General features: G+C 64.8%; 53 protein-coding genes, 1 tRNA gene and 1 pseudogene (1 of these 55 running past the window's edge). 27 read left to right on the top strand and 28 right to left on the bottom strand.

The genetic code is table 11. From position 1 onward, the window contains the following. Positions 1-267: 267 nt before the first annotated feature. The 6 genes and pseudogenes from ACFO5X_RS23970 to ACFO5X_RS23995 form a co-directional block, all read left to right on the top strand. Positions 268-1,026, top strand: a complete 759-nt coding sequence (locus ACFO5X_RS23970) for an SDR family oxidoreductase (protein ID WP_380722373.1) — start codon at positions 268-270, stop codon at positions 1,024-1,026. A 560-nt stretch (positions 1,027-1,586) separates the two neighbouring features. Continuing rightward, positions 1,587-3,131 carry a B12-binding domain-containing radical SAM protein gene (locus ACFO5X_RS23975; RefSeq protein ID WP_380722375.1) on the top strand — a complete coding sequence of 515 codons (1,545 nt, stop codon included), beginning with the start codon at positions 1,587-1,589 and terminating at the stop codon, positions 3,129-3,131. Further along, entirely contained in the window at positions 3,131-4,402 is a 1,272-nt protein-coding gene (locus ACFO5X_RS23980) for a nitric oxide synthase oxygenase (RefSeq protein WP_380722377.1), read from the top strand. Before ACFO5X_RS23975 ends, ACFO5X_RS23980 begins: the two co-directional genes overlap by 1 nt. Before the next feature lie 238 nt (positions 4,403-4,640). After that, positions 4,641-5,639, top strand: coding sequence for a glycosyltransferase family 4 protein (locus ACFO5X_RS23985; RefSeq protein WP_380722379.1), 999 nt, complete (start codon positions 4,641-4,643; stop codon positions 5,637-5,639). Between the two features lie 245 nt (positions 5,640-5,884). Continuing rightward, a complete protein-coding gene (locus ACFO5X_RS23990; RefSeq protein WP_380722381.1) occupies positions 5,885-6,028 on the top strand; it encodes a transposase in 144 nt (47 codons plus the stop codon). Between the two features lie 99 nt (positions 6,029-6,127). Continuing rightward, a pseudogene (locus ACFO5X_RS23995) lies at positions 6,128-7,030 on the top strand (IS3 family transposase); the annotation flags it as partial. Positions 7,031-7,137: 107 nt separating this feature from the next. On the opposite strand, the gene ACFO5X_RS24000 reads toward ACFO5X_RS23995, so the two are convergent. From ACFO5X_RS24000 to ACFO5X_RS24010, 3 genes are all read right to left on the bottom strand, one after another. Next, entirely contained in the window at positions 7,138-7,656 is a 519-nt protein-coding gene (locus tag ACFO5X_RS24000) for a TetR/AcrR family transcriptional regulator (protein WP_380722383.1), read from the bottom strand. Positions 7,657-7,709: 53 nt separating this feature from the next. After that, positions 7,710-8,246: a dihydrofolate reductase family protein gene (locus ACFO5X_RS24005; protein WP_380722385.1), complete on the bottom strand. Its 537-nt coding sequence runs from the start codon at positions 8,244-8,246 to the stop codon at positions 7,710-7,712. A 504-nt stretch (positions 8,247-8,750) separates the two neighbouring features. Continuing rightward, a tRNA-Ser gene (locus ACFO5X_RS24010) sits at positions 8,751-8,840 on the bottom strand. 183 nt (positions 8,841-9,023) lie between these two features. Here ACFO5X_RS24010 and soxB point away from each other — a divergent pair. Then, positions 9,024-10,721: a thiosulfohydrolase SoxB gene (soxB, locus tag ACFO5X_RS24015; RefSeq protein WP_380722387.1), complete on the top strand. Its 1,698-nt coding sequence runs from the start codon at positions 9,024-9,026 to the stop codon at positions 10,719-10,721. Positions 10,722-10,765: 44 nt separating this feature from the next. Here the strand turns inward: soxB and ACFO5X_RS24020 are convergent, their stop codons facing one another. The 11 genes from ACFO5X_RS24020 to ACFO5X_RS24070 form a co-directional block, all read right to left on the bottom strand. Beyond that, positions 10,766-12,052 (bottom strand): TRAP transporter large permease, encoded by a 1,287-nt coding sequence (locus tag ACFO5X_RS24020; RefSeq protein ID WP_380722389.1) that lies wholly within the window; start codon positions 12,050-12,052, stop codon positions 10,766-10,768. Then, on the bottom strand, positions 12,049-12,567 hold the full coding sequence (locus ACFO5X_RS24025; protein WP_380722391.1) for a TRAP transporter small permease: 519 nt from the start codon (positions 12,565-12,567) through the stop codon (positions 12,049-12,051). The genes ACFO5X_RS24020 and ACFO5X_RS24025 overlap by 4 nt, the downstream gene beginning before the upstream one ends. A gap of 6 nt (positions 12,568-12,573) precedes the next feature. Beyond that, positions 12,574-13,560: a TRAP transporter substrate-binding protein DctP gene (dctP, locus tag ACFO5X_RS24030; protein WP_380722393.1), complete on the bottom strand. Its 987-nt coding sequence runs from the start codon at positions 13,558-13,560 to the stop codon at positions 12,574-12,576. A 26-nt stretch (positions 13,561-13,586) separates the two neighbouring features. Beyond that, entirely contained in the window at positions 13,587-14,537 is a 951-nt protein-coding gene (locus tag ACFO5X_RS24035) for a hydroxymethylglutaryl-CoA lyase (protein WP_380722395.1), read from the bottom strand. Continuing rightward, positions 14,534-15,712, bottom strand: a complete 1,179-nt coding sequence (locus ACFO5X_RS24040) for a CaiB/BaiF CoA transferase family protein (protein ID WP_380722397.1) — start codon at positions 15,710-15,712, stop codon at positions 14,534-14,536. Before ACFO5X_RS24040 ends, ACFO5X_RS24035 begins: the two co-directional genes overlap by 4 nt. Positions 15,713-15,776: 64 nt before the next feature. Next, on the bottom strand, positions 15,777-16,685 hold the full coding sequence (locus tag ACFO5X_RS24045) for a TonB family protein (RefSeq protein ID WP_380722399.1): 909 nt from the start codon (positions 16,683-16,685) through the stop codon (positions 15,777-15,779). Continuing rightward, entirely contained in the window at positions 16,682-17,068 is a 387-nt protein-coding gene (locus ACFO5X_RS24050) for an ExbD/TolR family protein (protein WP_380722401.1), read from the bottom strand. The genes ACFO5X_RS24045 and ACFO5X_RS24050 overlap by 4 nt, the downstream gene beginning before the upstream one ends. Further along, the gene (locus tag ACFO5X_RS24055) at positions 17,065-17,439 is read right to left on the bottom strand and encodes an ExbD/TolR family protein (RefSeq protein WP_380722403.1); all 375 of its coding nucleotides are present in this window, start codon (positions 17,437-17,439) and stop codon (positions 17,065-17,067) included. The genes ACFO5X_RS24050 and ACFO5X_RS24055 overlap by 4 nt, the downstream gene beginning before the upstream one ends. Next, positions 17,429-18,094 (bottom strand): MotA/TolQ/ExbB proton channel family protein, encoded by a 666-nt coding sequence (locus tag ACFO5X_RS24060; protein ID WP_380722405.1) that lies wholly within the window; start codon positions 18,092-18,094, stop codon positions 17,429-17,431. Before ACFO5X_RS24060 ends, ACFO5X_RS24055 begins: the two co-directional genes overlap by 11 nt. Beyond that, the gene (locus ACFO5X_RS24065) at positions 18,091-18,516 is read right to left on the bottom strand and encodes a hypothetical protein (protein ID WP_380722407.1); all 426 of its coding nucleotides are present in this window, start codon (positions 18,514-18,516) and stop codon (positions 18,091-18,093) included. Before ACFO5X_RS24065 ends, ACFO5X_RS24060 begins: the two co-directional genes overlap by 4 nt. A 10-nt stretch (positions 18,517-18,526) precedes the next feature. After that, complete coding sequence (locus ACFO5X_RS24070; protein WP_380722409.1) at positions 18,527-20,572, bottom strand: TonB-dependent receptor plug domain-containing protein; 2,046 nt, start codon at positions 20,570-20,572, stop codon at positions 18,527-18,529. 285 nt (positions 20,573-20,857) lie between these two features. On the opposite strand from ACFO5X_RS24070, the gene ACFO5X_RS24075 reads away from it, so the two are divergent. The 5 genes from ACFO5X_RS24075 (at position 20,858) to ACFO5X_RS24095 (ending at position 25,628) form a co-directional block, all read left to right on the top strand. Beyond that, on the top strand, positions 20,858-21,850 hold the full coding sequence (locus tag ACFO5X_RS24075) for a hemin-degrading factor (protein ID WP_380722411.1): 993 nt from the start codon (positions 20,858-20,860) through the stop codon (positions 21,848-21,850). 2 nt (positions 21,851-21,852) lie between these two features. Beyond that, positions 21,853-22,695: a heme/hemin ABC transporter substrate-binding protein gene (locus ACFO5X_RS24080; RefSeq protein WP_380723231.1), complete on the top strand. Its 843-nt coding sequence runs from the start codon at positions 21,853-21,855 to the stop codon at positions 22,693-22,695. Between the two features lie 5 nt (positions 22,696-22,700). Continuing rightward, positions 22,701-23,759, top strand: a complete 1,059-nt coding sequence (locus tag ACFO5X_RS24085) for a FecCD family ABC transporter permease (protein ID WP_380722413.1) — start codon at positions 22,701-22,703, stop codon at positions 23,757-23,759. Then, positions 23,759-24,541, top strand: a complete 783-nt coding sequence (locus tag ACFO5X_RS24090; protein WP_380722415.1) for a heme ABC transporter ATP-binding protein — start codon at positions 23,759-23,761, stop codon at positions 24,539-24,541. Before ACFO5X_RS24085 ends, ACFO5X_RS24090 begins: the two co-directional genes overlap by 1 nt. 238 nt (positions 24,542-24,779) lie before the next feature. Further along, positions 24,780-25,628, top strand: coding sequence for a M10 family metallopeptidase C-terminal domain-containing protein (locus ACFO5X_RS24095; RefSeq protein ID WP_380722417.1), 849 nt, complete (start codon positions 24,780-24,782; stop codon positions 25,626-25,628). A 313-nt stretch (positions 25,629-25,941) separates the two neighbouring features. Here the strand turns inward: ACFO5X_RS24095 and ACFO5X_RS24100 are convergent, their stop codons facing one another. From ACFO5X_RS24100 to ACFO5X_RS24110, 3 genes are all read right to left on the bottom strand, one after another. Then, a complete protein-coding gene (locus ACFO5X_RS24100) occupies positions 25,942-26,118 on the bottom strand; it encodes a hypothetical protein (RefSeq protein WP_380722419.1) in 177 nt (58 codons plus the stop codon). 78 nt (positions 26,119-26,196) lie between these two features. Next, positions 26,197-26,466 (bottom strand): hypothetical protein, encoded by a 270-nt coding sequence (locus ACFO5X_RS24105; protein WP_380722421.1) that lies wholly within the window; start codon positions 26,464-26,466, stop codon positions 26,197-26,199. Continuing rightward, the gene (locus ACFO5X_RS24110; RefSeq protein ID WP_380722423.1) at positions 26,466-26,702 is read right to left on the bottom strand and encodes a TOBE domain-containing protein; all 237 of its coding nucleotides are present in this window, start codon (positions 26,700-26,702) and stop codon (positions 26,466-26,468) included. The genes ACFO5X_RS24105 and ACFO5X_RS24110 overlap by 1 nt, the downstream gene beginning before the upstream one ends. 213 nt (positions 26,703-26,915) lie before the next feature. Between ACFO5X_RS24110 and ACFO5X_RS24115 the strand changes: the two genes are divergently transcribed. Genes ACFO5X_RS24115 through ACFO5X_RS24150 form a run of 8 tightly spaced genes read left to right on the top strand, consistent with a single transcriptional unit; the run spans position 26,916 to position 35,774 of the window. After that, positions 26,916-28,379 (top strand): glycosyltransferase family 2 protein, encoded by a 1,464-nt coding sequence (locus tag ACFO5X_RS24115; protein ID WP_380722425.1) that lies wholly within the window; start codon positions 26,916-26,918, stop codon positions 28,377-28,379. Next, a complete protein-coding gene (locus tag ACFO5X_RS24120; protein ID WP_380722427.1) occupies positions 28,376-29,287 on the top strand; it encodes a glycosyltransferase family 2 protein in 912 nt (303 codons plus the stop codon). The genes ACFO5X_RS24115 and ACFO5X_RS24120 overlap by 4 nt, the downstream gene beginning before the upstream one ends. Then, positions 29,284-30,318 carry a glycosyltransferase gene (locus tag ACFO5X_RS24125; protein WP_380722428.1) on the top strand — a complete coding sequence of 345 codons (1,035 nt, stop codon included), beginning with the start codon at positions 29,284-29,286 and terminating at the stop codon, positions 30,316-30,318. Before ACFO5X_RS24120 ends, ACFO5X_RS24125 begins: the two co-directional genes overlap by 4 nt. A gap of 15 nt (positions 30,319-30,333) precedes the next feature. Further along, the gene (locus ACFO5X_RS24130; protein ID WP_380722430.1) at positions 30,334-32,394 is read left to right on the top strand and encodes a catalase; all 2,061 of its coding nucleotides are present in this window, start codon (positions 30,334-30,336) and stop codon (positions 32,392-32,394) included. Next, entirely contained in the window at positions 32,391-33,401 is a 1,011-nt protein-coding gene (locus ACFO5X_RS24135; protein ID WP_380722432.1) for a glycosyltransferase family 2 protein, read from the top strand. The genes ACFO5X_RS24130 and ACFO5X_RS24135 overlap by 4 nt, the downstream gene beginning before the upstream one ends. Further along, on the top strand, positions 33,398-34,480 hold the full coding sequence (locus tag ACFO5X_RS24140) for a hypothetical protein (protein ID WP_380722434.1): 1,083 nt from the start codon (positions 33,398-33,400) through the stop codon (positions 34,478-34,480). Before ACFO5X_RS24135 ends, ACFO5X_RS24140 begins: the two co-directional genes overlap by 4 nt. Next, complete coding sequence (locus ACFO5X_RS24145) at positions 34,477-35,202, top strand: PIG-L deacetylase family protein (RefSeq protein WP_380722436.1); 726 nt, start codon at positions 34,477-34,479, stop codon at positions 35,200-35,202. Before ACFO5X_RS24140 ends, ACFO5X_RS24145 begins: the two co-directional genes overlap by 4 nt. After that, on the top strand, positions 35,199-35,774 hold the full coding sequence (locus ACFO5X_RS24150; protein ID WP_380722438.1) for a class I SAM-dependent DNA methyltransferase: 576 nt from the start codon (positions 35,199-35,201) through the stop codon (positions 35,772-35,774). Before ACFO5X_RS24145 ends, ACFO5X_RS24150 begins: the two co-directional genes overlap by 4 nt. On the opposite strand, the gene ACFO5X_RS24155 is transcribed toward ACFO5X_RS24150, so the two are convergent. The 9 genes from ACFO5X_RS24155 to ACFO5X_RS24195 all read right to left on the bottom strand — a co-directional run bounded on the left by ACFO5X_RS24155 (position 35,771) and on the right by ACFO5X_RS24195 (position 45,426). Further along, positions 35,771-36,526 carry a Crp/Fnr family transcriptional regulator gene (locus ACFO5X_RS24155; RefSeq protein ID WP_380722440.1) on the bottom strand — a complete coding sequence of 252 codons (756 nt, stop codon included), beginning with the start codon at positions 36,524-36,526 and terminating at the stop codon, positions 35,771-35,773. The genes ACFO5X_RS24150 and ACFO5X_RS24155 overlap by 4 nt on opposite strands. Before the next feature lie 187 nt (positions 36,527-36,713). After that, on the bottom strand, positions 36,714-38,141 hold the full coding sequence (locus tag ACFO5X_RS24160; protein WP_380722442.1) for a TrkH family potassium uptake protein: 1,428 nt from the start codon (positions 38,139-38,141) through the stop codon (positions 36,714-36,716). A gap of 184 nt (positions 38,142-38,325) precedes the next feature. Further along, positions 38,326-39,240, bottom strand: a complete 915-nt coding sequence (locus ACFO5X_RS24165; RefSeq protein ID WP_380722444.1) for a DMT family transporter — start codon at positions 39,238-39,240, stop codon at positions 38,326-38,328. Positions 39,241-39,245: 5 nt separating this feature from the next. Continuing rightward, positions 39,246-39,968: an SDR family oxidoreductase gene (locus tag ACFO5X_RS24170; RefSeq protein WP_380722446.1), complete on the bottom strand. Its 723-nt coding sequence runs from the start codon at positions 39,966-39,968 to the stop codon at positions 39,246-39,248. After that, positions 39,968-40,855, bottom strand: a complete 888-nt coding sequence (locus ACFO5X_RS24175; RefSeq protein WP_380722448.1) for an NAD(P)-dependent oxidoreductase — start codon at positions 40,853-40,855, stop codon at positions 39,968-39,970. The genes ACFO5X_RS24170 and ACFO5X_RS24175 overlap by 1 nt, the downstream gene beginning before the upstream one ends. Before the next feature lie 17 nt (positions 40,856-40,872). Then, positions 40,873-41,814, bottom strand: a complete 942-nt coding sequence (locus ACFO5X_RS24180; RefSeq protein WP_380722450.1) for a phytanoyl-CoA dioxygenase family protein — start codon at positions 41,812-41,814, stop codon at positions 40,873-40,875. An 84-nt stretch (positions 41,815-41,898) separates the two neighbouring features. Continuing rightward, entirely contained in the window at positions 41,899-43,536 is a 1,638-nt protein-coding gene (locus tag ACFO5X_RS24185; protein WP_380722452.1) for a TRAP transporter large permease, read from the bottom strand. After that, complete coding sequence (locus ACFO5X_RS24190) at positions 43,533-44,336, bottom strand: TRAP transporter small permease subunit (protein ID WP_380722454.1); 804 nt, start codon at positions 44,334-44,336, stop codon at positions 43,533-43,535. The genes ACFO5X_RS24185 and ACFO5X_RS24190 overlap by 4 nt, the downstream gene beginning before the upstream one ends. Before the next feature lie 76 nt (positions 44,337-44,412). Next, a complete protein-coding gene (locus tag ACFO5X_RS24195; RefSeq protein ID WP_380722456.1) occupies positions 44,413-45,426 on the bottom strand; it encodes a TRAP transporter substrate-binding protein in 1,014 nt (337 codons plus the stop codon). 210 nt (positions 45,427-45,636) lie between these two features. Between ACFO5X_RS24195 and ACFO5X_RS24200 the strand changes: the two genes are divergently transcribed. From ACFO5X_RS24200 to ACFO5X_RS24230, 7 genes are all read left to right on the top strand, one after another. Next, a complete protein-coding gene (locus tag ACFO5X_RS24200; RefSeq protein WP_380722458.1) occupies positions 45,637-46,305 on the top strand; it encodes a GntR family transcriptional regulator in 669 nt (222 codons plus the stop codon). Positions 46,306-46,361: 56 nt separating this feature from the next. Continuing rightward, positions 46,362-48,107, top strand: a complete 1,746-nt coding sequence (locus ACFO5X_RS24205; protein WP_380722460.1) for a sensor histidine kinase — start codon at positions 46,362-46,364, stop codon at positions 48,105-48,107. Then, complete coding sequence (locus ACFO5X_RS24210) at positions 48,104-49,324, top strand: sigma-54-dependent transcriptional regulator (RefSeq protein WP_380722462.1); 1,221 nt, start codon at positions 48,104-48,106, stop codon at positions 49,322-49,324. Before ACFO5X_RS24205 ends, ACFO5X_RS24210 begins: the two co-directional genes overlap by 4 nt. Before the next feature lie 258 nt (positions 49,325-49,582). Continuing rightward, positions 49,583-50,587 carry a TRAP transporter substrate-binding protein gene (locus ACFO5X_RS24215; protein ID WP_380722464.1) on the top strand — a complete coding sequence of 335 codons (1,005 nt, stop codon included), beginning with the start codon at positions 49,583-49,585 and terminating at the stop codon, positions 50,585-50,587. A 72-nt stretch (positions 50,588-50,659) separates the two neighbouring features. Then, the gene (locus ACFO5X_RS24220; RefSeq protein WP_380722466.1) at positions 50,660-51,349 is read left to right on the top strand and encodes a TRAP transporter small permease; all 690 of its coding nucleotides are present in this window, start codon (positions 50,660-50,662) and stop codon (positions 51,347-51,349) included. A gap of 3 nt (positions 51,350-51,352) precedes the next feature. Further along, on the top strand, positions 51,353-52,807 hold the full coding sequence (locus ACFO5X_RS24225) for a TRAP transporter large permease (RefSeq protein ID WP_380722468.1): 1,455 nt from the start codon (positions 51,353-51,355) through the stop codon (positions 52,805-52,807). 61 nt (positions 52,808-52,868) lie between these two features. Beyond that, a complete protein-coding gene (locus tag ACFO5X_RS24230) occupies positions 52,869-53,714 on the top strand; it encodes a DUF1206 domain-containing protein (RefSeq protein WP_380722470.1) in 846 nt (281 codons plus the stop codon). A gap of 2 nt (positions 53,715-53,716) precedes the next feature. Here ACFO5X_RS24230 and tpiA read toward each other — a convergent pair whose 3' ends face one another. Both tpiA and ACFO5X_RS24240 read right to left on the bottom strand, forming a co-directional pair. After that, on the bottom strand, positions 53,717-54,463 hold the full coding sequence (gene tpiA / locus ACFO5X_RS24235; RefSeq protein WP_380722472.1) for a triose-phosphate isomerase: 747 nt from the start codon (positions 54,461-54,463) through the stop codon (positions 53,717-53,719). Between the two features lie 20 nt (positions 54,464-54,483). After that, on the bottom strand, positions 54,484-55,520 hold the 3' portion of the coding sequence (locus tag ACFO5X_RS24240; RefSeq protein ID WP_380722474.1) for a molybdopterin molybdotransferase MoeA. It continues 136 nt past the right edge of the window; only the last 1,037 of its 1,173 coding nucleotides appear in the window; its start codon lies off the right edge, out of view — the gene reads right to left on this strand; the stop codon is at positions 54,484-54,486.

A 55,520-nucleotide genomic window follows, 5' to 3' on the forward strand; every position in this document is an offset into this window, starting at 1 on the left:
GCACGACGTGCTCGATATGGTCGCGTGAAATGAAGCTAAAGGTCTCCGGTGAAACCGGGACGATTCAGTTTGCGCATACGTCGTGACCGGCGCGGATCGACCCACAGCCCAGCGCTAAGTTGTTTAAGGGGCCAGTGATAGCTTCCGTTCGCTAGGTGTGTGAGTCCGGGCAGTGACCGGCGGTCGGCTCTGCAGGATATCCCGGGTCGTTCCAGAAATGCTCTAGAACGCTCTGGAATACTACTCAGGCGGGTGTAACATCGGGCTATGACTGATCGGCCTACCGTACTCATCACGGGTGCCAGCAAGGGTATCGGCGCTGCAACTGCTTTGGCTTTTGCCAAGAGCGGCTATGATGTCTGTGTGAACTATCAAACCGATGCCGTCGGGGCGGCCGATACTGTGGCTCGATGCGAGGAGATGGGTGCCCGAGCTTTCTCCGTTGCTGCAAACGTCGCCGACCGTGCTTCGGTAGTCGAGATGTTCGACATCTGCGACCGCACCCTCGGATCGCTTTCGTGCCTGGTGAATAACGCCGGGATCATTGGAGGAAGTGCGACCGTAACAGAGGTTTCCGAAGAGGCCCTTTCCACTACATTTGCGACAAACCTCTTCGGGACGGTGTATTGCCTTCAAGAAGCGGCGCGACGGATGAGAACCGACTGGGGCGGCGCGGGTGGCGCGATTGTCAACATGTCCTCCATTGCCGCCACGCTCGGGTCACCTGGAGAGTATGTGCACTACGCGGCATCAAAGGGGGCCGTCGAAACTTTGACCATTGGTGCAGGCAAGGAACTGGGACCCTTGGGCATTCGCGTATGCGCAATTCGGGTCGGCACCACGAACACCGAGTTGCACTTGCGAGAAGGTAACCCCGATCGACCCGCCCTAGTTGCGGCCACGACCCCTTTGGGCCGGATTGCCGAGCCTGCGGACATAGCCGAGGCGGCAGTCTGGCTCGCGTCGCGGAAGGCCGTTTTCGTTTCAGGGACGGTGCTAACCGTTGCAGGGGGGCTAGTGCCGTAAAACTATATCTTGCCCGATAGTCGGGCTCGAAACGGCCATGCGGTGTTCCGGTAGAACGGATGGTCGCCCATGCGGATCACCATGACGCTTCCGGCCCTTAGGCGACCCTCGCCAGGTCGGACTTGGCTGCGGCGCAGCTTTCCCAAATTGGCCATCGGTGACGTCATGCAGCCTGTTCTGTCATGCCAAGGTCAGCTCTGCAGACGAAGCTGCCACTTGCGAGAAGAGCACGGAGAATGTGCCGGGTGGAACTTCGATGCTTGACGGAGTTCCGATCGCCCGGCAGCTTGGACAAATCAAATGGCTCGCTTCATCGTCCGTCTCCTGATTGGAGCGGACTCTACCTCAAAGCCGAGAAGGAAACGGATCTTGGGTGATTACCCGCAAGTTTGGCGCACAATGCCTGCGACTTAAACAAAAAACTTGATCTGTTCATTGATTTGACCACTTATAAATCTTGACGTGCTGGCTGGGGACTTTTGGGTAATGTTTCCGGCATTTCTGATGAAACTGCCCCGACGAATGTTGTCGCGTTCAATTGGCTTTTTTGAGGGCGTAGATTGAATCATATTGAGGGCATTTGGGGCACGACTGATCGGGCTGCACACTCCTTCGCCAACCGTATCGAACCTCTACTGGCGGGACGGAGGGTCGTTCTCGTCGATCTCAACAGGTTCACCAGTTTTCCCACACTCGCTGTTGGCATCCTGACCGCCGCCCTTCGTGCAAAAGGCTGTTCAGTGCAGGTGATCTGCCCACTTGCACTCGATGTTCCGTCTGCGGCACGCGAGCGCGAAGAAAGCTTTTGGGATGCCATGCATCGTCGCATTCGCCTCTCTGACTACAGCGCGGTGAAGTGGTTGAGGGATCGGGCGCGCGCGCCTCGCGAATGGTTGGCACAGCGGCCTCGGCAGGTCGTCCTCAATGCTGTCGAGCGGGCAATTGCGGATGGAGCCGATGTGGTACTGCTTTCCGCCTATCTAGAGCACTACCACACGGTGAAAGGGATCGGTCGGATCGCCCGGAGCCGTGGTGTGCCGGTCTTACTCGGCGGACCAATGTTCAACCTGTCGGGTGTCGTAGATGAATGGCGCGTGCTTCCGGGCGTTACCGCGGTTATCGGTGGCGAAGTGGAATTTCAGCTGGCAGGCATGGTGGATGCGATATGCCGCGGCGCTGGACTGGACGCCTTCCCTGGCGTCACGCTTCCTGACGGTACCAGTAGCGTGCCGGCCGAACCGCTCAGGCCCCTCGACGGCGCGCTGTTTCCCGATTTTGAGGACTTCCCTTGGGACCGCTATCCTAGCCGGATCGTACCGGTCCTCGCAGGACGGGGCTGCCAGTGGGATAAGTGCACGTTCTGCAGCGACGTGATTTCGGCAAGTGGCCGAAAGTTCCGGACGAGAAGCGTCGAGAGTGTCGTTCTCGAACTCCAGGTTCAGTCTGAGCGCTATGCTGCGCGTGATTTCATGTTCCTCGATCTTAAGCTGAATTCGAATCCTGCGATGTTTCGCGCCATCGCGCGCGATCTGCGAAAATATGTACGCGGCGCGCAGTGGATTGGGACCGTTCATGTTGATCAGCGCCGTGACAACGGTCTTTCAAGGCGCGATCTCTTCGCGGCCTCCGCGGGCGGCATGCGGCGGATCAGTTTCGGGTTGGAGAGCGGCAGCCAGAGACTTCTCGATTCAATGAGGAAGGGCTGTAATGTCAAAACGAACGAGACTTTCCTCAGGGACGCGCATGCCGCTGGAATTTCAGTCCGTTGTACGATGATGAAGGGGTACCCGGGAGAGACCAGTGAGGACATGATCGCCACTGCAGACTTCCTCGAACAGAATGAACCTTTCATTGATCGGATTCGGTTTAACGATTTTTCCGTTCCCTTGGAGACACCAATTTACCATACACTTCAGTCGAATTCGGCTAATCCGGAAGAGCTGCGGCTTTCCGGGTTAGACGCAAGGATGGCCCGGGCGCTCTATCAGAGGCGCCGGGTGACCCCGGAGTATCGGCGGGCTAAAGCGCGCGCTCTCGCGGTCGTGCACGAAATCAATCGAAAACCCCTCCCGGCAACAGCGCGCCAGTTCGACGGCTTGATGTGATGCAGCGTCGTTGGCAACGGCAATTAATGGGACGCGACCAGATTCGCGGTGTCGGAGCACTGGGAAACCGTCTGCGTCGGTTGACTTGCTTTGATCGGCTGGACGAGGCGCATGCGTTTCTTGAGCTTTTCGCCCAAGCCTCCAATCAAAGCAGGGCCGCGTTTAGAAGACGATGGGCCCAGGCATCAGGACACATCCTTCGTTTCGGTTGGTATGAGCACACAGGTGAAGAACTCGCGTTCGGGGCCAAGCTCGCATGGCGTAACCATGCTCGATGTCTTGGACGGCTTTACTGGGACAATCTGATCGTACGCGATCGGAGAAACGTTTCGACTCCAGAGGGCATATTCGCAGACCTCTGCGATCATTTGGCGCTCGCGCAGGGAGATGGACGTGTTCGCTCGGTGATCTCGATATATCCTTCGGCCCGAGACAACGAGCCCTCGTCGTACGTCGAAAGCCCGCAAGTCATCCAGTATGCGGGCTATTTGGGATCAGACGGTCAGGTGACCGGCGACCGACGTTCGGTGGAATTCACAAGAGTCGTTAAGGCCCTGGGATGGCACGGACCGCACGATCCGGGTCCTTTTGACATTCTACCTGTCTTGATGCGCGACGGGGCGGGGCACAGGCGACTTTTCAACCTCCCGGACGGCCTCGTGCGGGAAGTGGCAATCCGCCACCCCGAATTTCCTGATCTCAATGATCTCGGACTTCGTTGGTACGCGATTCCGCTCATAAGCGACATGATCCTCTCGATCGGTGGAATTGAGTATCCCTGCGCTCCATTCAACGGTTTCTACATGTGCACCGAGATTGCCTCGCGCAACTTGGCGGATCGGACGCGATACAATCTCCTCCCAGATGTCGCTCGTTGCTTCGGGCAGAGCTCGTATGTCAGCGACGTTTTCTGGCGTGACAAGGCCCTTACGGAACTCAACCGCGCAATGCTTGAGTCCTTCGAGGCTGCTGGCGTCACTATGCTGGACCACCACACCGCTACCGATCAGTTCATGCAGTTCCTGTCGCGCGAGGGCTCGGCAGGCAGACCTGTCTCGGCAGACTGGGCGTGGATCGTTCCACCACAGGCTTCCGCATCTTGTGAGGTCTTCCACCTCGAAACTACCGACCTCAGGACAGTCCCGAACTTCTACAGAAACCGAAGCACGGACGGCAGCGATCTGCGACCGTTTAGAGGTCATCAACCGAGATCCTCGCTTCGACGCTTCTTCGAGCGCGCAAGGCGGCAAATGAGCCATGCGGGACGATAATGCCAACTTAGAGTCGGCCGGCCCCATTGCCTTTGTGACGGGTTGCTATCCCGGGCTCTCCCTAACTTTCATCGACCGCGAAGTCCGGGCACTTAGAAGGGCCGGATGTGACGTCGTCACTGTGACAATCAGGCCGCCCGATCGCCAATCACTGAGAGGAGGATTCCAGAGGGAAGAAGCCGATCGTGTTTACAGCGTCCTGGGATGTGCAAGAAACCCCCTCACAGTCCTTCGTGCGTTGGGCACCGCGGTCGCCAACCCTGCGCGGCTGCTTGCGACGCTGTCGCTCGCGCTGAGAGCGCGCCCGGCCGGACCGATCGTCGTCTATCTTCGATATGCGGCCTATTTCTTGGAAGCGATGATCTTAGCGGAATTCCTGCACCGGAGAGGTATCGTGCACGCACACAACCATCTCGGAGATTCAAGTGGAACGGTGACGATGCTTGCCGCGAAGCTTGTCGGGATTCCCTTTAGCATGACCCTCCACGGCCCCGAAGTGTTCGACGCCGCAGATATTTGGAGGCTAGATGTCAAGATCGCTCATGCCCGTTCGACTGTCTGCATAAGTAGGGACGGCCGCGAGAAAGCCCTTCGCCATTGTTTGACGGAACATAGCTGGAAAGTGGTAACGATTCCCTGCGGGATCACCTTCGCGGAATACGCAACGGATAATGTGCGCACCGGGCGGAAGCTCCTGTTTGTGGGTCGCCTCGTCCCTAGAAAGGGTGTACATGTCCTAGTTGAGGCGCTTGCCATGGCTCGTAATTGCGGAATCGCAGCGGAGCTCGACATTGTCGGAGAAGGGCCGGAATATCCCTTGCTTCAATCGCTTGTCGCGGATCGGGGACTTGGGGACTTCGTCGTGTTCCGGGGCTCGCTGGGCGAAGACGGCGTCGCTAATGCAATGAGCAAGGCGGATGTGCTGGTGGTGCCCAGCCTCTCTGAAGGACTTCCGGTAGTAATTATGGAAGCTATGGCAAGTGGGTTGCCGGTCATTGCATCAGACATCGACGGCATTCCCGAGCTTGTACGCGATGCTGAAACCGGGTTTCTCGTGCCTCCGGGCGACTCGCAGAAGCTGGCCCAAGCGTTGGTCCGCCTCCTTGCCAATCCGGATTTGGCTCGAAGCATGGGGGCAAGGGGACGCATGAATGTGAAGGAACGTTACGACGCTGAGCGCAGTGCTCACGCCCTGCGTCGAATATTCGCACAGGGCGCGACGTCAGTTCTATTTTAGAAGTCTGAATTCAGAAGTATCACAGGAATTGACACCTAGGCAATCAAACCGTTTTGAAGGAAACCCATCGTGAGCGATATCCGCTTTTACACGATTTCCAAAGCTCTTCATCTATACGTGCTATGAAAACAAGCCGAAAGAGTGAGCCGCCATCTAGTTTGAGTGTTTTAATGAATCTCAGAAAACGGGATTGGACTTGCCCGGAAAAAGTGGAGAGCACCAACTGAGGGACCAGGAGGTGTTCTATGGGAAACGGAAACAGACCGACGCCGGAGTTTCGGCGGGAAGCGGTTAGGCTTGCACTGACAAGCGGCCGGACACGGCGCGAGATCGCAGAAGATCTGGGCATCGGGCTCTCGACGTTGACGCTGGCTCAGTGGCGAGTATGACGCTTGTAAGCCTGTCTAGGCATCGGTCGACCTGCACGCTGAGCTGAAGCGGTTGCGGCGCGAGAACGCGGTTCTGAAGCAGGAGCGCGATATCTTAGAAACGGCCGCAGCCTTCTTCGTGAAAGACGCAAGTCGATGAGCTTTGCCTTCATCGAAGCGGAGAAGGCCTGCTTCCTGATCCAGCGGATGTGCCATGTTCTCGGTACCAGCCAGAGCGGGTTCTTCGCTTGGCGGGGCCGCCCCGCCTGTCATCGCCAGCGGCAGGACATGATCCATCTCGCGCACATTCGAACGGCCTTTGCACTGTCGAACGGGACCTACGGCAGTCCTCGCATGCACCGCGATCTCGTCGATGAGGGGCACCAGATCGAGCGGCACCGAACAGCGCGCCTGATGAAAGAGAAAAGGTTGGTCGCCCGACAGAAGCGCCGGTTCAAGCGCACGACCGACAGTGAACATGCTTGGCCTATCGCCCCCAACCATGTTGTCCAGGACTTCTCGGCGGAAGCCCCTGACAGGAAGTGGGGCGCTGACATCTCCTACGTCTGGACTGCTGAGGGTTGGCTCTACCTGGCCGTGATCATCGATCTCTTCTCCCGACGGGTCGTGGGCTGGGCCGTGAGCGACCGGCTGAAGCGCAACCTCGCCCTCGAAGCTCTGCGGCGCGCCTTTGCAACTCGCAATCCAAAGCCCGGCTTGGTCCATCACAGCGACCGCGGAAGCCAATACTGCTCTGTCGACTATCAGGCGGAGCTCCAAAAGCGCGGCATCCTGATCTCCATGAGTGGCAAGGGGAACTGTTATGACAACGCCATGGTCGAGACCTTCTTCAAGTCCATTAAGTCAGAACTGTTGTGGTCGGTTGCTTGGCAAACCCGCAAGCAGGCGGAAAATGCCATCGCCAGATACATCGACGGGTTCGACAATCCCAACAGGCGACATTCATCGCTCGGCTTCGTGAGCCCGAACGCATTCGAGCGAAAGGCCAGCGAAGTGAGTTAATCGCTCTCCACAAAAACCGGGCAAGTCTAGTGCTTGGTTGTTTCACAGAATGGTGCATCCAGGCCTTATAAATCTGGTGACGTGTCAGATGCGGCAGCCGCGAGCGCTTACCGGTCAGATGCCCTTTTCAGTCCCGTCAACAGCTCTGTCAGTGCCATGGTATATCCCTGATCTTCTTGTGGGGCACAGTCCAAGCCCGTAGCGCTCATCGCAGTCGCCAAGGCAGAGCCGTGAGTGAAGTCCACGAGTATATCGCGCCACCGCCACGTCCGGTCATCCGGCAGGCCGACTTCGGACAGAAGGGCAGAGATCTCGTCGGTGATCCGTTCTGCCTGCTTCGGGAAAACGGTCGGCCGGCTGAAGATCAGCATGGTCAGGCCCGGGTAGCGAAGCACCTGGGCATAGTATGCCATCAGTATCTCACCAATTCGATCTATTGGAGTGCCGTGCTCCAGCGCCGTTACCTGCGCATACACCGCTTCCGACATCGCGCCGATCAAGCCATCTCGTCCGCCGAAGTGATGATGGATTGTCATTGGGTTGATGCCGAGACGCTCCGCCAGCGCTCTCATCGTTAGGGCGTCTGCCCCCTCGGAATCCAAAAGATCGAGGGCAGCAACGACCATGTCGTCGCGCGAGGCAGGAGCTTCCGCCCGGGGCGGCCTCCCCCGAGGCCGCTTCATGCTTCGACCCGGTAGCGGGACTGGACAAGTCCGGAGGGAAAGCTCTTCGTTCCCTCGAGGCGAAGCGAAATGTCCGCGCCGGTCTTGCCGAACAACCGGCGTCCTTCACCAAGGAGCACCGGAACGCTCGTGATCACCATATCGGCGATTAAGCCGGCCCGAAGGCATGACTGAATGAGAAGGGCGCCATCGACGTATACCTTCCGATGTCCTTCAATCTCCAGCACTCGCATCCCCTCTTCGGGAGCCTTGTTCGCGACCCGGACCTTTTTGGTCAGGTCGTCCGGCACATCGGACTGTGTCAACGTCGAGGATAAGACGACCACAGGACGAGTGTAGGGCCAAGGCCTTACGGCTCGCATTTTCTCGAAGGTTCCGCGGCCCATCAGAACGATGTCGATGTCCGCAATGAAGGCATCATAGCCATGGTCTTCGTCGGGGTTGTCGCGCTCCAGAAGCCAGGCGATATCGCCGTCGCTTCGAGCGATGAAGCCGTCCAGACTGGTAGCGATGAAGACATGTCCCGTTATCATTTCACACCATATATTTATACCTTGTATAATAAATGGTACACCGACTACCTTGTGTCAAGGACTACACCAGTTTTCAGCTCGGCCAAGCCCGAGACTTCGCCGCCACTGCCACGACCTACCGAAAATGAAACGGTTGCAAAGCCCGCACAGTTGACCAGCAAGGTTTGCGGACACCCCCAAATTAGAGGCTTCGCGCGTGGCAGAAACTGCTAAACTGCGAACGACATACAGTTCAGAGAATGTTCGATTTATGTTCCATCTCTCCGGACGCGACTTCGGTCGAAGTGTTTTGGTCGGCCTGCGGGAAAACTTACTATTAACAGTGAGTTGCAAGCTATTCACCAAATCGGCTCAGTCATGAGGTCCGGAGAGTATCGGCCCTGATAGACCGCCTTCGGGCCTCCTGGCGCCAAGGCCCGTGCTCAGGCCCTCCTGCATAACCCTCGAAAACAACGGAAAAATCCGGCCGCAGCCGGATCGGGAGAACGCTTTAGCAAGGGCAAGTGGCGGAGACGAAGGGATTCGAACCCTCGAGACGGTTTCCCGTCTGCACCCTTAGCAGGGGTGTGCCTTCGACCACTCGGCCACGTCTCCATCTGTGCGTCTAATTCGGGTGCGGTTTGAAGACAAGGCGAAATTTGTCTGGGCGTGCTGCCTTTGTCGTGCGGGCGCGCCGGGGGCGGCGCATGAGAGGAAATTGACGGGGGGCGGCGGTGCGCGTAGAAGTCATAATGACATTCGCATATTTCTATATCTTGGCCGCAGGGAGGACATGCCGTGCCGATCACGAGACGAGACTTTATCCAGTACGGGGTGAACGCGGCATTCGCGCTCGGCGCGGCGGGCTATGCGTCGAACCCCCTGCGGGCACTGGCGCAGCAGAAGCTGACGATGGAGGATCTGCTGCAGTTCGATGCCAGGGGGCAGGTGACGCTGCTGCATTTCACTGATGTGCACGCGCAGCTGGCGCCGGTCTATTTCCGTCCGCCCGACACCAATATCGGTGTGGGCGACTATGCGGGCATCCCGCCGCATCTGGTGGGCGAAGCGTTCCTGAAGCACTTCGGGATCGAGCGGGGCAGTCCGCTCGCCTATGCGCATACCTATCTCGATTACGTCGATCTGGCGCGCACCTATGGCCGGTTGGGCGGGCTGGACCGCACCGCGACGCTGGTCAAGGCGATCCGGGCGGAGCGGGGCGAGGACAAGGTTCTGTTCCTCGATGGCGGCGACACCTGGCAGGGCTCCTATACCTCGCTCAAGACCAACGGACAGGACATGGTCGACTGCATGGCGCTGCTGAAGCCCGATGCGATGACGGCGCATTGGGAGTTCACCTTCGGCACCGAGCGGCTGAAGGAGATCATCGAGGGCATGGGATATCCGATGCTGGCCCAGAACGTCTTCGACGTGGAATGGGACGAGCCGGCCTTCGAGGCGATGAAGATGTTCGAGAAGGGTGGGGTCAAGGTGGCCGTGATCGGGCAGGCCATGCCCTATACGCCGATTGCGAACCCCAAGTGGATGTTCCCCGAATACAGCTTTGGCATCCGGGCCGAGACGTTGCAGGAGAACGTCGATACCGCCCGCGCTGAAGGGGCCGAGGTGGTGGTGCTGCTGTCGCACAACGGTTTTGATGTCGACCGAAAGCTGGCCACGGTGGTGAGCGGGCTGGACGTGATCCTGACCGGGCATACCCATGATGCGGTGCCCGAGGCGGTCGAGGTCGCGGGGACGCTGATCCTGTCCTCGGGCAGCCACGGAAAGTATCTGGGCCGGGTCGATCTGGAGGTGAAGGACGGCAAGGTGGTGGGGCACAGCTCGCGCCTGATCCCGGTCTTTTCGGACGTGATCGCGGCGGATGCCGAGATGGCGGCGAAGATCGCCGAGTTCCGCGACCCCCACGCTGGTGAGCTGAACCGGGTGCTGGCGAAGAATGACTCGCTGCTCTACCGGCGCGGCAATTTCAACGGGACCTGGGACGATCTGATCTGCCAGGGCATCCGCGAGCGGCGCGACGTGCAGATCGCGCTGTCGCCGGGGTTCCGCTGGGGGACCACGCTGCTGCCGGGGCAGGATATCACGGTGGACGATCTCTATACCGAGACCTCGATGAGCTATCCGGCGGTCTATCGCAACGAGATGACGGGGGCGCAGCTGAAGGTGATCCTGGAGGACGTCTGCGACAACCTGTTCAACAAGGACCCGTTCTATCAGCAGGGCGGTGACATGGTGCGGGTGGGCGGCATGACCTACACCTGCCACGTCAACAACGAGATGGGCGGGCGTATCGCGGATATGGCGCTGGAGGACGGCACCGCGATAGAGGCCGACAAGACCTATACCGTCGGCGGCTGGGCCTCGGTCAACGAAGGGACCGAGGGGCCGGCGATCTATGACCTGATGGAGGAGTTCCTTGTTGCGAAGGGCACGGTGAACGTGCCGGACACCCGCACGGTGAAGGTCGTGCTTTAAGGCCAGGGGCGGCCCTGTCCCGGTCGGGGGGAGGGCCGCGCCTTTTAACGTCCGTACCCCGCAGCCCTGGGCAGCCAGGTGGCGAGGTCGGGGAAGAGGATCAGCAGGCCCATGCCGGCGATCATCAGCAGGACGAAGGGGCTGGCCCCGCGCACAATGGTCGAGAGCGTGGCGTTGGTGATGCCCTTGATCACGAAGAGGTTCATGCCCACGGGGGGCGTGATCATCGCCAGTTCCAGATTGATCATCAGCAGGATGCCATACCAGATCGGGTCGATCTGAAGGCCGATCAGCGTGGGCAGAAGGATCGGCGTGGTGATCAGGATGATGGCAATGGATTCGAGAAACATGCCCAGCACGAAGATCAGCGCCATCACCACGAGGATGAAGCCGAGCGGGCCAAGGCCGAGGCCCGCGACGGTTTCGGTGACGCCTACGGGCAGGCGGATCAGCGTGATGGCATGGCCGAACATCGCGGCGCCGGCGATGATCAGGAAGATCATCATCGAGGTGCGCATGGCGCTGACGGCGCAGTGCCAGAGGTCGGCGAGGCCGAAGCCGCGCCCGGCGAGGAAAGCCACGATCAGCGCGTAGAGCGAGCCGGCGGCGGCGGCCTCGGTCGCGGTGAAGACGCCGAAGTAAATTCCGCCCATGACCAGGGGCGGTGCCAGCAGCGCCCAGATCGAGCGGCGGAAGGCGCGGGCGACCTGCGCCCAGCCGGCCCAGTCGGGCGCGGCGATGCCGGTCCGGGTGCGCGCCTGGATCATGCAGAAAATCGCGAAGATCACCGCCAGCATCAGGCCCGGAACGACGCCGGCGAGGAAGAGGCCGCCGATCGAGGCCTCGGAGACGATGGCGTAGAGGATCATCGGCCCCGAGGGCGGGATCAGGATGCCGAGCGTGCCGCCGGCGGCGACGACACCAAGCGCGTCGCGTTCGGGGTAGCCGAAGCGCTTCATCTGGGGGATGGCGCTCGACCCGATGGAGAGGGCGGTGGCGACGGACGATCCCGAGATGGCGGCGAAGATGGTGCAGGCCATGACCGTGGCGACGCCGAGGCCGCCCTTCACGTGGCCGATGAGCGCATGGGCGAAGTCGTAGAGCTCGTCAATCACCTTGGCGCGGATCATGACCTGGGCCATGAAGACGAAGAGCGGGATGGTGGCGAGCGCGGGCTTGTCGAGATGGGCGTAGACGGCATCGCCAAGGCCGTCGATGTCGCCCTCGGCGATCATCATAATCGTGGCGGCGGCAAGGCCGAGGGCGGCGAAGATCGGGATGCCGGTCAGCAGCAGCAGGATCAGCCCGGCGAAGACGAGGAACAGGGTCATCCGCGGATCACCTGCAACAGGCGGACCAGCGCCATCAGGGCCAGCAGGACACAGCCGATCAGGACGGGGATCTGCGGGATCCATGTCTGGATTTCGATGTAGCCGACCGAATAGGAGCCGAAGCTGATGGCAAAGGCGATGGAGTCCCAGATTGAGACCCCCACCACCGCCGCGAAGGCGATGACGCTGAGCGCGGAGAGCGCCTGAAGTCCCGGTTTCGCCCGTGGTCCGACGCGCGAGGGCAGGAGGTCGATGGCGATGTGATCGCCGCGCCGCAGCGCCTCGGCCGCGCCCAGCATAACGGCGGCGACCAGCAGATAGCCGATCATCTCGTCATTCCATTGCAGCGGCCGGTCGAGCAGGTAGCGGCGCACAACGGCGACGGTGATCTGGGCGAGGATGACGAGGATCAGCAGCGCGCTGAGTGCGCCGCAGAGGCGCACGAGCGCGGTCACGATCCGGTCGGGGAAGAGCGGGGCATCGGCTGCCCCGCTCTCTGGTTCCTGTCCGTGCATCCGGGGCTACATCTTGCCCAGCAGGTCGAGCAGTTTCTGGCTGTCGGCGTCGCCTTCGCCGAAGGCCTTGTCGAAGGCGGGACGCATGACAGCTTCGAGCGCGGCGTTTTCCTCGGGGGTGGCGATATGCACCTTCACGCCCTTCTCGCGAAGCTGGTCCGGCCCGGCGTTGCCGGCTTCGGTCGAGGCTTCGATGGCCCATTCCGAGGCTTCCAGCCCGGCCTGTTTCAGCGCTTCCTTGGATTTGTCCGAGAGGCCGTCATAGAAGGCCGGATTTAGGTAGCCATGCAGATAGGCCGAGAGGACCGGGACGACGGTAAAGGCATCCTGCACCTCGTAGTATTTGCGCGAGACGGCGGCGGCCACGTCGGTGATCGCGCCATCGACCACGCCGGTGGCGAGCGCCTGATAGACCTCGGAGCCGGGCATCGCCGTCGGGGTCGCGCCAAGGGCGGCGAGGGCGGCATCGAAGGGCGGGGTCAGACCGCGGATCTTGAGGCCCTTGAAGTCTTCCGGTTTGACCAGCGGTTCGCCCTTGGTGGTGAAGACCGAGGTATTGGTCTGGAACATCCAGACGACGTTCTTCACGCCTTTTTCCAGCAGTTTTTCTTCCAGGAAGGCGGCCGCCTCGGAGGTAGGCCATTTCTTCCAGATCTCGATGTCGCCGAAGGCGAAGGGCGCCACGGTGACGTTCATGATCGGCAGCGTCTTGCCCCATTGGAAGTTCAGCGAGAAGGCGCATTCGATGTCGCCCTTGGCGGTCGAGACGATGTTATCGCGCGCTCCAACGAGGCTGTCGGCTCCGAAGACCTGCACGTCGAGTTCGCCTTCGGACAACTTTTCGACCTCGGCGGCCCAGCGGTCGACGACCTTGGCGATGTGGTGCGCCGGTGGCAGCTGATGGCTGCAGCGCATGACGGTCTGGGCAAAGGCGGTGCCAGCGCCGGCGGACAGGATGGCGGCCGCGAGCGCGGCCCGGGTGATGGTCTTCATGTCTGGTCTCCTCCCAAAGACAGGTTTCAGCGGGCGTCGGCCCGCCAGGTCAGGTTCGGTGGTGCGCCGGCGCGGTGCAGCGCGCCGTGGAACGGTTCGCCCGGCATCGCCGCTTCGGCGATGGCGCGGGCCGCTTTCAGGCCGTCGAGGTCGATGCCGGTGGCAAATCCCATGGTTTCGGCCAGAAAGACGATGTCTTCGAACACCACGTTGCCCGTGGCGCCGGGCGCGAAGGGGCAGCCGCCCAGGCCGCCGAGCGAGGCATCGATCACCCGCGCGCCATTGTCGAGCGCGGCGGCGGCATTGGCGATCCCCATGCCGCGGGTGTCGTGCAGGTGGATGATGAAGGGGCGCGGACCGCAGAGCTTTTCCATGCGGGCGCAGAGGTCGCCGACGGCGCGGGGGCCGGCAAAGCCCACGGTGTCGGCGATGCCGACGATATCGGCCCCGGCGGCGAGACAGGCCTCGGCGAGGCGCAGCACCTCGTCAGGGGAGACCGTGCCGGCGAGCGAGCAGCCGAAGGCCATGGCGAGACCGGCGTTGACCAGCTTGCCGGGCGCCTGCGCATCCCGCAGCGCGACGATGCGGGAGACCAGCGCCACCGCTTCGTCGCGCGAGCGGCGGGCATTGGCCTGGCTGTGCGCCTCGGTCGAGGAAACGACGCAGACCAGTTCGCGCACCGCCGTCTGCAGAGCCGCCTCGGCGCCGCGGTCGTTGAGGGTGAGCGCGGCGGAATGAAGGTTCAGCGCCTCGCAGCCGGCGATCATCTCGGGCAGGTGGGCGAACTGGGGGAAGCGGGCGGCGGGCAGGAAGGAGCCGATCTCGAAGTGGCGGACGCCGGCGCGGGCCTCGGCGGCGAGCCAGTCGCGTTTGGCCTTTGTGGAGGGCAGGGCCTTGGCGAGTTGCAGCCCGTCGCGCAGGCCGACCTCGCGCAGGGTCACGCGGTCGGAGGGGTAGATGGTGTCGCACGCGGTCACGCGCGGGCTCCGCTGGCCCGGGCGATCTCGTCGTCCGACATGCCGAGGGCCGAAAACACCGACCGGGTGTCGGCGCCGATGGCGGCGATGTCCGTCGCGTCCTGCGGGAGACCAAGGTTGTCGACCTCGAAGGGCAGGCCCGGGGCGCGGTAGGTCTGGCCGCCGGGCATCTGCGAGGTCATCAGCCCGCCGGGCCGCAGGACGTGGGGGTCCTGATACATCTCGGCCGGGCGATGGATCGGCGAGAAGGGGATGCCCGAGGCCTCGAATTTCTCGATCAGCTCGGCAAAGCTGCGGGCGCGCACTGCCTCGGCGACGATGGGGATGGTCCAGCCGCGCGCCTCGATCTGCTCCATGCGTTTTTGCAGGCGGGGGTCGTCTCGCAGGCTGTCGAGGCTGAGCAGGTTGCAAAGGGTGATCCATTGGCCCTCGGTCACAGCGCCGATGAAGATCTGGCGGCCTTCGGAGGTTTCGAAGATATCGTAGACCGGCCAGGAAAATTCACGTTCGGGCATCGGTGGCGCCTCGCGACCTTCGAGTTCGAACTGGACCATGTGCTGGGAGACCAGGAACAGGCAGTTCTCGAAGAGGCCGGTGCGCAGGGCGTGGCCCTTGCCGTCCTTGCCGCGTTGCAGGAGTGCCGCGAGCACCGCGAAGGCGCCGAAGAGGCCGCCCATGATGTCGTTGGCCGAGGAGCCGATGCGCAGGGGGCGGCCGGTCGGGCCGGTCATATAGGCCATGCCGGTCATCATCTGGACGACCTCGTCCATCGCGGTGCGGTCCTCGTAGGGGCCCTTGAGGAAGCCCTTGAGCGAAGAGACGATGAGGTCGGGATAACGGGCGCGCAGCTCTTCGGGAGCGAGGCCCATCTTCGCAAGGCTCTGGTCGCGGAAGTTCTCGATGAAGACATCCGCCGTGCCAAGCAGGCGGTGCAGCGCGTCGCGCCCGGCGTCGCTGCCGAGATCGAGCGTCACGCTTTTCTTGCCGCGGTTGAAGGTCGGGTAGAAGCCGCTGCCCATGCCGGTCAGGTCGCGGGTCTTGTCGCCGCCGGGCGGTTCGACCTTGATGACCTCGGCGCCAAGGAAGCCGAGAAACATGCCGCTGGACGGGCCCATGATCATATGCGTCATCTCGACGACCCGCAGCCCTGCGAGGGGTCTGAAATCTGGTTCCATCCGGTCCTCCACCCGCTGCCACCTTAGACAGGCACGCGTCGGTGTAAAGGCGCAGAATGCCCGGTCAGCGGCCCTCGATCCGGATCGAGAACTGCCGCCGCGCGCCAGCGGGCGGGGCGGGGAAGGGCGCGGCCTTGCGCAGCACGGCGAGGGCTGCCGTGTCGAGCTCGGTCGACCCCGAGGAGCGTGCCACGCTGGCCGAGGCGAGCGCGCCGTTGGCGGCGATGGAGAAGGCGACCACGGTGGCGCCGCGCGTGGCGACGCGCGGGCGCGGCACGCGCGAGATGCGGCGCATGACCTGGCCGGGGTAGTTGTCGGCCGCCGCGTTGCCCGCTGCCGTGGTGGTGCCGGCCCGTTCAGACTGGGCGGCCTTGCTCTTGACCTCGGCCCGGCCGGTGTCGGTGCCGATGCGGGCGTTGCGGTCGGCATTGCCCGGCGCGGGCGCGGGCGCCGGTGGCTTGGGCCGCGCCTTGGGGCGAAGCGATTCCGCAAGCGGCGGGGCCTCGGGCAGCGCCTCGATCCGCTCGGGCGGGGGCGGCGTTTCGGCGAGACGGGCGGTTTGCACCGGGGGCGTCTCGGCCGGAGGCGTCTCGGAGGGCGTGAGGGTGGCCATGGGGACGACGGGCGTTTCGGTTGGCGCCGGAGCGGTGGTTTCGGGCGGCGGGGCGGCCCTGGTCGTTTCCGGCGCGACCTGCGGCGTCGGCTGGACGACGGGGGTTGCGGTCACGGGCGGGGCGGCTGCGGGGGTGACGGTCGGGGTGGTCTTGTGCGTTTCGGCGGTGGTGGGGACTTCGGGCGCCTGGGTGCCGGCGGCCATGTCGGCAAAGCTCGACCCCAGCGAGGCGACCGCCATTTCGGCCCCGCCTTCCATCTGGACCTCGGGCGCGCGCCAGATCAGGCCCATCGCGGCGAGATGGCTGCCCGCAGAGGCGACCAGCACCAGGGCGGCTAGGCTGCGGGAACGGGGGATCATTGCAGCGACCGGGTGGTTGCGATGACGATGCGGTCGGCCCCGGCGGCGCGCAGTTCGGCACCGATGCGCAGCAGGTCGTCGGCGGGCAGGGCGCGGTCGGGCATCAGGCGGACGACGGCGCGGTCGCGGCTGTCGGGCCGGTCGAGATAGGCCGAGGCCGAGGTCAGCACGGTACCGCGATAGCGTAGCTGGCCGTCCGCCGCGATCACCAGCGCATCGGGCGGCGCGCGGCCTTCGAGCGCGGCGGTCTCGACCAACTCGACATCGCGCTCCATCGAGGGGGCCAGGGTGCCGGCGACCATGAAGAACACCAGCATCAGGAAGACGATGTTGATCAGCGCGATGGTCGGTTCGCGGGTGCGGCGGGGGGCGGGGCGTTTCATGAGGGTGTAAGGATCGTGTATTTCAGACCGGGCCGGGTGCGCAGGGCGACCAGCACGTCGGCCAGCCGCTGCGAGGTGACTTCGGGCGCGAGGCTGAGGACGAGTTTTTTCTCTTCATCGGAGTCGAGCCGGGCGGGCAGGTCGGTCAGGTCCACCGGCTTGGCATTCAGGCGCAGGCTATCGGGGGCGACCTGGAGGAACAGGACCCCTCCGTCGCTGGCCGCGCCCGCGGCGCCGGAGGCGGCCAGATCGAGTTCCGAGAACTTGGAGAAGGTCGAGGTCAGCATGAAGAACAGCAGCAGGAGAAAGATGACGTCGATCAGAGACGTCATCGAGAGCGCGCGGCGGCGGTATTTGGCCCTAAGCGACATGGGCGGCCAGCCCGGTCTTGCGCGGCGCCTCCGGCGCGGTGCCGGCAGGCGTGAGGATGGTGGCAAAGCCCTGTTCGGCGATGACCCGTTCGGCGGCCATGCGGCTTTCGAGCCAGGAGAGCACGACCGAGGTGGGCATGGCCACGCCAAGGCCGACGGCGGTGGTCAGCAGCGCGACCCAGATGCCGCCGGCCAGCAGCGAGGGGTCGACCTGCGCACCGGCCGATTGCAGCGATTGGAAGGCTTCGATCATGCCGAGCACCGTGCCGAACAGCCCGAGCAGGGGGGCGAGCTGGACCACGGAATCGAGATAGCGGAAGCCGCGTTCGAGCTTTGCGAAGGCGGTTTCGGCCTCGGCCTCGAGCCGGGCGCGGATGCCCTCGGCGCGGGCATGGTCCATCGCCAGCGCGAAGAGAGGTTGCAGGTAGGTCGTGCCCTGGGCCACCTCGCGTTGGGCCTGGGCGCGGGCGCCGGCGTCCCAGTGCGTGACGGCGCGGCGCAGTGCGGCGTGGCGGCCGACACCGGCGGCGCGGAACTGCCAGAGCTTGTAGAGGATGACGGCGGCGGTCAGCACCGAGACGAGGATCAGCACGGCCACGACCGGCCCGCCGAGGTCGATGACCTGACGGACGGCGTTCAGGATTTCTTCGGTCATCGCAGCACCTCGGTTTCCGTGCGGCTGGTCACCTCGAGCGAGGCGGCGCAGATGTCGCTGGGCTGGCCGGCGACGGTGCAGGTGCTGGCGCCGTTGAACAGCACGCGGCTCAGCCTGTCGCAGGCGAGGCCGGCGACCTGGAACTGGCGCACCCGCGCGCGCCCGGGCGGCAGCGCGCCAAAGTCGAAAAGGGTCAGGCGATCGACGCTTCCGGTGTCATCGAACAGGACGGTTTCGAAGACGGCGCTGTCGATGGCCTCGGGGTTGGCATTGGTCACCACGAAGGTCAGCCGGCAGGCGTCGCCATCGGCGTCCTGCTTGTTGAGCTCGACGGAAAGGTGGGCGGCGGCCTCCTGGGCCTGCATCGCCTGGCTGGCGAGCGCGAGGCTGGCAAGGGCAAGCAGGGTAAGCGCTGGTCGCATCACTTGGTCCTCAGAACAGGCGTGACAGGGTCACTTTGAAATTGCGCCCCGGCGCGGGGCGGGTCGAAAGGTTCGGGGTATAGGCGCGGTCGAAGACGTTCTCGATCCCGGCGCGGATGGTGGTGCCTTCCAGCGGCCCGGTTTCGGGCGCCCAGGTCAGACGCAGGTTGTGCACACCGAAGCCTGGCACATGGGTTGTCGCGGTTTTCTGGACGGACTTGTTGGCGACGACTTCCCAGCTGACGTCCAGCGCCTCGCCGAACTTGCGACCCAAAGTCAGGCGGGCGCTGTCAGCCGGGGAGTTGCGCCAGCGGGAGGCGGCGCCGGCGCCGTTGAATTCCTCGCCGTCCACGAGGTTGGCGTTGAAGTCGACATAATAGCCTTCAAGCGTGGAGTAGGAGGCTTCGAGTTCGAGGCCCTTGTTCTCGACCTTCGCCAATCGTTCACTTGGGCCGCTGCTTGAAGCGGTGTAGGAGGTCACGTCGTAAAGGTCGCTCGTGTAGTAGTTGGCCTTGATCGCGAGGCGGTCGCCATCCCGCCACAGATCGATCCGGTCGAACGACGCTCCGATTTCATACGTGTGAGCCTTTTCCGCCATGTTCATCAAGTTTTTCGGAGAAGTTGGACCTCTGGTGTCAAGGTCGTCGATGATCGGCAGGGATTCTGTATACGCGGCGCTGCCAAAGATGGCAAAGCCGTTGGAAAAGGAGCGCCGTACCGAGAGTCCGCCCATCTGCGCATCGTTCTTGTAGGTCTGGTCATAAGGCGCTGTGGATCCGCGGACAGTCGATCTTTCGTACCGCCAAGCCGGGCTGACCGTCCAATAATCGCCAATCTGCATGTCATCCACGATGAAGAGTGCGATGCGGTCGTCGGTGCCGCCGGGGGCGGCGCTGGCATCCAGCCGCTTCTTGTGGATGAACTCGACCCCGGTGCGCAGGTCGTGGCGGATCTGGCCGGTGGTGAGATAGGCGGTGTTCTTGATGGCGAGTTTGGTGGTCTGGTAGTGGTGGTCGGCATTCACCAGCGGTTCCAGCTGCGCAAAGTCGGGCGTGCCGTCAAGGAACGAGGAACCGGGGACGTAGGTCTGGTCGATCTTCTGGTCGGCATAGGACAGCAAGACATCGAGGTTGATGCGGTCATTGCCGGCGGGGTTGAAGTTGTAGGCAAGCACGGCGGTGCGCGACAGCGTGTCCCGGTCGACGTTTCCGAAGGCGTCGGACGTGGTGGTGAAGCTGTCGAAGGGCACGTCGCGGTCGCTGGACTGGGACTGGTTCAGCGAGAGGGTCAGCGACTGGTCGCGATTGGCGCCGAAGGTGTATTTCGCCTTGATCAGGCCCGAGGGCAGGGTGAAGGCGCTGTTGCCGACACTGTTGCCGCTGCCGTCGGTCTGGGTGCTCTGGTCGCGCCAGGTGTAGTTCATCAGCATCTCGAAATTCTCGGTCGGCTGCCAGGCCAGGATCGAGGAACTGGTGATGCCATTGCCGTTGCTGGTGAATTCCACCGTCTGGCCGAAGACCATGCCGATCTCGCCATGGGTGAAGTCCGAGGCGTCCTTGGTTTCGAGCTTGACCACGCCGCCGATGATGCCCGAGCCGTATTCGAAGCTGCCCACCGTGCCGCGGATGACGCTGACCTGCTTGTAGAGGAATGGGTCGGTGTAGAGCTGGGTGCCGATGCGGTAGAGCTCTTCCGCGCCGACGCTGGCGCCGTCGATCTGGATGGCGACCTTCTGGTCGGTGCCGAAGGTGCTGTTGGCACCGAAGCCGCGGATGTTGATGCCCGAGCCGGCCGGAGTGGAGCCATTGACGAGGCTGACGCCGGGAACGGAGTCGATCAACTCGGCCACGGTGCCGGCCTGACGGTCGTCGATTTCTTCCTGGTTGACCTCGGTCACCGGGGTGGCGGTGCTGGTTTGCACCTCGCGCTTGCTGGTGCCGAGCACGAGGGTGCCGAGGAAGCCCTCGCCGCCGTCCTGCGCGGTGGCGGTTCCGGTGGCCAGGATCAGCGCCGTTGTAGAAAGGAAAAAAACGCGCAGATCCGCTTTGACAGTCATGAAGGTCCTCGCAGGCAGACAGGGGCCGTGTGCTCGCGAAGGCTGGCGGGGGCGCATGAAGATTTTTGCGGACGATGGTTTTCGACCGCTTGCGTCTTCTAAGAAAGATTACTAAAAGCGTCAAGAATAAAGGTTGAGGTTTTAACTCAAGCTTTGCCAGCTGGTGCCCCCTCGGCGCTTGCCAGCCCCTCCCAGGAAACAGCAAGGCAGAAGGTGTCCCCCGTGACCGATTCCCATACGCTTTCCGCGGAGGCTATCAGGGCCTCTCGTGCGGACCATTCCAACATGCGCGAGCGCGATCTGGCGGACAAGCTTGGCATCAGCGAGGCCCAGCTTCTGGCGGCCCATTGCGGCGCGGGGGTGACGGCGGTCAACCCGCATCCCGATGCGGTCATGGGCGCGGCAATGCGGCTTGGCGAAGTCATGGCGCTTACGCGCAACGAGGACTGCGTGATCGAGAAGGTCGGGACCTATGCCAATTATCACGCGGGGCCGCATGCCTCGATGGTGCTGAACGACGCCATCGACCTGCGCATGTTCCCGGCGCATTGGCAGTATGGCTTCATGGTCGAGAAGGAGACGGATGCCGGCACCCGCCGCAGTCTGCAGGTCTTCGATGCGGCCGGCGACGCTGTGCACAAGATTTTCCTGCGCGAGGGCGCCGATCTGGCGGTCTGGGAGCAGGTGAAGCAGGAGATGCGGCTGCCCGAGCAGGTGCAGACGCTGAGCGTTGGCAAGCGCGAGCCGGACGAGGCGCCGCGCTCGGCGAGGGACAAGGTAGACATCCTGCGCCAGGAATGGGAGCGGATGACCGATACGCACCAGTTCCTGAGGCTGACCTCCAAGCTGAAGATGAACCGTCTGGGGGCCTATCGTGTGGCTGGCGCGCCCTTTGTGCGCGCGCTGGCGCCGTCGGCTTTCGATGACATGCTCCAGAAGGTGCAGGCGCAGGGACTGGAAATCATGGTCTTCGTCGGCAATCGCGGCTGCATCGAGATTCATTCCGGCCCGGTTCATACGCTGAAGGCGATGGGCCCCTGGCAGAACGTGCTGGACCCGGGGTTCAACCTGCATCTGCGGCTGGACCGGATCGCCGAGGTCTGGGCTGTGGACAAGCCGACGCGGCGCGGGCCGGCGGTGTCGGTCGAGGCCTTCAACAAGGACGGCGGGCTGATCCTGCAGGTCTTCGGCGTCGGCAAGGAAGGCCGGGATTGCCGTCCGGCCTGGGGCAAGCTGGTCGAAGGGCTGGACGGGCTGGCCGAGGAGGTCACGGCGTGACCCTGCGTGCGATCCTTTGTGCTGGTGCGCTGGCGCTGGCCGCGCCGGCGCAGGCGAACGAGCCGGCGGGTGCCATCGTGTCCATCGGCGGTGCGGTCACCGAGATCGTCTTTGCCCTGGGCGCGGGCGACCGGCTGGTCGCGCGGGATACGACCTCGGTCTATCCCGAGGCGGCGCTGGCGCTGCCGGATGTCGGCTACATGCGGGCGCTGTCGCCTGAGGGCGTGCTGTCGGTCGGGCCGGATCTGATCCTGGCGGATCAGAACGCCGGGCCTCCGGAAACCGTCGAGGTGCTGAAAGACGCGGAGGTGGCGATGGTGCAGATCCCGGACGTCTTTACCGGCGAAGGCGTGCAGGCCAAGATCCGCACCATCGGCGCGGCCATCGGCGTAGAAGACAAGGCCGAGGCGCTGGCAACCGACGTGGCCGCGCGGCTGGAGGCGGCGCAGGCGCAGGCCGAGGCGCGGGCTGGCGGCGCGAAGAAGCGTGTGCTGTTCGTGCTGAGTGCGGCGGGCGGGCGGATCATGGCCTCGGGCAGCGGCACGGCCGCGGCGGCGATGATCGAGCTGGCGGGGGCCGAGAATGCGGTGACCGGGTTCGAGGGCTACAAGCCGCTGACCGACGAAGCCGTGATCTCGGCCGCGCCCGATGCGATCCTGATGATGGACCGCGGCGGCGATCATGACAGCCCGGTCGACCAACTGGTCGCGCTGCCGTGGATTGCCGCGACGCCAGCCGGGCAGGCCCGGGCTGTGGTGCGGATGGACGGGCTGTATCTGCTGGGCTTCGGTCCGCGCATCCCCGAGGCGGTGGCCGATCTGAACGCGGCGCTTTACGGGGGCTGAGGCGCATGACGGCGACCGGAGACATTGCGGCGGCCTTCCCGAGCCGCCGCAGCCGCGCCCGGCGCGCCCATCTGGTGCTGGGTGCGCTGCTGGTCGTGGCGGCGGTGCTGAGCCTGGCGGTCGGCGCCTCGGGCACCTCGCTTTGGGGGGCGCTGGAGAAGCTGGCGACGGGGCAGCCTCTGACGGCGACCGAGCAGGTGGTGCTGTGGCAGATCCGGATGCCGCGCATGTTGATGGCAATTGCCGTGGGCGGTGCGCTGGCGCTTTCGGGCGCGGTCCTGCAGGGGCTGTTCCGGAACCCGCTGGCAGATCCGGGCATCGTCGGCGTCAGCGCCGGTGCCAGCCTGGGCGCGATCTTTGCCATCGTGCTGGGGGCGAGCCTGCCGGCTGTTTTCGCGGGTCCCTGGCTGTTGCCGCTGGCCGCCTTTCTGGGCGCCTGGGGCGCGACGCTGCTGCTGTACCGGGTTTCGACCCGGCGCGGGCGGACCTCGGTCGCGACCATGCTGCTGGCCGGGATCGCGCTGACCGCGATGGCCGGGGCGCTGTCGGGGCTGATGATCTACATGGCCGATGACGCGCAGCTACGCGATCTGACGTTCTGGCAGCTCGGTTCGCTGGCCGGTGCGACCTGGCTCAAGGTGCAGGTGGCCGGGCCGGTGATGCTGGGCGCGATGCTGCTGGCCGCGACGCTGGGTCGGGGGCTGAACGGGCTGGCGTTGGGCGAGGCGACGGCGGGGCACATGGGGCTGCCGGTGCAGCGCATCAAGGCGCTGGCCGTGCTGTCGGTTGCCGCCGCCACCGGGGCCGCCGTGGCGGTGTCGGGCGGGATCGCCTTCATTGGCATCGTGGTGCCGCATCTGCTGCGTCTGGCGACGGGCCCCGACCACGAGCCGTTGCTGCCGAACGCTGCGCTGCTGGGGGCGACGCTGCTGCTGGTGGCCGATGTCATCAGCCGGGTGATCGTTGCGCCGGGCGAGTTGCCCATCGGGATCGTCACTGCGATCCTGGGCGCGCCGGTGTTCCTGTGGATCCTGCTGCGTCGGCGCGGGCTGGTGGATCTGTGATGCTGAAGGCGCGCGACGTCAGGGTGCGGCTGGGCGGCAAGGCGATCCTGCACGGGGTCGATTTCACCGCCTTCCCGGGGGAGGTGTCCGCGATTGTCGGCCCCAACGGGTCGGGCAAGTCGACGCTGCTGAAGGCGATCACCGGCGAGATCGACAGCACCGGCAGCCTGCATATGAACGGCGCCGACATGCGCGGGCTGAAGCCCTGGCAGCTGGCGGCGATGCGCGCGGTGCTGCCGCAGGCGGCGACGCTGGCCTTTCCGTTTCAGGTGGGCGAGGTCGTACGCATGGGGCTGAGCGCGGGCATCTGGGGCGGGCGCGAGCATCTGCCGGCGCAGGCGCTGGCGGCAGTGGGCCTAGATGGCTATGCGGGCCGGTATTACCAGGAATTGTCGGGCGGCGAGCAGCAGCGCGCGCAGCTGGCGCGCGTGCTCTGCCAGATCTGGGAGCCGGTGGTCGATGGCCGGCCCCGCTGGCTGTTGCTGGACGAGCCGGTGGCGAGTCTGGATATCGGGCATCAGCTGGTTGTGATGGAACTGCTGCGCCGCTATGCCGCGCGGGGCGGCGGGGTGGTGGCAGTCATGCATGACCTGAACCTCTCGGCAATGTTCGCCGACAGGATCACCGTCATGTGCGAGGGGCGGGCGACGGCCACGGGCGCGCCGCCCGAGGTGATGACGGATTCAGTTCTCTCGGCCACCTATCGCTGTGATCTGAGGGTCAATATCGCGCCGGCTCGGGGGCAGAGTTTCCTGTTGCCGCATCTGGCGCGGGCGCGCTGAGAATTCGGCGGATCCGGGTCGGAATTACTTGACAGATTTTATCGCCTTTATTAGACCGCAGGGGCAAGGCAGCGGGTCCCTATCCAAGGTTGGCCCGCCCCGTATGCGCAGTAACGTGCGCGTCGTCGGACCCCCAGCATTCCCGTAACTCGTTGCCCCCGGGCAGCACAGATTTGGTCCGGTGCCGCCTGCCGCGTTGTTGTGTCAGGGCCGCGGCGGCGACCCAAAAGGAGACGCAATGACCATCACCATCAGGGCTGGCAACGCCGGCGCCAGCGACTTTTACGCTTATCTCGATGCCTTCGACACCGACTTCACCCCCGCGGGGCGCGGAGCCTTCTCGAACGGCCTGTCGGGCAACTATGCCGCCTCGGAGTCGGACCTGTCCGATACCCCGGACACGGATGCACAGGCCTATGTCATCCGTGGCGGGCTGAGCTACAGCATGGCGACCCACGTGGTCAGCGGCCCGGTGCGCGCGGTGGAATTCGGCCACGGCGCGACTTCGACGAGCGGTGAGGGCGGTGTCGCCAGCTTCGAGATGACCGAGCTCGATTTCAAGGTCACGTTCTCGCCCAAGATCGCCGCTGCGGAGTCGCATGACGTGATCTATGGTCTGCTCGGTTCCGCGCCCGATGGCGAGGGGGCGACAGAGGCCCTGCTGGAGGTCATCAAGTCCGACTCGATCACCTTCCGGGGCGGCGCCGGCGCCGACAAGTTCCTGGGCTTCCGCCATGACGATGTCCTGATCGGCGGGCGCGGCAACGACATTCTGAACGGGCGAGTTGGCGACGACGATCTGACCGGCGGCGCGGGGCGCGACGTTCTGATCGGCGGGCGGGGCGCGGATACCTTCCACTTCACCAAGTTTTTCGGGCGCGACATCGTGCGCGATTTCGAAGCCGGGACCGACACGCTCGATTTTTCGGCGACCACCGGTGAGGCGACCAGCCTTGACGATTTCCTGGCCAACAGTAGCGAAATCAATGGCCGTCTGGTCTATGACATGGGGAACGACGGTCGGAATGTGATCGTCCTGGTCGGCATCGAGGCTGCCGATCTGTCGGCCAGCGACTTCATTTTCTGACATCTGCGCGGGCGGCGGGCCCAGGGTTCGCCGTCCGCGCGTTTTCGATCGTCAGTCCCGGGCGGCGACGATTCTGATGAGTTGGTTGCGCAGGGGGTGCGGGACCGCCTTCGGCCGATCCCGGGAGTGACGGCGGGCGCCTTTGACGGCCGTCGTGAAACCCCATGCGGTACGGCGCCGGAAAGTTTCGGGTTTTTGCGCGCCTCAATCGTCAAAACCGGTGAGGTCGCGCGTCTGGTTCAGGATTTGCCAGGTGGCGGCGCGCAATCCGCGCAGGCCGATTTCGATCAGTTCGGGATCGGTGGGGGTGGCGCTAAGACGACGCTGCCCATGCGCTGGAAGCCGGGCGCGCCGACCACGCGGTGCCGCTGATGACGGTGACTTCGTTGTAAAGCAGTTCGACGGGGCCGCTGACCAGCCCGGCCCATTGCGGCGCGCCCGAGATCAGGCCGGTTTCGCGCAGCAGGATGATCCAGCCGAAAGCGCGCACCAGATCGCTGACCCAGAGCGGGATGAGGCAGAGCAGGAACAGCCCGGCGCGTGTGCGGCGGCAGGCAATCTTGGCGATCTAATACGCCACCGGAAAGCCGATCAGCAGCGCCAGAGAGGTGACGAGGATCGACATCCAGGCCGTTCGCAGCAGGGTGTTCCAGTAGATCGGCTCGCCGAAGAACGCCATGTAGTTGCCAAAGCCGAATTCGTATTGGCGGGGGCCGATCTTTTCGCGCAGCGAGACATAGCCGATGCCGAGTTGCGGCAGCACGACCAGCAGGTTGATCCAAAGCAGGAAGGGCGCCATCAGCAGGATCAGGGACAGGCGGGCGGTGTCGTGGCGCATTAGGCGGCGGCCCGCGGGAAGCACAGCGCCTTCTGTGCCGGCCAGGAGACCTGCACCTGCGTCCCCTCGCCGTCGGCGGCCGGGTCGGCGACCTCGACCAGCGCACCGCCGGTTGTGCGCACCAGCACCCGGCTGTTGGCGCCGTTGAACAGCAGGCTGTCGACGGTGCCGGCTAGCGTTGCGCCGTCCTCTCCGGGGCCGATGCGCATTGCCTCGGGGCGCACGAACACTTCCACGCGCGTGCCCTTGTCCGCTTGACCGCGTGCGCGCACCATCGTTCCGTCCGCGAGCCGCACGCTAACCTGACCGTTACCTTCGGTTTCGGCGATGCCCTCCCAGCGGTTGCAGTCGCCGACAGATAACAAATGTTAACGGAACGTGGATCATCCTGAGCCGTTGTTTCCGCAGGTTGCACAATGCGGCGCGAACGGTTTCAGGAGACAAGCGAGATGTTGAGGGTGGATGGCCGGGGCGTATTCCTCGGGCTGATGGCGCTTGCCGTTCTGGTACCGGTGGCGGCACTTTTCATCGTCGCTCTTGCCACAATCATACAGGGCGGGCTTGGGGCGCTGAACCTCTTCGCCGGATCTTCGCGGCGACCGGCGGAGATGAAAGCCGGCGCGCCTGCGGATCAGGCGCCTTTCTTTTCGGTTCATATCGCCACCCACGAAGAGCCGTCGCAGATGGTGATCGAGACGTTGCACGCGCTGGCGCGCCAGCAAGGGGCGCCGGGGTATGAGGTCATCCTGCTGGACAATAACACGCGCGATCCCGCGCTGTGGCATCCCGTCGAACGGGCCTGCCGCGGGCTTGGTCCGAATGTCCGGTTCTACCATGTGGACGGGGTAGAGGGCGCCAAGGCGGGCGCTCTGAACATCGCGCTGCGCCTGACGCACCCCGCTGCGAGCCATGTCGTGATTGTTGACGCGGATTACCAGGTCGAGCCGGATTTCCTGGCGACCGCCGCCGCCGAGTTGCGGCGCAGCGACGACGATTTCCTGCAGTTCCCGCAGGCTTACCGCAAGGACGGCGGCGCGGCGGCCGGTCTGTCACTCGAGCTTGCCGACTATTTCCTGCGGCATGCGCGGGAAGCGGATTGCGCCGGGGCGATGCTGCTGACCGGCACGCTGAGCGTGATCCGCCGCAGTGCGCTGGAGGCAGTGGGCGGCTGGAGCGCCCGCACGATTACCGAAGACGCCGAACTTGGCCTTCGGCTGCGACGTTTCGGGTTCAGGGGCCGGTTTGTCGACCGGCTCGTCGGACGGGGCCTGTTGCCCATGGATTTCTCGGGTCTGGCGCTGCAACGCTATCGGTGGACGGCCGGGAACGCAGCCACGATCTCGGGCGGCCTCGGGGGCCTTCCGACGCGCTCGGCGGTGCAGGTGTTTGCGCAGCTGACCGCCTGGGCCAATATGGCGCTCCCGTTGACGGCGGGGCTGATCGGGGGGGCCTGTGCCGTCCTGCTGGGACATGACGGCCGCGCTGCAACGTTGCTCACCGATCTCTCGGGCTTTGGCCTGTTGCTGGTTGCGCTGTCTGTCTGCCTGCCGATGGTGCTGAGCACTGTCCTGCGCGGGCGGCCCTCGCTGGCGGTCATCCTGGACGCGCTGTCGGTGCGGATCGCGATGATCGTGCCCTCGGCACTGGCCAGTGTCGACGCCCTGCTGGGCCGCAGCGGCAGCTTCGAGCGCACGGCGAAGGACGAGACTGGCGCCTCGGAGAAGGTCGGCTGGGTTTTCTCCGCGCTTTTTGTCGTCGGCCTGATGCTGCTTTGGAACGTTTCGGCTCTCCCGTGGTTCTCGTTGACGGGCGCAGCGTTGCTTTTGCTGCCCCTCCCTCTGGCGCGAGCGACCTGTGAGCGGCTGGCGGCCTATCGCGCCTCGTTGCGCATCACCGAGGAGGTTCGGGCATGATCCCGAGTGTTACCATCGTTATCCCGACCTTCAACCGGGCATGGGTTCTGCCGCAGGCCATTGACGCTGCGCTGGGCCAGTCGCATCCGAAGACAACCGTGATGGTGGTGGACGACGGGTCGGGCGACGAGACCGGGGCGGTTATCGCGCGCTATGCGGATCATCCTCGATTTGTCGGCGTCACGCTGGCGGCCAATGCCGGGACTGCGCAGGCCAAGAACGTGGGGATCGCGCTGTCGGCGACGGAGGCGATCACGTTTCACGATTCCGACGACATTCCGCATCGCGACAAGGTGATGCGGCAGGCGCGGGTGATGGGCAACGAGGGCGTCGGCGCGCATCCCTGCCTGAACTGGCGGCTGTCGGGGCGCGAACCCGACACGGCTATCCAGATCGGGGCGGTGCTGAGCCATCACGAGTTGATCCTGCCCGATGGCGAGCGGGTGGAAATCCGCCGCACGCTGAGCCTGGTGGACGATTTCTTCCCCAACCTGCAGATGGCGGCGGGCGTGCCGGGGGACTGGACGCATGTCAATTCGGGGCTGTTCCACCGGTCGGTTTTCGACCGGCTGGGCGGATTTTCGGATTGCATCGAGGAGGACCGGGAGTTCCGCAATCGGCTGATCATGGCGGGCGAGGTGCTCTGGGTGATCCCCGACATCCTTTTGACCAAGATCGAAAGCGCCGATGGACTGACCCAGCAGAAGGACACCGATTACGACAGCGCACGGCGGCAGGTGGACCGGCAGCGCGTCTGGGATGCGGTGGGCCATTGGTTCCGCACCCGCGAGGTGGCGGAGGTGCCGATCGACCTCAGCGCGGTGAGGGTGGCGGCCTGCACCAATCCGGCCCTCTGCAACGCGCGGGTGCTGCGGCAGTTGAGTGGACCTTTGGAGCAGGTCGCGTGAGCGGCGGGGTGACTTTCGTCGATCCGATGGCGCCGCGCGCCTATACCGGGCGGGCGGGAGACTTGGCGGGGCTGGGCGGCACCGAGAGGACGCTGGTAAGCATCAGCGAGTGTCTGGCGGGGTGGCGTTCTGTCACCGTTCGTCAGGCGGCGCGAACGTGCCCTGAGATACGCGTGAACGGTGTGGCTTACGCGGGATGGGACGTGAGCCGGCCCCTGCCGGAGCGGCCCGGGGTGATCGTGGTCATCAACTCGTGGAAGGTCGCGCAGAAGCTGGCGCGGCAGCATCCCGACACACGGGTCGTCGTCTGGCAGCATGTCTTTCCGGGGCGGCACAATCGTTCCCAGGCGGCCGGGCTGCGGCACATGAATGTCGAGGTGATCTGCGTGTCGGCGGCGCATGCGCGGTGGCTGCGCGGTTTTTCCGGGCCGGAGGCACCGCGCATCTCGCACATTCCGAACCCCATACCCGATGACCTTGCCCCGGACAGAACCGAGCGCGATCCGAACCTGCTGCTCTATGCAAGTTCGCCGCACAAGGGGCTGGGACAGGTTTTCCGGCGGTTTGACAGGCTGCGCGAGCAGCTTCCGATGCTGCGGCTGGCGGTGGCGGATCCAGGGTATCTGGCCTGGCCGGCGGGGCGGGCGCCGGAGGGCGTGCTGCCGCTGGGACGGCTGGCGCAGGGCGAGCTCCACCGCTGGATGCGTCGGGCGCTTTGCCTGTTCTATCCGCAGGACCATTTCGCCGAGACCTTCGGCCTGGTGATCGCCGAGGCGAACGCGGTGGGCTGTCCGGCGCTGCTGCACCGCGGGCTGGGCGCGAACGACGAGGTCGCCTCGGACCCGTCGCAATGCATCGACACCGGGGATTTTGACGCCATCGTCGCCCGTATCCGAGCGTGGCGCGCTTCTAGCCGCGACACGCCGCTGGCGAGGGCACGCCCCGAATTCTTCCTGTCGCGCGTGGCCGACCAGTGGCGCGCCACCCTCGCACCCGCGCGGGACCGTATTCTTGAGACGCAATCTTTCTGACCAGAGGAACCTGACATGAAACGCGACACCACGAAGACCCGGCACGGCGAAGGCGGCGAAACGCACCAGACGGTGGGTGAGGGTCACGACACCATGACGACGCAGGTCGGGATGCCGATTTCGGATGACCAGAACAGTCTTAAGGTCGGCCGCCGCGGGCCCCATCTGCTGGAAGACCAGATCTTCCGCGAGAAGCTGTTCCACTTCGACCACGAGCGTATCCCAGAGCGGGTCGTGCACGCACGCGGCTATGGCGCCCACGGGACCTTCGAGCTGAAGGAATCGCTGAGCGATGTCACCCGCGCGAAGGTGCTGACCGAGGTGGGCGAGAAGACCGAGGTCTTTGTGCGTTTCTCGACCGTTGCGGGCAACAAGGGCTCGGCCGATCTGGCGCGCGACGTGCGCGGCTTTGCGGTGAAGTTCTACACCAAGGAAGGCAACTGGGATCTGGTGGGCAACAACATCCCGGTGTTCTTCATCCAGGACGCCATCAAGTTTCCCGACCTGATCCATGCGGCCAAGCAGGAACCCGATCGCGGTTTTCCGCAGGCGCAAACGGCGCATGACAATTTCTGGGATTTCATGTCGCTGATGCCCGAGGCGATGCATATGGTCATGTGGATCATGTCCGACCGGACCATCCCGCGCAGCTTCCGCTTCATGGAAGGTTTCGGCGTGCATACCTTCCGGCTGGTGAACGCGGCGGGCGAGGCCAAGTTCGTCAAGTTCCACTGGAAGCCGCGGCAGGGGATGCAATCGGTTCTGTGGGATGAGGCGGTCAAGATCAACGGTGCCGATCCCGACTTTCACCGGCGCGACCTGTGGGACGCGATCCAGAAGGGCGACTATCCGCAGTGGGATCTGGGCGTGCAGGTTTTCGATGAGGAGTTTGCGGATACGTTTGATTTCGACGTGCTGGATGCCACCAAGCTGATCCCCGAGGAGCAGGTGCCGGTGCGCATTGTCGGGACGATGACCCTGAACCGGATGGTCGACAACTTCTTTGCCGAGACCGAGCAGGTGGCGTTTCAGACCGGGAACATCGTGCCGGGCATCGACCATTCCAACGACCCTCTGCTGCAGGGACGCAACTTCAGCTATCTCGACACTCAACTGAAGCGGCTGGGCAGCCCGAACTTCAACCATATCCCGATCAATGCGCCGCGCTGCCCGTTCTCCCATCTGCAGCAGGACGGCCATATGGCGATGCACAACCCGAGGGGCCGCGTCAATTACGAGCCGAACAGCCACGGCGAGGGTCCGCGCGAGGATCCCGAACGCGGATTCCGGTCTTATGAGGCCGAGGAGGAAGGGTCCAAGCTGCGCGTGCGGTCCGACACTTTCGCAGATCACTACAGCCAGGCCCGGCAGTTCTATCTGAGCCAGACCGACATCGAGCAGGACCATATCGCCGAGGCGCTGATTTTTGAGCTTTCGAAAGTCGAGGGCGTGGCGATCCGGGAACGGATGGTGTCGCATCTGGTCAATATCGACGCGAGCCTCGCCGAGATGGTGGCGGATGGGTTGGGCATGGAGGACGTGCCCGAGGCGGCGGAACCCGCACGGGCCGTAATCGACACCGATCCTTCGCCGGCCCTGAGCATTCTTGGCAATGCCAAGGAGAGTTTTGCCGGACGCAAGCTGGGCGTGCTGCTGACCGACGGGATCGACGGGGCGCTGTTCGATGCGCTGAAGTCGGCGGCCGAGGCGGCGGGCGCGACGGTCGAGATCGTGGCCGAGACCGTTGGGGGTGTTTCCTCCAACCGGGGGCGGCGCATCGCGGCCGATCAGAAACTGGATGGCGCGCCATCGGTGCTTTACGACGCGGTGGCCGTCATCGCCTCGGACGAGGGAGCGGCCCGGCTGGGGCGCAAGCATGGCGCCAGGGCGTGGCTGGCCGATGCGCACGCGCATATGAAGTTCATTGCCCTGACCGAGGCGGCGCAATCGGCCTTCTGGTCGAAAGCCGTGCCCTCGGAGCCCGATGACGGTGTATTCGTTCTGTCCGGCGAACACGTGGTGGACGATTTCCTAAATGCCTGCGGCAAGTTGCGCTTCTGGGAGCGCGACGCATGAGGTCGTTGCCTTTCGGGCCTCGCGGGCGCTGGGCGGTGGCGGTCACCGTCCCGGCGCGCGACGAGGAGGCGCGGATCGTCGCCTGCCTCGATGCCGCAGCACAAAGCCTGCGCGGCCGGGGCGGCATAGCGGTCTTGGTCAACGGATCGAGCGACGGAACGATGGAACGGGCGATGGAGTGGTTCGCGGCGACAGGCGAGGCCGGGCTGGTGTTGGAACGGCCGGATTCGCCGGCGGGCGGGGTCGGTGAGGTGCGGCGCGATACCGTGGCGGCCTGCGCGACGATGCTTGCGCCGCAGGGCGTGGTGATGACGACCGATGCGGACAGTCGGGTGTTCGAGGACTGGGTGGATGCGAATCTGGAGGAATTGCGGGGCGCGGATCTGATCTGTGGCAGCGTCTTTCCCGATCCCGCCGAATTCGCGCGCTTGCCGCCGGTTATTGCGCAAAGGGGTGCGGTAGAGGGCGAATACATGGCGCTCACCATAGCGCTGAAGACGGCCATCGACCCGGTGCCGCACGATCCGGAGCCGACGCATCTGTCCGAGCCGGGGGCGAGCCTCGCATTTCGGATGGACCTCTATCAGTCGGTCGGAGGGTTCGCCGCGATGCCGGGCGGAGAGGATCGAGCCCTTGCCGAGCGGGCAGATCTGCTGGGGTGGCGGGTGCGCCACTCGGCGCGGGCGCGCGTGCAGACTTCGTGCCGGCTGAGCGGGCGGGCGCCGGGCGGGATGGCCGACGCGCTGCAGGCGCGGATCCATGCGGACGACCCGATGGTGGATTGGCTGCTGGAACCGGCGGAAGCCACCGTGACTCGGGCGCGGCTGTGGCGGGAGTTGCGGGCCTTGCCAGCCGATGTGGCTCCGGATGTGCGCACGGCGGCGCGTCAGCGGCTGGCGGCACTGCCCCGCCAGCGTCTGCGCCTGTCGGACCTTCCCAATGAAATGCCGCGTCTGGCCGCCGCGCTGGCCGCCGAGACGCAGGGCCGTGAAAGGATTTCGGCATGACCGTTGCTCCACGCCTGCGCATTCTCCCGGACGAGGAGAGCATTTTTGCGGCCATCGCGGATCGGGCGGCCGAAGCTGATGCCGGGATGCGAGGGTTGAGCGAAGACATGGCGCTGCTGGCGGACTCAGGCATCCTGAACCGGTTGTGTTCCGGGGGCGATCCCGTGGCTCATGCCGACCTCTTGCGGCGCATCGGGGCGGTAAGCCTGCCGGTCGGTCGTCTGGCCGAGGGGCATATGAACGCTCTTCGGCTTGTCGCGCTTTACGGAACAGCCGGGCAGCGAAAGTCCCATATGACCGAAGCGCGACGCGGGACGATCTATGGCGTCTGGGGCGCCGACGACAGCCCGCCAGTGGCAATACGGTCGGATCACGGGGACCGTCTGGAACTGGAGGGAAGCAAGCGCTTTGCCTCGGGCCTTGGAACCATCGGGCGCGCTGTCGTGATCGCGACGACGGCCGAGGGGCCGCGTCTTGTAATTGCTGATGTGACCGACCCGAACCGGGGCGACGACAGCGGCTGGCAGGTCTCGGGGATGCGCGCCACCGCCTCGGGTCGATACGATTTCGACGGCATGAACGCGGAGCCGCTGGGAAAGGCAGGTGACTATCTGCGCGAGCCCTATTTCCAGGGCGGAGTCTGGCGGTATGCGGCGGTGCATGTCGGCGGGCTGGAGGCGCTGGCGGAGGAGGTGCGCAAGGCGGTGCGAGGCTTTGGTGATGCGGCGGGCGAGGCACAGTTGCACCGGGTCGCGCGGATTGCCAGCCTGGCTCACGGGGCGCGGCTGTTTGTCGAGGACGCGGCGCGGAAAGTCGAGGCGCCGGGCGCGGGTGCGGCCGAGGTCGCATTGTCGCTGGCGGCGCGTGAGGCGGTCGAGACCGCCTGTCTGGAAGGAATGGCTCTGGCAGACCGTGCGCTGGGCACGCGATCTTTTGCGACGGGGCATCCCGCCGATCTGCTGCGGCGCGATCTGGGATTCTTCCTTCGGCAGGCCGATCTGGACGGCAAGCTGCGGCAGGTCGGCCAGCATCTGTGCGCGTCCCTGCAGCCCGTTGGCGCAATATGGGGTGGACGATGATCCAGTTTACGCCGGTGGTGATGGAAACCCGCGAAGCCCCCTTGGCCGGTATCGACGAACTGGCCGGAGGCGGTGACATCCTCGTGCTGGCGCCACATCCCGACGACGAATCGCTTGCCATGGGCGGAGCGATTGCCGCAGCGGCGGCGACTGGGCGGCGGGTCCATATCGCCGTGGTGACGGATGGGGCGCGTTCGCACCCCAACTCGGCGAGTCATCCGCCCGAGGCGCTGCGCGCGCTGCGTCGGACCGAAGTCGGGCGGGCGGTGGATATCCTGACGGAGGGGCGCGGGTTCCTGCACTGGCTGGGATTTCCGGACATGGCCGCGCCAGCGGATGAGGCGACCTTTGCCGAGGTCGAGGCACGGCTGATGCCGGTCCTCGGAGATGTCACGGCGATCTGGACCACCTGGAACGGCGACCCGCATCCCGATCACCAGCGGGTCTGGCGGCTGGCGCACTGGCTGTCCGGGCGCTGGCCCGGGGTGCGCATGTTTGCCTGTCCGGTCTGGGGCCGGGTGCAGACACCAGTTGCGGGGGGCGACTGGCAGGCGGCGCGGCGGTTTGCAAGCGGACCGCACCGCGCGGCGAAGGCCCGCGCTGTGGCGGCCCATGTCTCGCAGATGACGGACCTGATCCGCGACGATCCCGACGGGTTTCGGATGCCGGACGATCTGGCGCGCCATTTCATCGACAGCGACGAGATATTCATACCGTCATGACCCGCGATGCCGCTTCCTTCGATGCGCTCTACCGCGATGCGCCGGATCCCTGGAACTATGAAACCAGCGCCTATGAGGCGGAGAAATACCGCCGCTGCCTCGCGCTGCTGCCACGCGTGCGATACGCGCGGGGGCTGGAGGTTGGATGCTCGATCGGCGTGATGAGCGCCGAAATCGCCGCGCGCTGCGACAGCCTGCTCGCGCTGGATTTTGCGCCGACGGCGGTTGAACGGGCACGGGCGCGCGGGATCGCCAATGCGCGGTTCGAGGTCGCGGAGATTCCCAGGGATTGGCCCTCTGGCCGCTGGGATCTGATCGTGCTGTCGGAAGTGCTGTATTACCTCGCCCCGGATGTGCTGGAGGCGGCACTGGACTGTGTTTCCGGCTCGCTGGCTCCGGGCGGGAGTTGCCTGATCGCCGGATATACCGGGCCGACCGAGACGGTTTTGACGGCGCGGGAGGTCGAGGACCGGCTGTTGCGGCGTCTGGCCAAAGCTCGCCCGCGTCACGAGGTGTTCAGGGATCAGGGCGAAACCTGGATCGCGGCGGTCTTCTCCTGCGGGATGAATTAGGGCGGCGGGTAGAGATACCGGTCGTCGAATCTTGCCAGCTTGCGCAGGCCCTCGCGGTTGTGGAGCCTCGCGCCGCCATCGCGGATGGTGCAGAGGCCCGCCTCGCGCAATTCCTTGCAGATGCGGCTGACGTGGACAGTGGAGAGGCCCGTGACCTCGGCAAGATCGGATTGCAGCAGGGGCAGGGGCATGTGGTCATCGACCACGAGGCCGCAGGCGCTGAGGCGCACATCCATTTCGCAGATGAAATCGGCTAGGGCGGCGGCAGCGCGCAGGCGGTTGGTGCGGAACAGCCAATGAAGGTGGATTGCGGCGTCGATCATGGTGAGCCACCACAGCTGGCGGGAATGATCGGCCGAAGCTTCCATGATCCGGAGGATGTCCGCGTTGGCGAATAGGGCGATCCTGGCCTCGCTCAGGGCCGAGACGTCATGGTCGAGATATTTCAGCGGCAGGCCATGGAGGTCGACAAAATCGCCAGGCACCTGGATCGACACCAGTGCGCGGTCCGGGCCCGAACGACCGCCGCCGGAGATATACCGCACCATCGTGCCTTCGAGAAGCAGCGCGCTGTGTGTCATCGGCTCGCCCGCGCGGGAAAAGATTTCGCGGGCGTCGAGGTCGCGTATCTCTTCACAGGCGGCCTGCAGCTTCTGCCATAAAGCGGCATCCACCCGCCCCACCATTCCGCAGCGGTAACGCGAGTCGAGCGCTTCGGTCTGCGGCCCTCGGCCACTGTCGGGCGGACTCATTGTGGCGCCCCGCCGGGTCGTGTTTCTTTGTTGTCCTCGTTTCATCGTCTCTTCGTCTTCGGTGGCGGACAGCCTTGCGGAGCATCGCATCGCCCGTGGGAAATCCGCGGGCGATGACATGGCATCCACGCCAGGGTCTTCTGCATGATGTCAGGGTAACACCGTTTGGGCCCCGGCGTTCCCTGAATCAGTTCAAGGATCTGAGTTCCTGCCAGAATACCGGCGTCAGAAGCACGAAAAACGTGATCATTTCGAGCCGGCCGAGATACATGCCGAGGGACAGCACCAGTTTTACAGGATCGGAGAGACCGGCAAAGTTGCCGGCGGGGCCCACGATGGAACCCACCCCCGGGCCGACGTTGGCGAGCGCTGTCAGCGCGCCGCTGGTCGCGGTGGCGAAGTCCAGCCCGAGCAGCGCGAGCGCCGCGGCCAGGGCCGCGAAGGTCAGCGCATAGAAAGCGAAAAAGGTCATGACCCCCTGCTGCACGTCTTCCTCGATGCGCCGCCCCTCGTAGCGGATCACGAGGATCTGGTGGGGCGAGCGTATCGAGCGGAGCTGCGCCGCGACGGAGCGCTGCACGATCAGCCAGCGCATCGCCTTCACCCCGCCCGCCGTCGAGCCGGTGCAGCCGCCAACTGCGGTGAGGCAGAAGAAGACGACAACGGCGAAGGAGCCCCAAAGCGTGTAGTCGGTCGTGGCGAAGCCGGTCGTGGTGACGACCGAGACGACGTTGAAGGCCACCAGGCGCAGCGCGACCAGAACATCCATACCCTTTGTCTCTGAAAGCCAGAGAGTGAGGATGGCAATGACGCCGCCAAGGCTCCAGAGCATGGCGCGGACCTGCTCGCTCTGGAAGGAGCGGCGGACGGCGCCGCGGATATACCAGGCGAAGGGCAGCGCGCCGCCCAGCATGAACAGGGTGGCGGCCCATTGCAGGAAGGGGCTGCTGAAATGGCCGAAGGATGCGTCGTAGCCGGAGTATCCGCCGGTGGAGAGGGTTGTCATCGCATGGGTGACGGCGTCGAAAAAGCTCATCCCGCCAGCGAAGTAGGCAGCGGTGCACAGTGCCATCAGCCCGAGATAGATTTTCAGCGTCGCGGCGGCAAAGAGGGTGGCGCTGCGCAACTCCTTTTCCCCCTTGTCCGAGCTTTCGGTGCGGAACAGCTGCATCCCGCCGACCTTGAGGATCGGCAGAAATGCGATGCCGGTGACGATGAAGCCGACACCGCCGATCGCCTGCAGCACGGCCCGCCAGAAGATGATCCCATGCGGCGTCGTGTCGAGGCCGACCATGACGGTCGAGCCTGTGGTGGTGATGCCCGACATGGCCTCGAAAAAGGCGTCGACCGGCGAGAGCGACCAGAGGAGCAGCGGAATCGCACCCGTCGTTGCGGCGATCAGCCAGACGCTGGAGGTGAGAATGAAGGTATGGATCCGGTGCAGCCCGGAAAAGGTCGCGTTGGTCGCCAGGCATATGAAAACGCCGACAAGCCCCGTTACGAGCGACGCCTCGACGAAGACCTTCCGGGTTTCCTGAAACAGCAGGGCGTCGAAGGCCATAAGGCCCGCGATGAAGAGCAACACCAGGCCGTTGACAAAATAGACGAAGTGCATCTTCCGCCTGTTGCGCCGCATCACACGCGACGCCGCCCTGTTCAAACCAGTCCGACCAGCCTTGGCCCGGACGGCACCAGGGCTGTCGCAGGAAGGCGGACTGACGCTCTCCATAATCCAGCGCCAAGAACTTGTCCAATCGGAGATCGGCGAGGCCCGGATTGCCCGGACGCGCGGTGACGCCTCAGGGCGCGCGGCGCGGGTCGGGCGGGGTGGGCGGCCGGCCCTTGCTGCGTTCGCGTTGCCAGATGTAGAGGCCCGAGGCGATGATGATCAGGCCGCCGGCCAGCAGCCAGGGTGTCGGCCAGGTGCCAAAGAACAGGATGCCTGCCAGTGCGGCCAGCAGCAGCTGGATATAAATCACCGGGGCCAGTATCGACGCATCCGCCAGACGGTGCGCCGAGGTGGCGCAGATGTGACCCAGCGCGCCGAAGCAGCCAATGGCGAGCATGACGGTGAAATCCCAGAGCGTCGTGGGCCAGGTCCAGAGGCCGATGGCCAGGGGCGCCATGCCAAGCGTGGCAAAGCCGCTGGTCCAGAGCTGGGAGGTGGAGTTGCTTTCGATGCCGGCCAGCTTGCGGGTCAGAATGAAATAGAGGCCGCTGAACATGAGCGAGGCGATGTTGAGCAACATCGCCGGGTGAAAGGCCGCGCCCCAGGGCTGCATCACCACCAGCACGCCGATGAAGCCGGTACAGACGGCGGCGATACGGCGGATGCCCACCTGTTCGCCGAGGATCGGGATCGACAGAAGCGTGACCACGATGGGCCCGGCGAAGTTGATCGTCGTGGTGACCGTGATCGGCAGGTAGGAGAGCGCCAGGAAGTTCAGGATCGTGCTGCCCAGCAGCAGGACAGCGCGGGCGGCCTGCCAGAGCGGGCTGGCCGAGCGGAAGGCGGCGAGACCCTCGCGCGGCACAAAGAGCACGACGGAGAAAAGGAAATGTCCGGCATAGCGGCAGAAGACCACCTGCAGCGCGGGCAGCCCGGCGATCATCAGCCATTTGGCGGAACTGTCGATCAGGGTGAAGAAGACCACCGCCAGCGCCATCAGGGCGACGCCGCGGGCGGTGCGGTCTTCGCGGCCGGCGACCGCCACGGGACTCAGCCCGCCGCCCAGCCGCCGTCGATCACATGCGCCTGTCCGGTGGTAAAGGCCGACTCGTCGGAACCGAGGTAGACGGCCAGATGCGCGATCTCCTCGGGCGTGCCGATGCGGCCCATCGGCTGGCGGACGATGAAGGCCTTTTTGGCTGCCTCATAGTCGCCCATGGCGCGCAGCCGGTCCTGCAGCGAGGGGCTTTCGACCGTGCCGGGGCAGATGCAGTTGCAGCGGATGCCCTTGGTCACGAAATCTACGGCCACCGATTTGGTGAGCCCGATCACGGCGGCCTTGGAGGCGCCGTAGACGAAGCGGTTGGGCGCGGCGATGATCGAGGAGGCCACCGAAGCGATGTTGACGATGGCACCGCCGCCGCGTTCGATCATGCCCGGAAGGGCCGCCTGAATCGAGTGAAACTGGGCGCGCACGTTGAGTTTGAAGGCAAAGTCGAAGTCGTCGTCGGTGGCTTCGAGAATCGTGCCGGCGTGGACGTAGCCCGCGCAGTTGACCAGAATGTCGGGCCTGGCGTCCGTGACGGCGGATTGCAATGCGCCCTTGTCGGTCACGTCCAGCGCGAAGGTCTCGGCCCCTTGGATATCCAGCAGATCGGGCTTCAGGTCTGTGGCGATCACGGTGGCGCCTTCGCGCACGTAGGCTGTGGCGATGGCCTTGCCGATGCCCTGTCCGGCGGCGGTGACGAAGGCGCGTTTTCCTTGCAGGCGCATCATTTGTCCTTCAGGTGAGCGGCAAGGTAGTCGACGATCTGCGGCACCATCTGGTCCGCCGCGCCGCTGTCGCGCGCCTCGGTCAGGGTGGCATGGGCCGCGCCCGACATGCGGGTCTTGGCGCCCAGCCCCTCGGCCATCTCGCGGTAATAGGTCACGTCCTTGGTCGCATTGGCGATCGAGAAGGCGAGGTCGATCTTGTGATCGACCGCGTAGTTGCGCACGAAGTCCATCATGCCCGATTTGAGCGGCCCGGCCGCCATGACCGAATAGAGCTGCTGGCGGTCGATTCCGGCGAGATCGGCCATGGCAAAGGCCTCGGACATGGCGCAGGCGGTGGTCATGGCGAAGAAGTTGTTGATCAGCTTGATCGTATGGCCGGACCCGAGCGCACCAAGGTGGAAGACATTCTCGCCCAGGTCGTCGAGGACTGGCTTCACGCTGTCGTAGGTCGCCTTGTCGCCTGAGCACATGATGTTCAGCTTGCCATCCACCGCATGGGCCGGGGTGCGCCCCAGCGGCGCGTCGAGATATGTCGCGCCCTTCGCGGCCAGATCGGCGCCGATCCTCTGGGTCGAGCCGGGCAGGGAGGTGCCGAAGTCGATCACCACCTGTCCCTCGCGCGTGCCGGCGAGAACGCCGTTATCGCCATAGACGCGCGATTCGACGTGATCGGAGGTGCCCATGCAGAACATCACGATATCGCTGGCCTCGGCCACCTCGCGTGCGGTCTTCGCCTCGGTTGCGCCGCGGGCGACGGCGGCCTCGACGCCGCTGCGGTCGCGGTTGCCCAGAACAGTGAGCGTATAGCCTTTGTCCTGCAGCCGCTGCACCATGGCGCGCCCCATGAGGCCGAGGCCGATGAATCCGATCCGTTTGTCTGCCATGTGCTGTCTTCCGTTCGTCAGGCGCAGGCGGGACTGTCGGCCCGCCAGCGGTGAATGGGGATATGAGGTTTCTGCGCCAAGCGCGCGCGGGCTTCAAGCCATAGGTCGCGCCAGGCCTGCCAATCCGTCAGAACGGTTTCCGGCGCGCGGTGCGAGCGGGCGATGAAGGACGGGAAATGGCTGCGCCCGGTGGGCTGGCCGGTCACGTTGAAGCGGATGTCGAAGGACCAGCGGAACCCCTGCGTGGTGTTCGCCAGCGAGGCATGCGGCGTCAGCGGGTGGAAGATCACCGCGCCGCCGGCCTTGACCGGCAGGGGCACGGCATCGTCCGGATTCAGGAAGCCGTCGGCAATAGCCGTCTGGGTCTTGGGGCAATGCGGATACATCCGTGGCTTGCCCGGGATCGCCTGCAGGCAACCGTTCTCGACCGTGGCGTCAGTGATCGCGAGCCAGACGGTGACCATCTGGGTGTTGTCGCCCTCTTCATGGCCCACCGCGCGGTCCTGGTGCCAGTCGGTGGCGGTGACATGGGCGCGGTTTTCGCTGCCGCGCAGGGTCTTCGCGGGGGGCTTGATGCGGACGTGCTGGATCGGGTTCGAGGTGATCTCGGGGCCGATCAGGCTTTCGACGGTATCGAGCAGGCGTGGGCAGGTCAGCATGTCGAAGACGGCAGGACCGAAGTGGAACGGCGTATCCGCGTGGATGGTGTCGCCGGGCAGCGAGATGTCCATCGGCTGGAACCAGTCGCAGCCGGCGGTGTAGGAGGTCTGGAGCTTGGCCCAGAAGTCCTGGTCGCCGGGCGGCGGCACCAATCCCTCGGCGTGCCAGCGGTCGTAGAGGCTGTCGAGCAGATCTGCATATTCGGCGCGGATGCGGATCAGCAGGTCGGGCGGCAGCAGGTTCTCGACCACGAGGACGCCTTCGGTGTTGAAGCGGTCGATCTGGGCCTGGGTCAGCATGGATGAACCTTTCTCTGGTTTCCCCTCACCCCCGGCCCCTCTCTTCCGGCGGAGAGGGGAGGGTCTGCGTGTCAGTCGCGGCACTCACAGGAACACCGTCACGATGGGCGGCCAGGCCAGCAGCACCAGCAGGGCCAGAAGCTGGATGCAGATGAAGGGCAGGAAGCCACGGAAGATATCGGTGAGCGAGATATGATCGGGCGCCACCGACTTGAGATAGAAGGCGGCCGGGCCGAAGGGCGGCGACAGGAAGCTGACCTGCATGTTCATGCAGAAGACAACGCCGAACCAGATCGCCACCTGACTGGGGTCGAGCGTGCCGAACCAGCCGATCTCGTCCACCGGCAGTTTCAGCACGATGGGCAGGAACACCGGCATGATCAGCAGCACGATGCCGACCCAGTCCATGAACATGCCCATAATCAGGAAGATCAGCATCATCACCAGGATGATGCCCATGGTGGGCAGGTTGTAGCCGACGATCATGTTGGCGACATAGGTCGGCCCGCCCGCCAGCGTATAGGCCGCGGCCAGCGCGGCGGCGCCAATAGTGACCCAGATGATCGTGCCGGTCGATTTCAGCGTGCGCATCACCGCGTCCCAGACGATTTCGAAGGTCATCTCGCGGCGCATCAGGCCGATGATGAAGACGGCGACGACACCCATGCCCGCGGCCTCGGTGATGCCGGTGATGCCGCCATAGATCGAGCCGAGCACGACGCCGATCACGATGATCGGGGCGACCAGGCCCTTGCCCATGCGCCAGCCGGCCAGCGTACGCTCGCGCCCGATGACGACGAAGATCAGCGCCAGGGCGAGCACGCCCGCGCCGATCAGCCAGGGGAGGTCCGAGACCATGCCAAGCGGGATCGGGTCGACCCCTTCCAGCACGTCATTGGCGCTGGTGACCGTGAAGAACAGCGCGCGCAGCGTCAGGACGGCGCTGGCGCCGAACACCAGGCAGGAGAGGAAGCCGAGGAACATCAGCCGCTTTTCATTGGCGGGCGGGTCGTTCGGATCGGGCGGCGGCAGGGGGGCCTGCTCCGGGTTCAGCCGGGTGCGGATGTAGATGTAGATGATGAAGAAGGAGGCGAGCATGAAGCCCGGCAGGAAGGAGGCGGTGAACAGCGCCTTGATCGAGGTCTCGGTGATGAGACCGTAGAAGATCAGCACGATCGACGGCGGGATCATCGTGCCAAGGCTGCCGCTGGCGCAGATCGTGCCGATGGCAAGGTTCTGGTTGTAGCCGAGGCGCAGCATCTGGGGCAGGGCGATCAGCCCCAGCAGCACCACCTCGCCGCCGATGATACCGCTCATCGCCGCCATGATGACTGCCATGATCGAGGTGACGAAGGCGATGCCGCCGCGCGTCCGGCTGAGCCAGGCGTTCAGCGAGGCATACATGTCGCGCGCGATGCCCGAGCGTTCGAGCAAGGCGGCCATGAAGATGAACAGAGGCACCGATATGAGGACGTAATTCGTCATCTGCCGGTAGATGGCGAGCGACAGCACTCCCATCGGCCCCTTGCCGAAGCTGCCGAACAGCACCGCGGGGCCGAATTTCATCATCATCACCAGCACGGCGAGGAAGGCCGAGGCAAAGCCGAGCGGCATCCCGATGGCCAGCAGGGCGAACATCGCCAGCAGCAGGATCAGAGAAATCATCCCCGGATCGACGCGCATCCAGTTGAAATCGGCAAGCGAAGGCAGGAGATCCGTCATTTTTGCACCGTCCTGCGAATGTTCTCGATCTCGACCTCGTCAATGTCATCCATCGGAGAGTGCGACTTGGGTTCCTTGCGCCAGTCGGCGATCAGGTTCGACAGCGCCTGCAGCGCAACGAGCGAGATGATGATCAGCATGGCGGTCTTGACCGTGGCCGGGATTGGCGGATCCCATGCGGTGCCGAAGGTTTCCATCCGCAAGAGCTTGTCGCGCGCCTCGTTGAAGCTGCCCCAGATCATCGCGAAGCAGAAGAACCAGATCAGGAACAGCGAGATGACATCGCAGACCTTGCGCATCCATCGCGGCATCACATCGTAGATGATGTAAATGCGGATATGGCTGCGCTGCTGCATGGCGTAAAGCCCGGCGAGCAGGAAGATGAAGGCGGCGATCCAGAGCGACAGTTCGTTGGCCCAGAGGGTGGGCTTGACGAAGACATAGCGCGAGATCACCTCGTAGAACATGATGCAGACCACGGCGATGACGCCCAGCATCGCCACCCGCGAAAGCACCAGCGACAGGAGGTCCATCGGACCGGTCGGCTGGACCTCGATCGCGCCGACGCGATCTGAGAGATAGACCGCCGTCATGAACAGCGCCGAGGTGAGCGCGATCAGGAAAGCCTGGATGACCGGCTTGCCGAGCGAGGGCACGACCTGGAGCACGGCGGTGCCTTCCGAGGGCGTGAGGATCACCCAGAAGCCGATCAGGAGGGTCAAGCCGATCAGGGCGATAGCGAGATTGCGGACGGGTCGGCGCAGCGGGCCAAGCCACACGCTGCTGGCGCTGTCGGTCATGGGACCTCGGGGGTTCAGGGTGCCGGTCAGGCGGGCCCCGGGAGGAGCCCGCCCTTGCTTCACATCCGCTGGCGGATCAGTCGAGGAGGCCGATCAGCTTCATGTATTTGCGATGCGCGTCAACGAGCTTCTGCGCTTCGGGAGTCTTGACCGCCCAGTTGTCCCAGGCCTTCTGCGCGCCGGCGCGGAAGGCGGCACGGTCTTCCGGCGACCAGTCATACAGTGTCACGCCCTGTGCCGTCAGCTTGGCCGCGGCCTCGCGGTTGGCGATCTCGAAGGTCATCGTGGTCTCGAGCGCCAGTTTCTCGGCGGCGACCATGAAGATGCGCTGGACATCGGGCGGCAGACCATCCCAGACACCCTTGTTGATGGTCACATGGTCCATCGGCATCGAGTGGAAGCCGGGATAGGTGGCGTGCTTGGCGATGTCGTAGATACCCATTCCGAGGTTGTTGGCCAGCGACGAGGCGTCGGCGCCGTCGATGATGCCGGTTTCCAGCGCGGTGAAGACCTCGGTGAAGTCCATCACGATGGGCTTGGCGCCCAGTTCTGCGAAGATCTCGGTTTCAAGGCCCGGAGGCGAACGGAATTTCCAGTCTTTCAGGTCCGCCGGACCGCGCAGCGGCTTGGAGGAGGACATGGCCTCCTGACCGGCGGCCCACCAGCCGATCAGCTGCATGTTGTATTGGTTGTAAAGCTCGTTGGCCGCTTCGAGACCGCCGCCATGATACAGGAAGCCGTAAAGCTGATAGGGGTTGTCGTAGCCGCCCATCGGGTCGCCGACGAACTGGAAGGCGGGGTTCTTGCCGGTCTGATAGGCGCCGCCGTGCATTTCGCCGTCAAGCACGCCCGAACCGGCCGCGTCGAAGCCCTCGGTCGAGGAGACCACGGACGAGGACCAGAACATCTCGATGGCGACGCGCCCGCCCGACATGGTCTGAACGTCGTCGATGAAGCTTTGCGCCAGTTTGCCCGAAACGGTTTCCGGCGCGTAATGTGTCTGGAAGCGCAGGTTGAATTCCTGGGCCGCCAGGGATCCGGCGGCCAGCGTGACGGCGACAGCCGTCGACAGAAGCGTCGTCAGTTTCATTCTTCCTCCCTATGCGGCTCTTTGCGCCGCTCTTGCTGTCCCGGGTAGCCTCCTCCCGGATTGAAGATGGTATACCATCTGCGGCAACGCTACCGAAACCGGTCGCCACAATCAATCCGATTTGGTATACCAAATCTGGAATATTCCCTTCGGATCAGAGCCTGTGTAAGCAAGCGTTTGATCCAACGAGGAAATCAGGAGCCGGAACGCATGTCGGACACGACGCTGGCGGAACAGATCGCGCACCAGCTGCGGCGGGACATCCTGCGGGGCAAGCTCGCCCCGGGCGATCCGATCAAGGAACGTGTGAACGCGGGCGGGATGGGGGTCAGCCGCACGCCGATGCGCGAGGCGATCCGCATTCTGGCGAAGGAGGGGCTGGTGATCCTGCGCCCCTCGCGCAGCCCGGTGGTGGCCAATCCGACGCTGAAGGAGGCGACCGACGCCATCGAGGTGCTGATGGCGCTGGAGCTTCTGTCTGGTGAACTCGCCTGCCGGCAGGCGAGTGACGCCGATATCGCGGCGGTGGAGGCGATCCAGACGAAAATGGAGGCGCGCTATGACAATGCCGACAAGCTGGACCTGTTCGAGATCGACATGAGCCTGCATCTGGCGATTGCGCAGGCGTCGAACAATGCCTCGCTGGCCGAGACGCACCGCGCCTATCTCGAACGGCTGTGGCGTATCCGCTACCTGTCGGCCAGCCAGCGCGAATCGCGCGAGCGGGTGCTGCGTCAGCACCGCGCCATCGTCGACGGGCTGAAGGCGCGCGACGCGGCGGCGGTGCATGCGGCGATCCAGGAGCATCTGGAGCACCTCAGCCTGAATGTGCGCAAACGGTTCGATACCGAGGCAGCCGAGGCGGCGGGCAAGGCCTGAGAGCGCGGCGCGAGGGATCTGGTCAAGGCGCTGGGGGCGCTGCTATTCTGGCGGGCATGACATCGCGCAGCCGCCAGACAATGATCGTGCTGGCCTTCCTCGCCGCCGTGGTGGCGCTGGCGGGCGTTGTCTGGCGATATGGATACGGGCAGGCGCTGGATCAGCTGGCGCAGCGGGCGGATGTCGATCTTGCCCTGGCTTCGGACCGGCTGAGCACCCAGTTGCAGGCCTTCCGCGAACTGGCGGTGCTCACGGTCGACCATCCTCTGCTGGCGCGTCTGGAAACGATGGACGAGCGCGCGGCGGCGCAGCAGATGCTGCTGCGGGCGGCGGATCGCAGCGGAGCGATGGAGGTGTTCTTCGCCGATACCGCGGGCACGGTGCTGGTGTCGGCGCATCGCGGGACCGGCCAGTCGGTGGTGGGCCAGCCCTGGTTCAGGCGGGCCATGCAGGGGGCGCTGGGGGCCGCGCATGGGATGATCGCGCCGGAAGGACCACGTGGCTATTTCCACGCTGTTCCGGCCTTTGGCGCCGGTGGCCGGGTGCGCGGCGCGCTGGTGATGGTGGCCGATGTCAATGCCGTCGAACAGACCTGGCGGGGCGACACGCCCGCGGTCTACTTCACCGATCATGGCGGCGAGGTCTTCATCTCGAACCGGTCCGAGCTGTTGTTCTGGCGGCGCGATCCCGATGAGGTTGGCCTGCATCCGCCCCTTGGCGCGGCGCTGCCGTTCGAGGCAGCGCAGGTGGGTGGACATGAGATCTGGCATCTGGGCTGGGGGCCTTATCTGCCCAGGCGCGCACTGCATCTGGCGCGCGATCTGCCGGTGATCGGCCTGACGGGCGAGGTTCTGGTCGATGTCGCCCCGGCGCGGCGGCTGGCCGGGCTGCAGGCGGCGGCGGTGGCGGCGATCTGCCTGGCCTTCGGAGCGCTGCTGTTCCTGGCGATGGAGCGGCGGCGGACCCTGGCCGAGGCCAATCAGGCGCTGGAGGCGCGGGTGGCGGAGCGCACCGCCAAGCTGGTCGATGCCAATATCCAGCTGCGGCGCGAGGTGCGTGAACGCAAGGAGGCCGAGGCGGCGCTGAAGCAGGCGCAGGCGGATCTGGTGCAGGCGGGCAAGCTGAGCGCACTGGGCCAGATGAGCGCGGGGATCAGCCACGAGCTGAACCAGCCACTGATGGCGATCCGGTCGTTTGCCGAGAACGGCGCCGCCTATCTGGCCCGGGGCCGAAGCGAGGTGGCGGGAGAGAACCTGTCGCGGATATCCGACCTGGCGAGGCGGATGGGCCGGATCATCCAGAACCTGCGCGCCTTCGCGCGGCAAGAGAGCGAGGCGCCGGGCCGGGTGGATGTGGTCAAGGTGATGGAGGGCGTGGTCGAGATGCTCTCGGCAAGGATCGCGCAGGACGAGGTGACGCTGCTGTTCGATCCGCCGCCCGGGCCGGTCTGGGTGCGCGGTGGCGAGGTGCGGCTCGGGCAGGTGTTCCTGAACCTGATGAAGAATGCGATGGATGCGATGCAAGGACAGGCCGAGCGGATACTGCGGGTGGCGATCCGCGAGGGCGCTGCCGTCACCGTCAGCGTTACCGATACCGGCCCTGGCATTGCGGACCCCGGCAAAGTGTTCGATCCCTTCTACACCACCAAGAAGATTGGCGCTGCCGAGGGCATGGGGCTGGGCCTGTCGATCAGCTATGGCATCGTGCAGAGCTTTGGCGGCGATATCCGGGGCCAGAACGTGCCGGGCGGGGCCGAATTCTCGGTGCGGCTGGAACGCTGGGCAGAGGAGATCGCGGCATGAGCGGGCAGCATGTGCTGCTGGTCGATGACGATGCTGCGGTGCGAGAGGCGATGGCGCAGACGCTGGATCTGGAAGGCATGGCTGCGATCACGGCGGGCAGCTTCGTGGCGGCCAAGGACCATATCCGTGCCGATTTTCCCGGCGTGATCCTGTCGGACATGCGGATGCCGGGGCGCGACGGGTTCCATCTGCTGAGCTATGCTCGCGCGGTGGACGCCGAGCTGCCGGTCGTCCTGCTGACCGGCGAGGGCGACATCCCGATGGCGGTCTCGGCGATGGAGAAGGGCGCGTTCGATTTCCTGGAAAAGCCCTGCGCGCCGGCGGATCTGGTGGCGGTGCTGCGCCGGGCGCTGGCGGCGCGGCGCGAGGTTCTGCAGGGGCGGGCCGAGAAGGCGCAGGCCGAGGCGGGCGACCCTGCCGCGCGGCTATTGTTCGGGGTGTCCGATCTGGCGCAGGGCCTACGAGCCGCGGTCCGGCGGGTGGCGCGCACCGAAACCGAAGTGCTGGTCTGTGGGCCGCCGGGCAGCGGGATCTCGAAGGTGGCCGAAGTGATCCATCTGAGTTCGCGCCGGTCGCACGGGCCATTCGAGAAACGCGCGGCGGCGGGGATGGACCGTGCCGCGCTTGCGGCGGCACTGGCGGCGGGGGCCGGCGGGTCGCTGTTTCTGGACGAGATCACACAGCTGCCGCCCGATACCCAGATCGCGCTGATCGAGGCGCTGGAAGAGGGCGGGACGACCCGGCTTCTCGCGGGCAGCACCGCGGAATTGGACGGCAGCGGGCTGAACACCGACCTGCTCTACCGGCTCGAGGTCAGCCGCGTACGGGTGCCCTCGCTGGCCGAACGGCGCGAAGACATTCCGGTGCTGTTTCGCCACTATGTCGCGCAGGCGGCGGAACAGGCAGGCCTTAAGGCGCCGGATATCGCGCCCGAGAAGCTCGCCAGCCTGATGGGGCAGTCCTGGCCCGGCAACACCCGATCCCTGATGAGCGCGGCGATGCGGTTCGTGCTGGGGATGCCGGAAGAGGCGATGGAGGCGGCCGAGCTGGGGCTGTCCGCGCAGCTGGCTCAGATCGAACGGGCGCTGCTCATCGCGGCGCTGGGGCGGCAGAACGGCCATGCCTCGGAAGCGGCGAAGGCATTGAAGCTGCCGCGCAAGACCTTTTACGACAAGCTGGCGAAATACGGCATCCGGCCGGAGGATTTCCGCCGTTGACGATGTGCGGAAAACCGCACAGTTCCCGCTATCGGTTGTGTGGGTTTTCGCATCAGTGACCGGATGGTTTTCTTCGCTCGGCTGAAATGTTGCACGTAATAATTTGATTTTATTAAATAAAATTCCCACCAAAGGGCGCAGGCTTCGCTCCTGTTGAGCGGATTTCCGCGATTCTGTTCACTTCGGTCAGCGCATCGAATCGCGGTGCCGATGGGGCGGAGATGCCCCGAACCGACGACATTTTGGGAGGAGAACCCGATGAAATTCGTAACTGCGGCCGCCGTGGCGGCCCTGTCTCTTGGTGTGACCGCTGGCGTGGCTTCGGCTGCCTGCGACCCCGGCGAGATGGTGATCAAGTTCGCGCATGTGACCAATGCCGACAAGCACCCCAAGGGGATTGCCGCGCAGATGTTCGCCGACCGGGTGAACGAAGAGATGAACGGCAAGGTCTGTGTCGAGGTCTATCCGAACTCGACACTGTATGATGACGACAAGGTGCTGGAAGCGATGCTGCAGGGCGATGTGCAGATGGCCGCGCCGTCGCTGTCGAAGTTCGAGCAGTTCACCAAGGTCTTCCGGATCTTCGACCTGCCGTTCATGTTCAAGAACATCGCCGCCGTGGATGAGTTCCAGATGTCGGATACCGGCAAGGCGATGAAGGAGTCGATGACCCGGCGTGGGTTGCTGGGCCTGCAGTTCTGGCACAACGGGATGAAGCAGATCTCGGCCAACAAGCCGCTGATCGAGCCCGGCGACGCCGCCGGCCTCAAATTCCGCGTGCAGCCTTCGGAAGTGATCAAGGCGCAGTTCGAGGCGCTGAAGGCCAACCCGCAGCCGATGGCGTTTTCGGAAGTCTACGGCGCGCTGCAGACCGGCGTTGTGGACGGGCAGGAAAACACCTGGTCGAACATCTATGGCCAGAAGTTCTTTGAAGTGCAGAACGGCACCACCGAGACCAACCACGGCATCATCGACTATATGGTCGTGACCTCGACCGACTGGTGGGACAGCCTGCCCGAGGATGTGCGCACCCAGCTGGGGACGATCCTGGAAGAAGTCACCGTGTCGCGCAACGCAGAGGTCGACAAGGTCGACCAGGACGCCCGGGCCGCTATTCTGGCGGCCGGAGGCGTGATTCGCGAACTGACGCCCGAGCAGCGCCAGGACTGGGTCGATGCGATGAAGCCGGTCTGGTCGCAGTTCCTGAACGACGTCGGTCAGGACAACATCGACGCCGCTCAGGCGATCAACGCCAAGCACTGACATCACTCAAGATGCGTCCGGTCCCAGACGGGGCCGGACAGCGCGCGCTTTCAGCGGCCCGGGGAGGACTGCATGGCTAAGCAATATCATTCCACAACCATGTTCGGACGTTTCGTGCACGAGTTCGAGGAGACCGCGATTGCGGTGATCCTGGGTGCGATGACCATCATCACCTTCATCAACGTGGTGCTGCGCTATGTCTTCAACTCGGGCCTGACATGGGGGCTGGATCTGACCCTCTACCTCTTCGCCTGGCTGGTGCTGCTTGGGGTCAGCTATGCTGTCAAGGTGACGGCGCATCTGGGGGTCGACGCGATCACCGGGCTGCTGGCGCCGAAGCCGCGCCAGATCGTGGCGCTGATCGCCGCCGCCTTCTGCCTGATCTATGCGCTGCTGCTGATGAAGGGGGCCTGGGATTACTGGGCCAATTTCGCCAACCTGCCGCAGACCACGGGGCGGTGGTTTCCCACCGGCTTTGAAGAGATGAAGCGGACTTCCTATCGCGGCTATCTCGAGGTCAACGAGGTGCCAATACCGGATTGGCTCCGCTGGATCGAGCCGCTGATGAACGACGGCGAGTCCTACGAGAAGCTGCCCCGTTTCATTCCTTATGTGATCCTGCCCATCGGGATGGCCCTGCTGCTGTTCCGCCTGGTCCAGGCCACGGTGCGCATCGCCCAGGGCCGCGCGCAGGGCCTGATCGTCAGCCACGAAGCCGAGGACGCCGTCGCCGACGTCGCCCACATGAACCGGGACAATTGAGCCATGGAAGTTCTCGTTCTTTTCCTCGTCATCGTCGGGCTGATGCTGATCGGCGTGCCGATTGCAATTTCGCTGGGTCTGGCCTCGATCCTGTTCCTGCTGGCGCTGTCGGATACCTCTCTGGCCTCGGTCGCACAGACCCTGTTCAACGCGATGGCCGGGCATTACACGCTGCTGGCGATCCCCTTCTTCATCCTCGCCTCGTCCTTCATGTCGACCGGGGGCGTGGCGCGGCGGATCATCCGGTTCTCGATCGCCTGTGTCGGCCACATGCGCGGCGGTCTGGCAATTGCCGGGGTCTTTGCCTGCATGCTGTTCGCCGCGCTGTCGGGATCGTCCCCGGCGACGGTGGTGGCCATCGGCAGTATCGTCATCGCCGCCATGCGGCAGGCGGGTTATACCAAGGATTTCGCCGCTGGCGTCATCGCCAATGCGGGCACCCTGGGCATCCTGATCCCGCCGTCCATCGTGATGGTCGTCTATGCCAGCGCCACCGACGTCTCGGTCGGTCGGATGTTCCTGGCGGGGGTGATCCCCGGCATCCTGGCGGGCGTCATGCTGATGGTGACGATCTACATCATGGCGGTGGTCAAGGGGATGCCGAAGGGCACCTGGCAGGGCTGGGGCGAGATCGGCGCCAGTTTCCGCGACGCCTTCTGGGGGCTGATGCTGATCGCGATCATCATGCTGGGCATCTACGGCTTTCCCTGGTTCGGCACCCATGACGTCTATGATGCAGCCGGCGCCGCAACGCAGGTGGTGGGTCTCTACTGGTCCAAGGCGCCCTTCACGCCGACCGAGGCCGCCGCCGTGGCCGCGATCTATGCCTTCCTGATCGCGACCTTCGTCTATCGCGACATGGGGCCGTTGCGGGCCGCGGACGGGCGCGACAAGCGCAGTCTGCTGCGCGCGCCGCAGGCGCTGGTCACGGCCTTTTTTCACCGCGACACCCGTGACACGCTGTTCGAGGCGGGCAAGCTGACGGTCACGCTGATGTTCATCATCGCCAATGCGCTGATCCTCAAGCACGTTCTGACCGACGAGCGGATTCCGCAGCAGATCGCCAGCGCGATGCTGTCGGCGGGGTTCGGGCCGATCATGTTCCTCGTCATCGTCAACCTGATCCTGCTGATCGGCGGGCAGTTCATGGAGCCCTCGGGCCTGATCGTGATCGTGGCGCCGCTGGTGTTTCCGATCGCCATCGAACTGGGTATCGACCCGATCCACCTTGGCATCATCATGGTGGTCAACATGGAGATCGGGATGATCACGCCTCCAGTCGGTCTGAACCTGTTCGTCACCAGCGGTGTCGCAGGGATGTCGATGATGGCAGTGGTCCGGGCGGCGCTGCCGTTCCTGGCCGTGCTCTTCGTCTTCCTCATCATGGTGACCTACATCCCCTGGCTGTCGACGGTTCTGCCAACGGCAGTGATGGGGCCCGAGATCATCACGAAGTAATCGGGGCGCGCGCGGAACTGCAGAGCGGTTTCGCGCGTCCTTCTCTTGGAAGGAGATCCTGATGTCAGAAAAAGCCAGGGGCTGGGTCGATCCCGTCATGCGGATCGGCTACGGGGCCCGAGCCATCGTCTATGTCATTGTCGGAGGTCTGGCGCTCTATGCGGCCGTGACGGGAGGCGAGGCGCAGGGCACGACCGATGCACTGGCCGATCTGCGGGGCAAGACCTGGGGTATTGCTGTTATCCTGATATCCGCGGTGGGGCTCTTTGCCTATGCGTTCCGGCGTATGGTCGATGCTGCGCTGGATCTCGACGACTACGGCGGCGGTATCAAAGGCGCGGTTGCACGGGGCGGACTTGTCGTGACCGGGCTGATCCACGGGGCCATCGGGGTTTCAATCGCCGGACTGGCGCTTGGGAGTTCCGATGGTGGAGAAGGCGGAGGTACGCAGAAGGTCGTCGCCTATATCATGTCGATGCCCTATGGCTTCCTGCTGGTCGGGCTGGTTGGCCTCGCAACCATCGGGGCAGGTGGGTATTACGCCTGGAAGGGCATCGCAGAACGCTACAAGCGGCATATACGAGTCACCCCCACCGCACGTACCCTGGACCCTGTTCTGAAATTCGGCTGCATCGCCATGGGCCTTGTGATTGCGGTGATCGGTGTGTCGATCGTCTATGCGGCGACGCAGACCGACCCCGGCTCCGCGGCGGGTATCGGCGAGGCATTGGGCCAGATCCGCTCGTTTCCCTTCGGACGTTTCCTGATGGCCGTGGTCGCGCTGGGACTGATCGCTTTTGCTGTGGAAAATGCGGTAGAGGCCGTTTACCGCATCGTCCCGCGTTATACCGGACCCGACGTCAAAACCATGGCCCAATGGGCCAGACGCAAAGCCTCCATGTCGTGAAATCAGGCGCGGTCGAGCGCAGTAACGATGGGGGTGAAGTCGGCCGCAGTCAGGCTGGCGCCTCCGACCAATGCACCGTCGACCTCGGGCACGGCAAAGATCTCTGCGGCGTTGGCCGCCTTGACCGAGCCGCCGTACAGAAGGCGGATGAGATCGCCGTCGGCTCCGAGACGTTCGAGCAGCTGTGAGCGCAGGAAAACGTGCACCTCGGCGATCTGGTCGAGGCTGGCCACCTTCCCCGTTCCGATGGCCCAGACCGGTTCATAGGCGACAACCAGTGTTTCGCCAGAGAAGTCTTCCGGCAAGGAATCGCTAAGCTGCGCGCGGATCACGTCAAGGGTGCGGCCCGACTCACGCTCGGCCAGGCTTTCCCCCAGGCAGAGGATGGCCGTTAGCCCGGCGGCGATGGCCGCCTCGGTCTTGGCGCGGACGATGGCGTCGGTCTCGCCATGATCGGCGCGCCGCTCGGAATGGCCGGTGATGACATGGGTGGCACCCGCGTCGCGCAGCATCTCGGCCGAGAGATCGCCGGTGTGGGCGCCGCTGGTCGCGGCATGGCAGTCCTGCCCGCCGATCCTCAGCGCCGTGCCCTCGGCAAGCGTGGCGGCGCGGTGGATCAGCGTGGCGGGCGGGCAGATCAGCATCTCGCAGTTGGGCGCAGGATGGGCGGCGCAGAGGCGGTCGAGTTCCGCCAGATCCGCGCCAAGGCCGTTCATCTTCCAATTGCCAGCTGCCAGTTTCCGCCGCATCCGCTTTCTCCTTTTCTGGTTCAGATGGGGAGATAGCTGATTTCCGCCCCGTCGGCGAGGGCTGGGTCGTTCGGCGGGCGCACGACAAGCGCGTTTGCTACGGCAAGAACACCCAGCATCGCACTGTCCTGATTGTCGAAAACCGTCGCGACGCCATCTTTGACGACGGCCCGCATGTAATGTTCGCGTGGGCCGTTTGCACCCAAATCGCCCTTCACCCTTGCGGTAAGCAGGGCCGGGGTATGGGCGCCGAGACCCAGCATCGCATGGACCATCGGGACGAGGAACAGATAGCCGCAGACGATGGCCGAGACCGGGTTGCCGGGCAGGCCCACCATCGCCGCATCGCCCATTCGGCCTGCCATCAGCGGCTTTCCGGGGCGCATGGCGATCTTGTAGAACGACCGCTTCAGGCCCAGGTTGCCCGCCGCTTCGCCGACCAGATCGTGATCGCCGACCGAGGCGCCGCCGATGGTGACGATCATGTCGGCGCCGCGGGCGAGATCGAAGGCGGTTTCGAGCGAGGCGTGGCTGTCGCGCGCGATTGGGAGCACGCGGGGTTCGGCGCCGGCCTCTTCCAACATCGCCCTGAGGCCGAAGGTGTTCGAAGCGATGATCTGGTCGGGGCCGGGCTCTTCGCCTGGCATCACCAGTTCGTCTCCGGTCGAAATAAGCGCGATCACCGGCTTGCGGGTGACCGGCACGCGGGCGACGTTCATCGAGGCCAGCAGGGCAATGTCCTGAGGCCGCAGTCGGCGCGGCGCGGACATCGCGGTGCCGGCGCGGAAATCGCCACCGGCGGCGCGGACGTTGGGATTGGTGCCGGGGTCGTCCGAGATGGTGATCAGATCTCCGTTGCGGCTCACATCTTCCTGGATAACAACGAAATCGGCACCTTGCGGCATCGGCGCACCGGTGAAGATGCGCACCGCTTCGCCCGCCTTGACCGTTCCGGCAAAGCCATGCCCGGCGGCGGATTCACCGATGACGCGGAACATCGAATCCTTCTGCGCCTCAGTTGTCTTGATCGCATAGCCGTCCATCGAGGAGGCGTCGA

Source organism: Seohaeicola nanhaiensis, assembly GCF_042654245.1.
In the GTDB taxonomy this organism is placed as follows: domain Bacteria; phylum Pseudomonadota; class Alphaproteobacteria; order Rhodobacterales; family Rhodobacteraceae; genus Seohaeicola_A; species Seohaeicola_A nanhaiensis.

Bases quoted from the DNA above. Each gene is read 5' to 3' on its own strand.
- ACFO5X_RS23970 (WP_380722373.1), top strand. From the start codon at position 268: ATGACTGATCGGCCTACCGTACTCATCACGGGTGCCAGCAAGGGTATC.
- ACFO5X_RS23980 (WP_380722377.1), top strand. From the start codon at position 3,131: ATGCAGCGTCGTTGGCAACGGCAATTAATGGGACGCGACCAGATTCGC.
- ACFO5X_RS23990 (WP_380722381.1), top strand. From the start codon at position 5,885: ATGGGAAACGGAAACAGACCGACGCCGGAGTTTCGGCGGGAAGCGGTT.
- ACFO5X_RS24000 (WP_380722383.1), bottom strand. From the start codon at position 7,656: ATGGTCGTTGCTGCCCTCGATCTTTTGGATTCCGAGGGGGCAGACGCC.
- ACFO5X_RS24005 (WP_380722385.1), bottom strand. From the start codon at position 8,246: ATGATAACGGGACATGTCTTCATCGCTACCAGTCTGGACGGCTTCATC.
- ACFO5X_RS24020 (WP_380722389.1), bottom strand. From the start codon at position 12,052: ATGACCCTGTTCCTCGTCTTCGCCGGGCTGATCCTGCTGCTGCTGACC.
- ACFO5X_RS24025 (WP_380722391.1), bottom strand. From the start codon at position 12,567: ATGCACGGACAGGAACCAGAGAGCGGGGCAGCCGATGCCCCGCTCTTC.
- dctP (WP_380722393.1), bottom strand. From the start codon at position 13,560: ATGAAGACCATCACCCGGGCCGCGCTCGCGGCCGCCATCCTGTCCGCC.
- ACFO5X_RS24040 (WP_380722397.1), bottom strand. From the start codon at position 15,712: ATGGAACCAGATTTCAGACCCCTCGCAGGGCTGCGGGTCGTCGAGATG.
- ACFO5X_RS24045 (WP_380722399.1), bottom strand. From the start codon at position 16,685: ATGATCCCCCGTTCCCGCAGCCTAGCCGCCCTGGTGCTGGTCGCCTCT.
- ACFO5X_RS24050 (WP_380722401.1), bottom strand. From the start codon at position 17,068: ATGAAACGCCCCGCCCCCCGCCGCACCCGCGAACCGACCATCGCGCTG.
- ACFO5X_RS24055 (WP_380722403.1), bottom strand. From the start codon at position 17,439: ATGTCGCTTAGGGCCAAATACCGCCGCCGCGCGCTCTCGATGACGTCT.
- ACFO5X_RS24060 (WP_380722405.1), bottom strand. From the start codon at position 18,094: ATGACCGAAGAAATCCTGAACGCCGTCCGTCAGGTCATCGACCTCGGC.
- ACFO5X_RS24065 (WP_380722407.1), bottom strand. From the start codon at position 18,516: ATGCGACCAGCGCTTACCCTGCTTGCCCTTGCCAGCCTCGCGCTCGCC.
- ACFO5X_RS24070 (WP_380722409.1), bottom strand. From the start codon at position 20,572: ATGACTGTCAAAGCGGATCTGCGCGTTTTTTTCCTTTCTACAACGGCG.
- ACFO5X_RS24075 (WP_380722411.1), top strand. From the start codon at position 20,858: ATGCGCGAGCGCGATCTGGCGGACAAGCTTGGCATCAGCGAGGCCCAG.
- ACFO5X_RS24085 (WP_380722413.1), top strand. From the start codon at position 22,701: ATGACGGCGACCGGAGACATTGCGGCGGCCTTCCCGAGCCGCCGCAGC.
- ACFO5X_RS24090 (WP_380722415.1), top strand. From the start codon at position 23,759: ATGCTGAAGGCGCGCGACGTCAGGGTGCGGCTGGGCGGCAAGGCGATC.
- ACFO5X_RS24095 (WP_380722417.1), top strand. From the start codon at position 24,780: ATGACCATCACCATCAGGGCTGGCAACGCCGGCGCCAGCGACTTTTAC.
- ACFO5X_RS24105 (WP_380722421.1), bottom strand. From the start codon at position 26,466: ATGCGCCACGACACCGCCCGCCTGTCCCTGATCCTGCTGATGGCGCCC.
- ACFO5X_RS24115 (WP_380722425.1), top strand. From the start codon at position 26,916: ATGTTGAGGGTGGATGGCCGGGGCGTATTCCTCGGGCTGATGGCGCTT.
- ACFO5X_RS24120 (WP_380722427.1), top strand. From the start codon at position 28,376: ATGATCCCGAGTGTTACCATCGTTATCCCGACCTTCAACCGGGCATGG.
- ACFO5X_RS24130 (WP_380722430.1), top strand. From the start codon at position 30,334: ATGAAACGCGACACCACGAAGACCCGGCACGGCGAAGGCGGCGAAACG.
- ACFO5X_RS24135 (WP_380722432.1), top strand. From the start codon at position 32,391: ATGAGGTCGTTGCCTTTCGGGCCTCGCGGGCGCTGGGCGGTGGCGGTC.
- ACFO5X_RS24140 (WP_380722434.1), top strand. From the start codon at position 33,398: ATGACCGTTGCTCCACGCCTGCGCATTCTCCCGGACGAGGAGAGCATT.
- ACFO5X_RS24145 (WP_380722436.1), top strand. From the start codon at position 34,477: ATGATCCAGTTTACGCCGGTGGTGATGGAAACCCGCGAAGCCCCCTTG.
- ACFO5X_RS24150 (WP_380722438.1), top strand. From the start codon at position 35,199: ATGACCCGCGATGCCGCTTCCTTCGATGCGCTCTACCGCGATGCGCCG.
- ACFO5X_RS24155 (WP_380722440.1), bottom strand. From the start codon at position 36,526: ATGAGTCCGCCCGACAGTGGCCGAGGGCCGCAGACCGAAGCGCTCGAC.
- ACFO5X_RS24160 (WP_380722442.1), bottom strand. From the start codon at position 38,141: ATGCACTTCGTCTATTTTGTCAACGGCCTGGTGTTGCTCTTCATCGCG.
- ACFO5X_RS24170 (WP_380722446.1), bottom strand. From the start codon at position 39,968: ATGCGCCTGCAAGGAAAACGCGCCTTCGTCACCGCCGCCGGACAGGGC.
- ACFO5X_RS24175 (WP_380722448.1), bottom strand. From the start codon at position 40,855: ATGGCAGACAAACGGATCGGATTCATCGGCCTCGGCCTCATGGGGCGC.
- ACFO5X_RS24180 (WP_380722450.1), bottom strand. From the start codon at position 41,814: ATGCTGACCCAGGCCCAGATCGACCGCTTCAACACCGAAGGCGTCCTC.
- ACFO5X_RS24185 (WP_380722452.1), bottom strand. From the start codon at position 43,536: ATGACGGATCTCCTGCCTTCGCTTGCCGATTTCAACTGGATGCGCGTC.
- ACFO5X_RS24190 (WP_380722454.1), bottom strand. From the start codon at position 44,336: ATGACCGACAGCGCCAGCAGCGTGTGGCTTGGCCCGCTGCGCCGACCC.
- ACFO5X_RS24195 (WP_380722456.1), bottom strand. From the start codon at position 45,426: ATGAAACTGACGACGCTTCTGTCGACGGCTGTCGCCGTCACGCTGGCC.
- ACFO5X_RS24200 (WP_380722458.1), top strand. From the start codon at position 45,637: ATGTCGGACACGACGCTGGCGGAACAGATCGCGCACCAGCTGCGGCGG.
- ACFO5X_RS24205 (WP_380722460.1), top strand. From the start codon at position 46,362: ATGACATCGCGCAGCCGCCAGACAATGATCGTGCTGGCCTTCCTCGCC.
- ACFO5X_RS24210 (WP_380722462.1), top strand. From the start codon at position 48,104: ATGAGCGGGCAGCATGTGCTGCTGGTCGATGACGATGCTGCGGTGCGA.
- ACFO5X_RS24215 (WP_380722464.1), top strand. From the start codon at position 49,583: ATGAAATTCGTAACTGCGGCCGCCGTGGCGGCCCTGTCTCTTGGTGTG.
- ACFO5X_RS24220 (WP_380722466.1), top strand. From the start codon at position 50,660: ATGGCTAAGCAATATCATTCCACAACCATGTTCGGACGTTTCGTGCAC.
- ACFO5X_RS24225 (WP_380722468.1), top strand. From the start codon at position 51,353: ATGGAAGTTCTCGTTCTTTTCCTCGTCATCGTCGGGCTGATGCTGATC.
- ACFO5X_RS24230 (WP_380722470.1), top strand. From the start codon at position 52,869: ATGTCAGAAAAAGCCAGGGGCTGGGTCGATCCCGTCATGCGGATCGGC.
- tpiA (WP_380722472.1), bottom strand. From the start codon at position 54,463: ATGCGGCGGAAACTGGCAGCTGGCAATTGGAAGATGAACGGCCTTGGC.